The organism is Aeromonas sp. 600282 (assembly GCF_049175755.1).
Classification (GTDB): Bacteria; Pseudomonadota; Gammaproteobacteria; order Enterobacterales; family Aeromonadaceae; genus Aeromonas; species Aeromonas veronii_A.
In genome coordinates this window covers 1-55934 of record NZ_JAAKVR010000002.1, presented here as the reverse complement: position 1 = coordinate 55934, position 55934 = coordinate 1, and the positions used below count along the sequence as shown (strand labels likewise).

The window sequence follows — 55934 nt, the reverse complement described above, 5'->3', positions numbered from 1 at the left end:
CTCCAAGCCGCTGGTGAGGGCAGAGTGAGAGAGATTGGAGGAACCTATATAGCCGGTATGAAAACCGGTATTTCGGCAAAAGAGATAGCTCTTGGCATGCAACCGCTCACGCTGGGTGTTATAGCTGAGTTTGACTTCGGTATTTGGGAGGCTGGCTAAAAATTCAACTGCCTTGGCGTCGGTTGCCCCCATATAAGAGGTAGTAATTACTTTTAATTGGCGGCCGCTGCGGGTGAACTCTTCCAGCTCATGACGGAAAATACGGATACCTGCCCATTTGATAAATGAGACCAGCCAGCAGATGCTATCTGCAGATAATATCTCCCGTTTAATCTCCGACTCCATCGACAAACCCGCATTGCTACCGCAGAACAGCTCACTTTGTGTCAGTCCGGTCAGAGGGAAAATATCTTCGGCATATTGCTTTAAATTGGCTGAGATGGGGTTATCTAACTGGTAGAGCGCGGTCAGAATTTTCCCCTGACTATCGATGAGGTTCTCGCCAATAAAGTCTGGGTCTTGGGTGCGATCCTTTAGCCAAAGCAATAACTGGTTAGCCAGCTCAATCTGCCGTTGCAGCTGATCTTCACCAGTTACCGAACCCACCGCATATTCCAAAACCCGACTCAGAAATCTGGATAACCAAACTGCCGCTTCGGCAGGTTCAAGTTGGCGTTCCCCTACGTAAAAGTGCTCGCGGTCGAGTCGAGATGTCAGCAGTTGAGTAATGAGCTGTTCATAAATACCGCATTGTTGCATCGCACTTTAGCCTTGAACGTTGTACATGAGGGTGGCGAGAAGAGTATCATTTTTTCCAACCAAATCAGTAAGCTGTTGTCGCCTGTTACTCGTTTGAAAATCGCCCCGGTTTTCGGTAATAAAGCCCGGCAGTGACAACCACAGGGAGGTGGTGATGGATCCGGTTTCCTATCTTTTTTCGGCTTATCTCAATCTGGTACAGCAGCAGGTTGCGGATATCTATGGCACTGAGGCCAAGACGCTGGTGGTGCAGTATGAGGGGGAGTCGGTCCCGTTCTCTTTTCAGCTGTGGCAGATCCAGCAGCCGAGCGTTTGTCGTCCCTACCAGCAGGATGTTCGGCGTTTTAGCCAGTGCACGGTCAAGGCGTCCGCCCTGTTTCACAAGCTGTGCGATGACTTGACCCGGCAGGATGACAGCAGTTGGCAACTGCCCAAATTTCGCACCATGTACTGCTCGGCGGCCATCAGTTATCGGCCGATGATTGCAGAGATTGGGGATGCCAAGCAGAGTCCTGCCAAGCTGGCGGAGCGCGCCTGCAATCAGGCGATTCTGGCGGCAATGGACAGTGACGATGAAGCCCTGCTGGCCCAGCGGGAGAAAGCGTGCGCAGCGGTGCAGTAAAGCGAATTTATCTGACCAGATCATTTGCGCTCGCTTTGCGCGTCACGACACACATGGGCTTCCCCTTGCCGGGTATGATGGGGTTGCCCGCCGTGGCGGCAACAGCCGGATGTTTGCGGGTATATGCCGGTCACATCAGCCAGATCACCACCAGGAGGTAACCATGATCAGCCATATCGACCATCTGGTATTGACGGTCAGTGATATCGAACGGGCCGTGGAATTTTACAGCTCGGTGCTCAATATGGAGGCCATTACCTTCGGTGCGGGGCGCCGGGCGGTAGGGTTTGGCAACCAGAAGATCAATCTGCAACTGCTGGGGCAGGAGCCGCGCAATCTGGCGCAGGTGGGGTCGGGAGATGTCTGCCTTATCACCCGCTGGCCGCTGGAGCAGGTGATGGCCCAGCTTGCCTGCCACGGGGTGGAGATTGTCGAGGGGCCGGTGACCAAAAGCGGTGCCTGCGGGCCGATAGAATCTGTCTACTTCCTCGACCCTGACCAGAACCTGATAGAAGTCAGCATCTATCCCTGAGCCCACCAAGTCATCACTCCCATCGCCATCATCAATAGAAAGGGGCCGTCAATTGACGGCCCCTTTCTTGTATCGCCATCGACCCAGCGCCAGTGGCTCTTTGCCGATACTCCAGAAATGCCCTAGAAAGGCGCGCTGCTCTCGTCGCTCTCCTGTAAAAACTGCTCCACTTCTGCCTGATAGGCCGCATCAGGTTGACCGCTGCTGGCAGGGGTTACGGCGGCAGACGGGGCGACGGGAGGGGCGATGAGAGTCTCCATCACCCGCTGCTGCAGATAGGGGTAGAAGGGGTTGGAGGAGGTGCGGGTGAGGGCGCCGGGGTTGACGATCAGCACGCCGCGCTCGCCACGCAGGGCCAGACCACCGAGGTTGATGCCGTATTGCTCCCGCTGCTGCGGGCGCGCTGCCATGCCATAGAGGGGGTCGTCCATCGGGAAGGGGAGCGCCACATGGGAGAGGGAGTAGATCTCCTTGGGATAGTCGATGCCCAGCGGGCGGACCTGCTCAGGCTGGTCTGCGCTGGCCAGCGTTCTGGCCTGCGTCGCGGGGGAGGTTGGCTCGACATTACCCACCACGGTGAGGCGATAGTGCCCGGGGGCGTTTGGCAGCAAGCGGTGCAGCGCCAGCTCTGAGGCCGAGCTCATCAGCGGGCCAAACAGGGTGCTGCGGTTGATATCAAACAGCACCAGTTCGCTGCCGTTGGCCGGCAGGTAGTGATAGAGATCGGCAATGATGGAGCGGGTGCTGACGGTGTAGTCCATCACCGACTGGAAGGTGAGGGCGGGGGGAAATGCCTCCAGCTCGCCACTGGCGGCCAGCTGGCGCACCTGCTGCTGGATTGCGTGGGTCAGGCGGTAGGACTGGCGCGCGCCGTTGACCGGGAACGAGTTGTACTTGAACGGGTTGAACTCCGGCATGGTGTCGAGCCAGGCGGCGTTGGCAAAGGCGGGCAGCAGGGCAGGCACGGCCTTGATCCCGGCGAAGCGGGCAAAGCGGGTCACCCCGATCATCGGGGAGATCAGCACCAGCCGATCCGGTTTTGCCAGCGTGCCGCTCGGGTCGGCCAACGCATCGAGCGCATATTTCACCGCCAGCGCGCCGCCGTTGGAAAAGCCCACCAGATGCAGCGGCCGCTTGCCCGGTGCCAGCAATCTGGCCTCCCGCACCGCCAGTCGGGTGGCGGCCAGCCAGGTTTCCCAATCCACATCTACGAGGCCAGCGGGCACTGTGCCGTGGCCGGGGATCCTCAGCCCCAGCGCGATAAAGCCCTGCTGCTGATAGCGTCTAGCCAGATGGCGCAGGCTGTAGGGGGAGTCGGTCAGGCCGTGCAGCAGCACCGCTACCCCTTTGGCTTCCCCCTCGGGGCGCAGCAGGTAGGAGCGGTTCCAGTTCTGCTGAAAGCGGGCGGGATTGATGGGGGCGTCCTGATAGTAGCGATTGCTGGCCAGTTGCTGCTCCGGCGGCGTCTTGGCGACTACCTCGGTGGCCACCAGCTCGAACAGCTCTGCTTCGCGGGCCAGATAGGCTTGCCAGTCGCTGCTGTCGAGCTCATCGGCACTGAGTTCGGGGGGCACCACTGTGTGCCACAGCTGCAGCGGCGCTGCCTGCCAGGCGAAGTAGGCGATCACCGCCCATGCGGTCAGCAACAGCAGCAACAGGGTCAGCAGAGCACGGCGAACAAGGCGGCGAGTGTGAGCCAGCATGGTGCAATCCTTGGCGATAGAGGTGAAGCCGCATTTGGGCGGGCGAGTTCGGCGCAGCACATTGGGCGCGGCCAACCGGCTTAAAGCCTAATGGAAACAAGGTGATATGTATAGTTGATGGCGTTCGGCCGCGCTGGCTGTGGGAGCCGGATCCCGCCGTTGGCATCAGGCTGGTTGTTCAAAGGCGGCATCGCGGGCCATCCGGCGGCGTGAACTTGTCCGCAGATGCCCGCTTGGGCGCGCGACCTTGCAACTATCTGCCCCTGAAAGAGGGCAATTATGCTACTGTAGCGGCGTTTTTTGATGGATAAGCTGGCATTGGCCTTTTTTGAAGATGGAATGGTATGCAGAACTTTGACGTAGTGAATTGGCTGATGCAGCAGACAGCCTCCCCGGCGCAGCCGGAACAGGCGATGGCACAACCGGGCGCGGCCCAGAACCTGTGGCAGGTGACCCATGCTGGCTAACGAATCCATGCGCCTGAACAAATACATCAGCGAGAGCGGTATCTGCTCGCGCCGCGAGGCCGACCGCTTTATCGAGCAGGGCCACGTCTTTATCAACGGCAAGCGGGCCGGGATCGGTGATCAGGTGCAGGTTGGCGATCTGGTCAAGGTGAACGGTCAGGTGATCGAGCCGCGCGAGGCGGACAGTCTGGTGCTGATCGCCCTCAACAAGCCGGTGGGTATCGTCAGTACCACAGAGGCGGGCGAGAAGGACAACATCGTCGATTTCGTCAACCACAGCACCCGGGTCTTCCCCATCGGGCGGCTCGACAAGGATTCGCAGGGGCTGATTTTTCTCACCAACCACGGCGATCTGGTCAACAAGATCCTGCGGGCGGGCAACGATCACGAGAAAGAGTATCTGGTGACCGTCGACAAGCCGGTGACCGACGAGTTTGTGCGCGGAATGGCGGCCGGGGTGCCGATCCTCGGTACTGTGACCAAGAAGTGCAAGGTGAAGAAAGAGGCGCCGTTCGTCTTTCGCATCACCCTGGTGCAGGGGCTTAACCGCCAGATCCGCCGCATGTGCGAGTACTTCGGTTTCGAAGTGACCAAGCTGGAGCGCATTCGCATCATGAACGTCAGCCTCAAGGGGCTGCCGGTGGGCGAGTGGCGCGATCTCACCGACGACGAGCTGATCGATCTGTTCAAGCTGATTGAGGACTCCTCCTCCGAGGTGAAACCGGCCAAAGGCGACAAACCCAAGGCGGCCAAGGCTCCTGCGGCGCAAAGCGCCAAACCGGGGCAGGGCAAGAAGCCGCGCCGCGATGATGATCACGAGATTGGCGGTCGCCCCAATGTGCCGGGCCCGGAAGCCTTCGAGAAGAAGCTGCCGGTGGGCAAGGGTGGTGCGGGCAAAGGTGCAGCCAACAAGGGCGGTGCTGGCAAAGGGGCTCCCAAGGGAGGCAAACCGGCCGCAGGCAAGCCGCGCACCGCTAACAGCGGACGGCAGAAGAAGGGGCGCTAAGTTGCCCCCCTGAGCGGCGTCAGCCTACCTTGTCATCTCCAACACGGTTATCCCCAACACACCGGCCTCAGGCCGGTGTGTTGCTTTGGGTCGCAGAGTCGGTTGGGCGGGGAGCCGAAAGGGACGGCTCGCTGGCGGTCGGTAACCCCATAACGCGGGGGTAGTGGCGCGGGTCGAGGCGCAGCACCAGCAGGCTCATCAGCAGTAAGCCCCCCAGTTGCCACTGCCAGGCAGCTGCGAAGTCGCTCACATAGTGATAGAGCCGTGCCGCCACCCAGGGGCCGGTGGCCGCCAGCATAAAGCCGAAGCCCTGCATCAGGGCGCTCAGTGTGCCCGCGCGGCGCGGGTCGGGCAGGTGATCGAGCGCAATCACCATGATGAGCGAAAAACTGCCGCCAAGACCGGCGCCGCACAGCATGCACCAGAGAATGGGGGAACTGGCTGGCGCCAGCCATAGGCCGCCGAATCCCGCCAGCTGCATGGCGATGGCAAGGCCCATCCACGGCCGTCGATCCAGACTGCGCGCCGCCAGCAGCGGCAGGCCGAGGCCGCTGGCGGTCTGCGCCAGCGCCAGCCAGGCGACCAGCTCGCCCGCCTGCGCGGGGCTCCATCCTTGCGCCATATAGGCGGGGGCCAGCCAAGCCACTACGATGCCGTAACCGCTGTTGATGATGCCAAAGCAGACGATCAGCAACCAACTGCGGGGCAAGGTGATCAGCCGCTGTTCGCCGTGGGGAATGGCGATTGCCGCGGCCCGAGGCAGACGCACTTTCCACCCTAGCCAGACGAGGGCCAGCAGCACCGGTAGGCTCCAGAGCGCCAGCGCCCGCGACCAGTCGAGGCTCACTGCCAGCCGTGGCGTGAGGCTGGCCCCCAGCGCCCCGCCCCCCATCATGCAGGCGGAGAAGATCCCCATCACCAGCGGTACCTTGTGGGTGAACGCCTGCTTGATCAGCGCTGGCAGCACCCCTTGCACCAGTGCCGACCCAAGGCCGCAGAGCGCGGCACAGGCGATCAGCAAATTGCCGCTCTGGGCATCAAAACGCAGGGCGCTGCCCGCCGTGAGCAGCAGCAGGGCCAGCCCGAGCAGGGTGGTGGCACTGGCAAGGCTGCGCAGGCGCGGGGTGAGCAGCACGCCAATCCCGATGAGCCAGAGCGGCAACAGGGTGAACCAGGCTAGGGTGTCCATCCCCAGCGACAGGGCGCGGCCAATCTCGCCGCTCAGCGGGCCGATGGCGGTAAGAAAGGGGCGCAGGTTCAGGCCAATCAGGATCACCAGCACCAGCAGGGCAAACTGCTGGCGGCGCGCCTCTGCCTGGCGTTCGAAAGTCCCTTTACTCATGATCAGGCGCTGCTTGTGTGGCTTGTTGTAACTGGGAGCCGTAGAGATCTGCCGCCGTCATGGTGACGGCCAGTTTGACCAGTGGCAGAGGTGGCGGTGCCAGCGGCAGCCCCAGCTTTTGATAAGCGGCGGTGCTGTCAAAGTCGAACGGCGCCGCATCGGCGTTATCAAAGGCGTAATAGACGGCGGCGATGCCGTTCATCACCAGCGCGCCGAGGCACATGGGGCAGGGGTGACCGCTGGCATAGACGATGCTGCCCGCGAGCGGCGCGCTCTGGCTTGCCTTGCGCAGCGCCTCCAGCTCGGCGTGACGGGTGGGATCGCCATCCAGATGAATGCCGTTGACCGCGCTCGCCACCAGCTGGTCATCGCGCACCAGCAGGGCGGCGAAGGGGCGACCGCCCTGCCGGTGATTTGCTCTGGCCAGTTGCACCGCCTGCTCCAGCCATTGTCGGTGAGTCTGGAGTGAGGTTGATGGGGTGAGCGAGCGAAGAGGGGTAGACGCTACAAGAGGCTGTGACATGATGAAAAACCCTGATTTGACAGAACAAATGCCAGCCTAGCGGCGAAAAAAGTCATTTGGAAATTAAATGATAGAATGAGTTTCAGTGGTTTTGTAAATGGAGCGCCCCATGCTGGATCCCCTGTTACTGCGCAGTTTTGTCGCCATTATCGACACCGGCAGCTTTACCCGCGCCGGTGAACGGGTCCATCTGACCCAATCCACCATCAGCCAGCAGATCCGCCGCCTTGAGCAGCAGCTTGGCTGCCCACTGCTGGATCGCGCTGGCCGTCAGGTGGTGGCGACGGCGGAGGGGGAAAAATTGCTGGGGCTGGCCCGCCGCATTCTGGCGCTGCTGGCACAGGCCGAGGAGCAGGTGAGCGAGGGGAGCGTGTCCCTCAGCCTCGGGGTGCCGGAGGATTTCGCCGCAGGGGCCATTACCCCGGTGCTGGCCGCCTTTGCCCGCGACTACCCCGAGGTGCGGTTGGAGGTGGAGAGCGGTCTGAGCCACCACATCTGGCAGCGCTTCGCTGCGGGGGAGCTGGATCTGGCGCTGGCCAAGCAGGTGCGCGGACAGGGCTCGCCGCTCGCCAGCTGGAGTGAGCCGCTGGTGTGGGTAGATAGCCGCGACTGGCCAGCGAAGGGGCGTGATCCGCTGCCGCTGGTCGCCTTCCCGAGCGAAGGGCTCTATCGCCAGCAGATGACCGAGGCGCTCGATGGTCTGGGTCGGCGCTGGCGCGTCGCCTATGTCAGCGCCAGTCTCGCCAGTTTGCAGGGGGCGGTGAGCGCGGGGATCGGGGTGAGCTTGCTACCCAAAAGGTTGATGCCCGCCGATCAGCTGGCCCTGACCCAGTGGCCCAAGGTGGCGCCGGTGGAGCTGGCCCTCCATGCCGGGGTAAGCGGGAGTGAGCCGCTCACCCGCTTGAGTTCGGCCCTGATCGCCCTCTGTGACGAGGTGATGGGGCCGCAGTGAGTGGCTATGTGGGGGAAAAACTTCTGTGGGGAAAAACTGGCGTCGGAAAGATAAGGCAGAAAAAGTGCGGGGAGGGATCAGTGATCCTTCCCCTCCGCCAGCTTGCGCTCGTAATCCTGTTTCACAATGGCCAGTGCCGCCAGCACCAGCTCGGGAGCCAGCTGGTTGGTCTCCAGCAGTTCAATCAGATCCACCGCGAGTTTTACCTCGGGCGGGGCAGTTTCCAGTGACATGGGCAGGGTTCCGGTTGCGGGAAGAGGGGGGATTATACAGGGGCGCCGCCGCAGGCCGAAAGCGCCCGCTGTATCGGGAAGGGGAATCACCAGGGTCAGAGGTGCTGGCGCATCTCCTTGTCGATCTCCTCGCGCAGGGCGATGAGCTTTTTGGCGTACTGCTGCAACTGCAGATCGCTCTCGCTCACCGGCTGCCACTGGGGCACTGGGGTCGGCTTGCCGTGCTCATCCATCGCCACGAAGATGATGATGCAGTGGGTGGTTTTGTGGCGCTCGGTCTCGGTGGGGTGGCGGCTGTAGACATCCACCGCCAGATGCATGCTGGTGGTGCCGGTGTGGATCACCTGGGCGTGCACCTCTACCAGTTGGCCAATCTGGATGGGGCGCAAAAAGCGGATCCCCCCTACATAGACGGTCACCGCATAGCCGCCACACCAGCCAGCGGCGCAGGCATAGCCCGCCTGATCGATCCACTTCATCACCATGCCGCCATGCACCTTGCCGCCGAAATTGACGTCGGAGGGTTCGGCCAGAAATTGCAGGGTCAGTTCGCGGGGGGGGGTCATGCTCTCTCCTTGGTTCGGGGTCATTGACGGTAGCTCTTGCGGTAGGCGTCAGCCTGTTGGCAGGGGGGCAGGTTGTTGAGGTCGGGCCGCTTGTTGCCCTCGCGCTGGCCGAAGCTGGCGAACTCCTGCTGGCACTTGTCGGCCTTGCCGCCCTCCTTGATGCAGGCGTCGATCCGCTGTTGCTTGCCCTGCTCGACCAGTTGCTGCTGAGCTTGCTGGCAGGCGGCATCCAGCTTGGCCTGCTGGGCTGAGCGATCCAGCTCGCTGGCGGCACTGGCAGTGCCGCACAACAGCAGAACCACGAAAGGGGTTATGATGCGCATCCTGATGCTCCTTGTTGACCTGTTTCAGGTATACCGCGAATGGCGGCAGGATGCACAGGGGACGGCGCAATAATGGGGCCCATTCACTCTTGGTTCATGACGCCAGCGCCAGCATGGGGCGAACAATAGCGAGGTGTCACGATGAAACAGATGCTGGAACAGTTGCTGGGGGCTGGCAAAGGCTGGCTCAACGAAGGCGGCGACAAGCGCAAGGGGCAGATGCAGGGAGCGCTGGCCGGTGGCGCGCTCGGTCTGCTGCTGGGCAATAAAAAAGTGCGCAAATATGGCGGCAAGGCCGCTGCCGTGGGCGGCGCGGCGGCCCTTGGCGGGCTGGCCTACAAGCTCTATCAGGATTGGCAGGCCCAGCAGGCGGCGCCCGCCCAGCCCACCCATCCCATCAGTGGGCTGGAAGGCAATGCGCTGGATGCCCGCGCGGTGCTTTTGGTGCGCGCCATGGTGGCAGCGGCCCGGGCCGATGGCCATATCGACGGCGCCGAGCGCCAGAAAATTCAGGAGTACCTGACCGAACAGGGTCAGAGCGATGTCGCTCGTTGGATTGACGCCGAGCTGGCCCGCCCTCTCGATCCTCACGCATTGGCGCGGGAAGTGACCGACATGGAGCTGGCCACCGAGGTCTATCTCGCCTCCCTGCTTGCCATCGAGGTGGATCACTTTATGGAGCGAGGCTATCTCGACGAACTGGCACGCGCCCTCAAGCTCGATGACAACCTCAAAGGGAGCATCGAGCGGCAGGTGGCCCAACTTAACGCCCCCGCCTGATATCCCTCATCGCCATGGATTGCCGATAACGCCCCGCTCAAGGGGCGTTGTTGTTTCTGCGGCTCGTCAAAAGATGCGGATAAGCCTATTTGGATTGTGGGGCACAGCCCCTAAGATGGCGCAGGATCATCACCATTTTTGCAAGGAGCAACCGTTGGAGATACGCAAGGCAACCGCACTGGATATCGATGCCATTGTCGAGCTGAACCGGCAGATAGGAGAGATCCACCATCAGCACTATCCCGAGGTGTTCTGCCCGCCGTCACCAGAGGAGCGGGCATTTCTGCTCGATGCCATTGCCGCAGAAGGGCGTCTGTTCTGCGTTGCCGAGCAGGACGGCAGGGTGGTGGGCTTTTTGACGGCGCGGATCGACATCAATGAGAGCGTGCCTTTTCTCAGCAAGCTGCCTCTCTGCCGGATCGGCTCCGTGGTGGTGGATGAGCAGCACCGCTCTCGCGGGATTGGCAAGGCGCTGATCGCCCATTGCGATGAGTGGGCCAAGGCCCGTGATGCTCAGCAAATCCGGCTGGAGGTGATGGCCTTCAACGAGCGCGCCAAAGCCCTCTACGAGGCGCTGGGCTTCAAGGTGCAGTCGCAGATCATGGCCAGATGATCAGTTTTTGATGGCGAGACAAGGCGCGTCACTCCCCAACTACACAAGCCCGTTACGGGCCTTTGTTCGTTTCGCCAGCGGCTCCTTGCCTCGTTACTTTTCACCGAGCTGTGCGGCAATCAGTGCCGCCAGCCGGGTGAGGGCCTGCTCCAGCTGTTCGCTCCAGGGATGGGAGCTGTTGAGGCGCAGGCAGTGGTTGTGTTGCCCCTGACTGGAGAAGAGCGCGCCGGGGGCCACTGAAAAACCGCTGCCTAGAGCCTTGGCGTGCAGGGCGCGGCTGTCGAAATGGGCAGGCAGCGCCAGCCAGAGGAAGTAGCCGCCATCGGGGGAGGAGATCCGCACCTCGTCCGGCAACAGCCGTTGCAGGGCCGCCCGCATCTGCTGCTGGCGCTGGGCCAGAGTGTGGCGCAGGCGGCGAAAGTGGGCATCGACTCCGCCCTGGCGCAGCATCTCGGCCAGCGCCAGCTGGCTCGGTACATTGGTGGAGAGGGTGGACATCAGTTGCAGCCGCTGCACCCGCTCGGCATGGAGCCCCGCCACTACCCAGCCGACCCGAAAGCCCGGTGCCAGACACTTGGAAAAGGAGCTGCAGAGCAGGCTGTCGCCATGCTGATCCCAGTGGCGGATCGGCTTGGGGCGCTCGCGGCCAAAGTAGACCTCCGCATAGACGTCATCCTCCACCAGCGGCACCCCATGGCTGTTGAGCAGCGCCATCAGCCGCGCTTTGTGACTATCAGGCATGGTGTGGCCGAGCGGGTGCTGCACATTGCCCATCAGCCAGCACGCCTTGATCGGCATCTGGCTGAGGGCGTCGGCCAGCAGGTCGAGATCGATGCCCACCCCCGGAATGACCGGGATCTCCACCGCCTTGAGTTTCAGCCGCTCGATGGCCTGCAGGGCGCCATAGAAGGTGGGGGACTCCACCACCACCCAGTCACCGGGCTCGGTCAGCACCTGCAGGCTGAGGGAGAGCGCCTCCATGGCGCCTGTGGTGATGATGATCTCCTGCGGATTGACCGCCACCCCGTCGCTGGCGTAGCGCTGGGCGATGGCGCGGCGCAGCGCTTCGTTGCCGGGGGGCAGGTCGGCCACCGTGCTGAAGGGATCGAGCTTGCGCATGCAGCTGGCCAGGGCTCGCCCGAGCTGGGGATGGGGGAACAGGGTCGGGTCTGCCACCGACATGCCAAGGGGCACCAGATCCCGCGATTTGCTCGCCTGCAACACCTCGAACACCAGATCGTTGATATCCACCGAGCCGCTGTAGTGGGTCTGGCTCGGCGTGTGCTGCACGAGCTGTGGTGAGGCGGCTTTGACGTAGTAGCCGGACTGGGGACGGGCCAGGATCCGCCCCTGACTCTCCAGCAGTTGATAGGCCTGCAACACCGTCATGGGGCTGAGCCCGTGGGTCTTGCAGCTCTGGCGAATGGAGGGGATGCGCTCCCCCGGTTGCCAGATGCCATCGTCGATCTGGCTTTGCAGGCGGTCGGCCAACTGCTGGTAAAGGGACATGATCTGGATCAACTGTTATAGGTGTAATTCAATATAACTGCATCTGTTATAGGTGTCATGCTCCGTGATGTACTTGTCACGCACGAAACGTGCAAGGCAAATACAACAAAAGAGAGTGACGCATGATCAATCCGGATGACGTGGTCAGCCTGTCTCGCCTGCAATTTGGCGCCACGGCCCTGTTCCACTTCCTGTTTGTGCCCCTCACGCTGGGGCTGTCCTGGATCCTGGTGATCGCCGAGTCGGCTTATGTGATGACCGGCAAGGTGATCTATCAGGACATCACCCGCTTCTGGGGCAAACTGTTTGGCATCAACTTCGTCATGGGGGTCACCACGGGGATCACCATGGAGTTTCAGTTCGGCACCAACTGGGCTTACTACTCCCACTATGTGGGGGACATCTTCGGTACCCCGCTGGCCATCGAGGGGCTGATGGCCTTCTTTCTCGAATCGACCCTGGTGGGGCTCTTCTTCTTCGGTTGGGACAAGCTCTCCCGCGGCAAGCACCTGCTGGTGACCATGCTGGTGGCGCTCGGCTCCAACCTCTCGGCACTGTGGATCCTGATCGGCAACGGCTGGATGCAAAACCCGGTGGGGGCCGAGTTCAACCTGCTGACCCAGCGGATGGAGCTGGTGGATATCGCCGCCGTGCTGTTCAACCCGGTGGCGCAGGTGAAGTTCGTTCACACCGTCGCGGCAGGCTATGTGGCCGCCTCCATGTTCGTGATGGGGGTGAGCAGCTGGTATCTGCTGCGCAAGACCGAGGTGCAGTTTGCCCTGCGCTCCTTCGCCATCGCCTCCGGCTTCGGGCTGGCTGCCATTCTCTCGGTCATTGTGCTCGGGGATGAGTCGGGCTATCGCACCGGCGAGGTGCAGAAGGTGAAGCTCGCCGCCATCGAGGCGGAGTGGGAGACCGAGCCGGCGCCAGCTTCCTTTACCCTGTTCGGCTTCCCGGATCAGCAGGCGCAGACCACCCACGCCGCCATCAAGATCCCGTATCTGATGGGGATCATCGCCACCCGCTCCATCGACGAGGCGGTGACCGGCCTCAAGGATATCAAGGTGCAGAACGAGGCACGCATCCGCAGCGGCATGGTGGCGGCCGAGGCCCTCGACCAGATCCGGCAGGGTGATGACACCCCGGCCAACCGCGCCCGCTTCGAGCAGCACGGCAAGGATCTTGGCTACGGCATGCTCCTGACCCCCTATGCCAGCAATATTGCCAAGGCCGGTGAGGCGGAGATTGCCAAAGCGGTCGATGACTCCATCCCGCCGGTGGCACCGCTGTTCTGGGGCTTTCGGGTGATGGTGGGGCTTGGTGTCACCATGTTGGGGCTGATGGTGGTGAGCTTTGTCCAGCTCTGCCGCAACCGGCTGCAAGACTCACCGCGCCTGCTCAAGACCCTGCTCTGGAGCATTCCGCTGCCCTGGATTGCCATCGAGGCGGGCTGGCTGGTGGCCGAACTCGGCCGTCAACCCTGGACCATCAGCGACGTGCTGCCGGTCTCGGCCTCGGTCTCTTTGCTTCAGCCGGGCCAACTCTGGTTCAGCCTCATCGCCATCTGTTCCATCTACACCCTGCTGCTGGTGGTGGAGCTGTTCCTGTTGCGCCATGTGATCCGCAAGGGGCCCGCCATTCTCCATACCGGCCGCTACAGCGGTGAACAACCCGAACTTGCGAGGATCGCCTGATGGATTACGCAACCCTGAAACTCATCTGGTGGGCGCTGGTGCTCTTCATGATGGTCGGTTTTATCGTGATGGATGGCTTCGATCTCGGCATCGCCATGCTGCTGCCGGTGGTGTCGAAAGATGACGACGACCGCCGTCTGGTGATCAACAGCGTGGGGCCGGTGTGGGAGGGTAATCAGGTGTGGCTGATTGCCGGTGCCGGTGCCCTGTTCGCCGCCTGGCCACTGGTTTATGCCGCCGCCTTCTCGGGGCTCTACATCCCCATGGTGGTGCTGCTGCTTGGGCTCTTTCTGCGTCCGGTCGGTTTTGACTATCGCAGCAAGCTGGCCGATCCGGTGTGGCGCCGCTGGTGGGATCGGGCGCTGGTGGCCGGTGGCCTGATACCGGCGCTCATCCTCGGTGCTGCTATCGGTCTGGTGATGGAGGGGCTGCCGTTTCGCTTCGACACGGCGCTGCGCCTGCACTACGGCGCGTTCGACTTCCACTGGGGCTGGCTGCTCTCGGTGCTGGCCACCGCCATCAGCCTGTTGCTACTGCACGGCGCCGGTTTTCTGCAAGCCAAGGTGACCGGCACCCCAGCGCTGCGCGCACGGGGGATCGCCATCCTGCTGGCCCCGCTGGTGAGCCTCTGCTATCTGCTGGCTGGCTGGCATCTGGTGGATCTGCAAGGGTTTCAGCTGACCGGTGTGGGCACACAACCCTTTGACCCGAATGCTGCCATCAGCCCGCTGATGAAGGGAGTGATCCCCCACGCCGGTGGCTGGCTGCGCAACTATTCTGACTATCCGCTGCTGTGGCTGGTGCCGATCATCGGGGCGCTGGCGCCGCTGGTGAGCGGGATTGCCTCCTGGTTGGAGAGGGGCCGGATTGCGCTGCTGGCCAGCGCCATTGCCTGCGCCGCCATGCTCTGCTCGGTGGCCATCGCCCTGTTCCCCTTCGTGCTGCCCTCATCCCTCGATGCGGTCAGCAGCCTGACCCTGTGGGACAGCACCTCCAGCTACAAGACCCTGGCCATCATGTTCGCCCTCGTGCTGGTGCTGATGCCGGTCAACCTGGGCTACACCGGCTGGGTCTATCGAGTGGTGCGCGGCAAGCTCGACCGTGCCCGCATCAAGCGCGACAGCCATCAACTCTACTGACCTCAAGGGATCTGCTATGTGGTACTTCACCTGGATTTTGGGCCTCGGATTCGCCCTGCTGCTGGGCTTGTGCAACCTGCTCTGGCTGGAAGCGCGCTGGCAGGCGGACGAACGGGACGGTAACTGACGGCGGGGGGCTCGCGCCCCGCCATGGCCGGTGGCTGGCGTTCACTCGTCGCCATCGGCCCCTCTCTCCCCCTCTTTAAACGACACACACGACACACTTTCAACCGACAACCAACCGACAGGTAATTGTGATGAAACAGAGATTGAAAGCGGTGGCGCTGGCCATCGGGTGCGCGCTCACCGTCGCCCCGGCCTGTGCCGAACCGGTACAACTGACGCCACTGGATAAAACCTTCACCCTGCAGGTGCTCGGCAGTGGTGGCCCCATCTCCGACGATCTGCGTGCCTCCTCCAGCGAGGTGATCTGGTGGAAGGGGAAATCCCGCATCCTGATCGATGCCGGTGGCGGCGTCTACCTGCGCTTCGGCCAGGCGGGGGCCAAGCTCGAAGAGGTCGATTTTATCGGCATCACCCACTTTCACACCGATCATGTGACCGACCTGCCCGCCCTGCTCAAGGGGGCCTACTTCTTCGAGCGCAGCGATCCGCTGGATCTGGCGGGGCCAGAGGCCGGCTCGGCCTTCCCCAGCATGAGCGGCTACTTTGATGCCCTCTTCAACAAGGACAAGGGCGCTTATGCCTACCTGAGCGGCTTCAAGGATGGCACCGATGGCCTCTTCCCCATCACCTTGCACGATGTGCCCTACCAGAGCCCGCAGCCCCACACCGTCTATCAGCAGGATGGGCTGACCATCACCGCCCTCGGCATCCCTCACGGTGACGTACCCTGTCTGGCCTATCGCATCGAGAGCGCCGAGGGAACCATCGTTATCTCTGCAGATCAGAACGGCAGCAACCCGGCCTTTGTGCCGTTTGCCAAGGGGGCCGACATTCTGGTGATGCCGCTCGCCATCCACGAAGGGGCCGACCCTGTCTCCGCCTCGCTTCACGCCAAGCCGTCGGTGGTGGCCAAGATTGCCGCCGAGGTGAACCCCAAGCTGCTGGTGCTCAACCACTGGATGGGGGTCGGCCTCAATCACAAGAAAGAGGCGATGGCCATCGTCAAACAGCAGTTCCACGGCCAGATCGTGGCCGCCCGCGATCTCTCCAGCTACCCCGTTTCATCCGTCAAGGAGTCCGCCCATGAGTAACTCAAGCAGCAACAAAACCACCGGCAAACTGACCCTCTCCATCGCCATGACCAGCCTGATTGCCCTCACTCCGGGGCTGGCGCTGGCGGCCACCCCGAGCGATGCGCCGGTCAAGGCCGCCCCCAGCGAACAGCACGGCGGCAAGTGTGCGGCGGGCAAGTGCGGCACCGAGAAGCGCTTCGAGAAGCAGGCCCTCGACAGTGATCCGCAGGGGCGGCTGGTGCGCGCTCGCGATGGCAAGTGTGGCGTGGCGGGAGAGGGGATTGATGGCAATACATCCAGCCAGGGCAGCAAGATGACGGAGGGGGTATGCGGCCAATAAGCTCCCGCAGTCGGGGGATCGGGCTGCGTCAGGAGCATCTGGATGCGCTCTGCTCCGGCCCCGTCCGCCCCGGCATCGACTTTCTCGAGCTGGCGCCGGAGAACTGGATGGCCATCGGCGGCGCCAGGCGCGAGCAGTTGCACCGGATCGCCGAGCGGTACCCGCTGGTGGCCCACGGCCTCAGCCTCTCCCTCGGCGATTGCCAGCCCCTCAATCGCACCCTGCTCAGCCAGATCCGCACCTTTCTGGACGAGTTCGGCATCGAGATCTACAGCGAGCACCTGAGCTTTTCCCGCGACCAGCAGGGTTATCTCTACGAACTGCTACCGGTGCCGCGCCAGTGGGAGAACATCCCCTATCTGGCCGAGCGGATCGCGCAGGTGCAGGAGGCGCTGGCCCGCCCGCTGGTGCTGGAAAATATCTCCTACTACCACGGCTATGACCACGAGATGCCGGAGGAGGATTTTCTCGCCGAGCTGGTGGCGCGCAGCGGCTGCGAGCTGTTGCTCGATATCAACAACGTCTTTGTGAACAGCCGCAACCACGGTTACTGCCCCAAGCGGATGATTGCCGGGCTGCCGAGCAGTGCGATCAGCTATTTTCATATCGCCGGTCATCTGGAAGAGGCGGATGGCACCTTGCTGGATACCCATGGCAAACCGGTGTGCGAGGCGGTGGTAGCGCTGGCCCGTTATACGGTGCAGACCCACGGCCTGCGCCCCCTGCTGCTGGAGCGGGATCACCATCTGCCACCGCTGGCAGAGCTGGAGGCCGAGCTGGCGCGGGTGCACGGCGCCTGTTGCGAGGCGATCGACAGTCAGGTGCGGGAGGTGCGTTATGGGTAGACGGTTATCTCTGATCACTGCGCCCAAAACGGCGCCGCAGCGGATGCAGCTGCAGACCGCCTGGCTGGCGAGCCGGGTGCGGCTGCCGCAGGATGGCATCGCCAGCCACTATGCCCGCAGCGTGCGTGCCAATGTGGAGTCGGTGCTGGAGAGTGCCTTTGTGCTCACCCACGCTCATTGGGCGCCGGTGGACAGGTGGCTGCTGGTGGAGGGCTTTGTTATCCAGCACGGCGCCGAGACCCCCGAGTTTCACCATATCGCCACCGAGTTTGTCCGCTATGTGCAGCATCGCCACAGTGAGGGCTCTCTCAACTGGCCCAAGCAGCGGCTGGCGCTGCTGGAGTACGAGTGGGCCTGCCTCTGTGTCGAGATTGATGAAGGGGTGGTGCCGCAAGTTATATCGGGGGTTGAGGTGACGGCGGAGAGTCCGCTTGTGCTCAATCCCACCCTGCAACTGCTTGAGCTCCCCTTTGCCATTCGTCGCAGCGGCGTGGTGCCGACCCGGCAGGGCAACCACTTCTATGGCCTGTTTCGCAGCCCGGAGCATCAGGTGGTGACCCAGCGGTTGCGCGAATGGGACGTGGCGCTGATCCAGTTGCTGCAACAGCAACCGGGGATCACCCAAGCCGCGTTCCTGCAACAGGTACAACAGGTTCGCAGCGACTTTGATCTGAGCGAGTGGGCACGCCATTTTCACCGGCTGGGTCTGCTGACCTTGCCCGTCGGTGAGCGCCAGACTGGCACTCCCTTGCCCTCATTTAGCAAACACCAAGGAGAATTCCCATGAACAACACCCTGATCCAGTGGTACGAGCGGGCGGTAGCCCAGTGCAAGCGGCTCGATTTTCTGGCCCTGCTGGCCATTCGCCTCTATCTCATTCCGGTCATCTATGTGGGGGCCCACTCCAAGGTGATGGGGTTTGCCGGCACGGTCGCCTGGTTTGGTGCCCCGGTCTCGGAAGGAGGGCTCAACCTGCCGTTCCCGACCCTGCTCGCCTTTCTGGCGGCGGGCACCGAGGTGCTGGGTTGCATCTGCATCGCCCTTGGCCTCTTTACCCGCATCATGGCCATTCCCACCATCTTTCTGATGAGCGTGGCGAGTGCCATGGTGCACTGGAAGCACGGCTGGGATGCCATCGCCACCGGCAGCATGGAGGCCACCTTGCGCCTCAACGGCTTTATCGAGTGGCTGGCGGCGAACTTCCCCGGTCGTTACAACTACATCACGGAGCTCGGGGATCCCGTGATGCTCAACAACGGGATGGAGTTTGCCGCCACCTACTTCGTGATGCTGCTGGTGCTGCTGGTTTACGGCGGGGGCCGCTACGTCAGCCTCGACTACTGGCTCAAACGTGCCGTGACCGGCAAAGCAGGCGTGCAACAGGCGGCATAAGGCTTGCCCACGGATAACAAAAACCATAACGACAGAGCGTGAAAAACAGCGAGCGGCCGAGGGCCGCTCGCTGTTTTTGTGCTGTGTGGGGAGAGTGTCAGCTGCGTCAGCCGCTACTGGTAGCGGCCGACTGCGATGGGGGACTCCTGCTCAATCTGGCCAAGGCGCTCGGCCCACTGAGCGAGCCAGGCTTCCCGCTCTTCTTGCGAGACCCGCACCGGTGCATAACAGATATGGGGGCGCTGCACATCGAAGCCGACAAATTGCAGGATCCCGCGCTGGATGGGGCGCAGCACCCCGTCGATATCGCCGTTGAAGCCGTCGGGCAGATAGGTCTCGGTAGGGCCGCCGGTGGTGAGGCTCAGCAACGCCCGCTTGCCGCGAAACTTGCCGCTCTCGTAGATATGACCCTGACCGTAGACCCGCCCCATGGCAAAGACTCTATCCACCCACCCCTTGAGGATGGCGGGCAGACCAAACCACCAGAGCGGGAACTGGAAGATCAGCAGATCGGCCGCCTCCAGCTTTTGCATCTCCTGCTCCAGCAGCGGGGCGAAGCTGCCCTGCTCGGTGGCAGCCAGCTCTTCAAGCTGCAGCTTGAGAAAATCGGGATCGCTGGCGGCGGTGAAGTTGCGCCGATCCGAGACGGGATCAAAGCCCATGGCATAGAGATCGCTGGTCATCACCGTGTGGCCCGCCTGCTCCAGCGCCCTGATGGCGTGGCAGAAGAGGGCACCGTTGAAACTTTTGGGTTCGGGATGGGCATAGACGATAAGCACCTTCATAACAGACTCCGTGGCAAATGATGCGAGGGTGACAGGCTTGGTTACTGAAAAAGTGACTGAAACAGTTGCTGAAATAGTTGCCGGGTTGACGCTGTGTCACAGCATAGAAGCCTGCCGCACCGATTGCAGCAGGCGCCACGCCCTTGCGTGACGCCTGCTGGCGCAGCTTATGCCTGACAGGCGGCGAGCCGGACGGCTTCGCGGCGCTCGCTGACATGGGTCAGTCCGTAGGCCAGCAGTACGATAAGGGCGCCGATCCAGGGGGTGTGCATCAGGCCGAGGTGCTCCACCACCAGGCCACCGACGACGGAGCCCAGCGCGATGCCAACGTTGAAGGCGGCGATATTGAGGCCGGAGGCCACATCCACCGCCTTGGGGGTGTGCAGCTCGGCCTGTTTGACCACCAGCACCTGCAGACCCGGCACGTTGCCGAAGGCAAAGGCGCCCCACACCAGCACGGTCAGCACGGCCAGCACCGGATGGGGGGCGGTGAAGGTGAGGGCCAGCAGCACCAGCGCCAGACCGGCAAACAGCAGCTTGAGCGCCGGTAGGGGACCCATCTTGTCGGCCAGCTTGCCACCCCAGATATTGCCGATGGCGACCGATACCCCGTACACCAGCAGGATCAGGCTCACCGCACTGTCGCTAAAGCCGCTCACCTGCTGCAGGATGGGGGCGAGGAAGGTGAAAGCGGTGAAGGCGCCGCCATAACCGAGGGCGGTCTTGGCGTAGACCAGCAGCAGCGGCTTCTTGGTCAGTACCGAGAGTTGCTCGCGGATGGTCGAGGCTGCTCCCTTGGGCAGGTTGCCCGGGATCAGCAGCAGGCTACCCACCATGGCGATGAGGCCCAGCAGGCTTACCACCAGAAAGGTTTCACGCCAGCCAAAGACCTGACCAATCCAGGTGCCGAGCGGTACGCCTGTCACCAGCGCCACGGTAAGGCCGCTGAACATGATGGCGATGGCGCTCGCTGCCTTCTCTTTGGCCACAAGACCCGTGGCGATGGTGCTGCCTACCGAAAAGAAGACCCCGTGCGCCAATCCGGTCAGGATGCGGGCCACAATCAGGCTCTCGTAACCGGGGGCCTGCCAGGCCAGCAGGTTGCCGGCGGTAAAGAGCGCCATCAGCCCTACCAGCAGCCACTTGCGCGGCACCTTGCCGGTCAGCGCTGTGAGCACGGGGGCGCCGATGGCTACGCCAAGGGCATAGAGGCTGACCAGAAGGCCCGCCGAGGGAAGCGAGACATTGAGCTGCTCGGCAATGGTGGGGATAAGCCCCACGATCACAAATTCGGTGGTGCCTATCGCAAAGGCACTCAGGGTAAGGGCAAATAACGCCAGTGGCATAACAACTCCTTGGTTAGGGACTCCCGACGGGAGAATGGCGCCAGTATGCCGATGGGTTTTGTTGGCAAAAATGACGGTGACATCAAATTACTTTTGCCAAATCAGCAGCAATGGCGATGAGTAGGAGGGGAATGGGAGAGACAAGAGTGGCCGCAAAGAGGGGGGAAGAGAGATGAGATCGAAGTGACTGGAAAGCAGAGACAAAGCGTGTTGAGCGAGTAGGGTATAAAGAGGAAACGGGGGCGGGGGTAATGGAAGGAGACAGGGTTGGCTGAACCTGCTGTGCGTGGGGGAATGAGCAACGAGTGAGATGAAAGGGCAAAAAAAGCGGGAGGCATGATACCTCCCGATTTTGCTGAAAAATGTCGTTGAGCGTTATTTGCACCCTTCTCCCGTCGGGAGAGGGGATAGTTCGCAGTTGCAATAGGCTCGTGAGAGTTGCCGGTATCCGCCGTCGAAGCAAGAGAGCCCATGTCTCCCTTCCCGTTTAATCCCAATCTGGTGCAAAGTCCGGGTTGGCGCAGCGCTCACCCCGATCCAGCGTGGCGATGGCGGCCATCTCCTCGCTGCTCAAGGCGATATCGAGAGCGGCCAGATTGGCAGCCTGATTCTCCCGCTTGGTGGAGCTCGGGATCACTGTCATGTCCTGCGCCAGCAGCCAGGCCAGCGACACCTGTGCAGCCGATACCCCGTGGCGTTTGCCAATCTCCATCAGCAGCGGCTCGCTCAGCACCTTGCCATAGGCGAGCGGCATATAGGCGGTGACGGCGATACCGTTAGCTTTGCAGAACTCGACCACCTTGCGGTTTTGCAGCAGGGGATGAACCTCGATCTGCTGGTGGGCGATGGCCCCAGGCCCCAAAATCTCGATAGCCTGTTTGAGCTGGGCCACGGTGAAGTTGGAGACCCCGATCTCCCGGGTCAGGCCCCGGGCCTTGGCCTCGGTCAACTGCTCCAGATAGACTGCCATCGGCACCTCATCCTTGGGGGAGGGCCAGTGGATCAGCGCCAGATCCAGATAGTCAGTGCCCAGTTTTTCCAGGCTTACCTCCAGGCTCGGGAGCACCTTGCCCGGGCCAAACTCGCTGGTCCACACCTTGGTGGTCAGGTAGATCTCGTGGCGGGCAACAGTGCTGCGGGTCAGCACGGCGCCGACTTCGGCTTCGTTGTCATAGATCTGGGCGGTATCGATATGGCGATAGCCCAGCTCCAGACCGTTGGTCAGGGTGGCAAGCAGCGGCTCGCCCTTCAGGCGGAAGGTGCCCAGACCCATGGGTGGCATATTGATCATCTTATTCCTCAATGGGGTGGTGGTTGGCCCTTGATGGGCTGAACAGAAACAGGCTCTAGGGCCAGTCAGGCGCCCAGTGGCTGATAGCGGCGAATGGTGCTGCTGGCAAACCAGGGCTCGGCCTTGGCGACAAATTCGGTAAAGTGGGGTTGGCCCTGATGGGCGGTGAGGGCCGCTTCGCTCTCCCACACTTCGTAGAGCATCCAGCTGTGGGGATTGTCCAAGTCTTGGTGCAACTGATAGCGCTGGCAGCCCGCCTCTTGCAGCGTGGCCGCAATCAGCGGCTCAAGGGCGGCGCGAAACTGGGCGGCGAATTCGGGTTTGGCTTCAAGCTGGGCAATCACAATCACGGGTGATGACATCTGAACCTCCTTGGCAAAAACGAAGGGTCAGTATGCCTGTCGTGACTTGCTGGAAACAGGGCGCTGGTCGCAAAACAGTATTGAGGGGAGAGCAGCAATGGGGTAATCCAGGACATATAAGAGGAATACGCTAATGACCTCATTACACGAATCAACAATTTATTTTTTTAGTTTCTAAGTTTCGACCTATTCTGATTGCAAGCGTCAGGATCTTATGTGCTTCTACATAAGCTTCGATTGTAGGTGATTTGCTGAATGTTCCATCCATCTTAACATCTTGAACTATTGCATCTACTAAATGATGAAAGTTAATAATTTGCTTCGATGTTTCATGAACTACCACGCCCAAATGTTTACAGTTTTCTTGATATACTCTGGAATAATGAGGCGGGATATCGGAGGCTAATATGTATGTATCATCTGGATTTTCTTTTAAGTGAGCAATGGCGTTATTGATACTGTCAAGAAACCCTCTTGTTTCCATTAAATTAAGTAATGCGGATATTTCGGTAATCAGAGATCTTGTAATTTGTAATGAAAACATTTTCTCTTTTTTACGTTCAATTATGCTAGAAGTAATAATTGAACTGAGCGAACCCAAAACTGCACCGCCAAGGGCTGCAATAACTGGAATCCATTCGTTCGATCCTTTACTTCCAATAGCCTTGATTGATTCAGTTACAAGATTAATTTCTTCTGGGCTCATAGAACACCTTTTATAAAATTGCCATATAGATGGCATGATATTCTACTGTAATTACCTTCAAAATAACACCTTGAAATTTTGATGCAATCTGACAGCCATCTGCATCTGCAATAGAATGTAATAATATTTGTTGGGAACTGTGTCTTAAATGCCATGATTAAGTCAAGAACACGTAATATGAAATGAACACTTCACCTGTTTTTTCAAAAAACGGTTCGGTGTTTTCTTTTATAAACCTTTCGGATATGTAGTAGAGAACGATATTATGAATAATATGGATGTAGATTGTTTCACTTCGTCCAGTATTATCAGGCGCTAAATAGCTGTTCCGAATAATAGATCACTGCACTCGTACAGCTTCTACAAGTGACATTGAGCACGCATCGTGCGCTAAGCCTTGTCACTTCAGGCTTTCTCGCCAGATTGCACAAATGCCTTACGCCACAAGGCTTCCGGCAAGATGGAGCACTATTAGGATCAGTTATTTAGCTTGCACCGACCAGACCGCAAACTCATTGCCGCTGGGTTCAACGAAGTGGAAACGGCGTCCACCGGGGAAGTCGAATAGTGGGCGATTGATGGTGCCACCGTGTTGGCTTACCTTGGCTTGGGTCGTTTCAATATCGGCGCTGTAGTCGGGGCCGTAACCGACAAACTGCCAGCCAAATACGGCCTGAAAGAATGCTTTGGTCGCGGCGAGATCCCTGGCCGCAAACTCCACATAGTTCAATTTTTCATGGGCTTTCATGCAGTTCGTCTCCCTCATCATCAGCATCGCTGGGTTCAGCAAGTTGTTCCCACGGGGTCAGTTTAAGCTGCTTGCGCCGTAGCCAGAGCCAAGATGCCATGGTCAGGCCGCAGAATCCCGCAAACAGGGCTGTTTGGCGCAGGGCAAACAGCGGATCTATCCCCATGGGGTGCCAACTGAAAAACCACATCGCCATGCCCCATACCAGACCAATGCCTACCCCGAATAGCAGAACGTTGGTTAGCCAACCCTCATAGTGAGGCGGTTTGACGGGATAACCGAACCTGCGCAGCAGTCTGCACAGCGGTGGATTGTAGTTGGCATGCCATACCCCTTTGTTAGCCAGCTCCTGATGGGCGGCGGCCAGCCGTTCTTCAAATGTCATGGTATTCATCCTTGTGAAATAGGTGGTGCCATTCGGTGCTTTTTAGGCTGCATTGTACTGAGAAATCGCGAGCATGATGTGGGCTCGAGGTCACGTTCTTTCTCTGTAGAAAAAAAGAAATGGCCTCACCGCACGCTTGCCAATCCACAGCGGCTGCGCCTATAAAGGCCCATTACTCTTGTCCGGATAACAGCAATGAAGACCCATTCTGATGAACTGACCCTGTTTGTGGCGGTGGTGGAGGCGGGCAGTTTTCGCCAGGCGGCGGAGAACCTCGGCATGGACAACTCGGTGGTGAGCCGTGGCATCAAGCGGCTGGAGGAGAAGCTCTCAACCGTTTTGCTCAATCGCACCACCCGCCGGGTCAGTCTGACCGAGGAGGGGAGTTGGTTCTATCAGCGGGCGGTGAAGATCCTGACCGAGATGAGCGAGGCGGAGGGGCATCTGCTGATGCGCCGGGAGCAACCAGAGGGGATCTTGCGGGTAGATGCCGCTACCCCCTTTATTCTGCACCGGCTGGTGCCGATCATCGGCGAGTTTCGCCGCCGCTACCCTGCCATCGAGTTGCAGCTGCACAGTTCGGAGGGCTTTATCAATCTGATGGAGCGGCGGGTGGACATGGCCATCCGCATCGGCGAGCTGACCGACTCCTCACTGCGCGCACTGCCACTGGGCCGTTCGCGGTTGCGGCTGCTGGCTTCCCCTGGCTATTTGAGCGAGCGCGGCACCCCGCGCCAACCGGCGGATCTGCTGAGCGGTCACGAGCTGCTCGGCTTTTTGCATCCCGATCACCTCAACCACTGGCCGCTGCTCAGTGCCGAGCAGGGGGATCGCTTTGCCATTACCCCCAGCCTGCGAGCCAGCAGCGGCGAAACCTTGCGTCAGCTGGCGTTGGCGGGGCAGGGGATCGTCTGTCTGTCAGATTTCATGACCGGGCCGGATCGGGAGAGCGGCGCGCTGGTGGAGGTGCTGGCCCGCAGCAACAGTGGCGCCTCGCGCCCCATCAATGCGGTCTTCTACTCCGATGCCCAGCGGGATATCCGGCTGCGGGTCTGGCTCGATTTTCTCAAAGAGCAGCTGGGCAGCCATACCCTGTAGTTCAGGTTGGTTTGTGCGGTTTGTTTGAACGGTTCGTCGTTGCGGTTTGCTTAACGAAAAACAAGCCGCGCCTTCGTTGCGGCCAATCAGCATGAGCCAGGCGGCAGATAAACAGACGGCCGACTTGAGGGTCGGCCGCCGGTTCGGGAAGGTGTGTGAGCTGAAGCGCAGTTAGCGGGGCAATTTGCCCCATACCCGGCTGAGCAGGGCGCCGCCGATCACCGGTGGAATGGCCAGCAGCAGGGTCCACTGCCAGGAGAGGCCGCCGACGGTGGCGGCCAGTACGATGCAGGTGAGCACCACCAGTTGGGCCACCATCATCAGGAAGGTGCCTTCGCGGGGGGTCAGGGTCTCTTTTTGAGTGGCGACGTGGGCTACGGGCGCTTGATTGGTGGTGGGTTTCATGGCGATATCCCTCTGTTGAGTCTGATATCACTAAGCAATGGCCATTCCACATTTTTTTCATGTTAATTATCAATGGCTTGCAAGTCTTGTCGTCATTCCCGTTTCGAGAGCGCAGGCAAAATGATTTGCAAAATGAAAACGCCACCCTGCGGTGGCGTCTTGGTTATTGAGAGGGAGAGGGGGAAGCACCGGGTCTAGCCAATCCGGTATTGGCGGATCTGCTCGTCGATGGCTTTGGCCAGTTCGAACAGTTCGCGGCTGGCGGCATTGCTCTCCTCTGCGTGTTCACGCTGATGCTCGGCCACCATGGCGAGCTCGTCAAGCGCAGCTCTGGCTTGCCCCATCTGTTGATCCTGAGCTTGTGCCAGCGCGCTGATTTCGTTGAGTTCCCTTGCTGTCTGGTTAATTTGGCTGGTGGCATCGACCAGCACCTCTCTGGCTTGATGCATCCGGCTATAGCCCTCTTCGCTCAGGGTGTGGGAGCCTGCCATCGAGCTGCTGGCCTGCCGGGTACCCTCCTGCAGACGCAAGATAAGATCCTGCACATCCTTGGTGGCGGTCTGGGTGCGCACCGCCAGTTGGCGCACCTCGTCGGCCACCACCGCAAAGCCCCGCCCCATATCCCCTGCCCGGGCAGCCTCGATAGCGGCATTGAGGGCCAGCAGGTTGGTCTGGTTCGAGACATCGCGGATGAGGTTCATGATCTGGGTGATGTTGTTGCTGTCCTTGACCACCTCTTCAAGCAGCGCGGACGAGGTGCCGATGCTGCTGCGCAAAGTATCGAGACGATCGGCACTCTGGATCACATCCTGTTCGACACTGAGCATATGGTCAGCGATGCGCCGGGTCACGTCGCTGACCCCCTCGGAACGGCTGGCGATCTGCTCGGCATTGCTGCCGATAGCAGCGACTACATTGGTCAGTTCTTGGATGCTCCTTGCCTGCTGGCACGCTTCTCCCGCCAGTGCCTGCGCCTGATGAAGGGTTTGCGAGGATTGGGCGGAGAGGGCACTCCCCGATTGTTGGAAGCGGGAGAAGCTCTGGTTAAGACTCTGGATCAGCCGGTTGAAGCTCTGGGCCATCTGGCCCAGCTCCGACTCGTCGGAGAAGTCGAGGCGGGTCGCCAGATCCCGATCGGCGGTGATGTGGTGCATGCCATCGGCAGCCTGACGAATCGGGCGACTGATGGAGTGAGCCAACCAGGCGGAGGCCAGCATCGCCAGAGTGCCGATGGCGAGCGACACCATGATGATGAGCTGGCGTGACTCATGTAATCCCTCTTCCAACTCGGCGCTGTTGATCTCGCCAATCAGCAGCCGGTTGAGGGTGGGGATGTAGCGTACAGCAAGAAGGTAGGTTTCTCCCTCCAGCGTCAGTGCCTCAACTGCCACCTGTTCCCCAGCCTTGGGGATAAGCCGTTTGACGGTATCGAGAAAGGATTGTTGATGGTGAGCGGCATCTTTTTGCTCCAGTGCGGGGTGGATCTCGATATTGCCTTCCATGTCCGCCAGATAGACCTGACCGCTCTTGCCGATCCGATAGCTGCTGATGAGCTTGCTCAGGGTGCTCATGTCGATGGAGGTACCGGCCACCGCCAGGGTATTGCCCTCGTGGGTGACGGCGGTGTTGATATAGAGGGAGGCTCGCTGGTTGAAATCGGAGATGTCGAGGTTCAGTTCGTAAGGTTGATTGCGCTGGAGAAAACCGTAAAACCACTCATCTTTCGGGTCTGACTCGCTCAGCGCTTTCTGGGCGGTGGGGCCGTCACTGAAGTTGAGCAAGGTGTTGGTCTGGCGAGGGGCAATAAAGACGTTACCGCCGAGACGTCGTTGCAGAGCCTGAAAGTAGCGCTCCATCTCGGGCCACTCAGCTTCTGGCATGCCAGCGGTCAGCCAGTCGATGACGAAGCTGTTGCTGGCGAGCGCTTGCGCCTCGGTCAGGTGCTGGGTCAGCTGGGCGGTCAGCTGGTTGGCAATGCGGTCCACACTGCTTGGCAGCTCATAGCGTTCGACCCGCTGCTGTGCCTGCGTGTGGGATATCTGCTCGAGGATCAGGGTGATGCAACTGATGGCGATAACCATCAGTATCGCTACGCCGGAGAGGATCCGGGTGCGGATCCCGAGCCCTGACCAGAGTGAGTGCAGTGTAAAACGGTGTATCGCCCTCTCCATATTTCTCTCCTCCATAAAGAAAGGCCGCATATGCGACCCAGATGATGATTATAGATAGAGAACTCAATTGTGTTGTGACGGTTGGTGAGAACAAGATTCACCAGATAAAAACAGGGGGAGCAACGGGAGGGGAGGGCCGGCAAGGGGTAGACAAAAAGAGGCCGACGTGATGGTCGGCCTCCTTGGTGTTTATCTCAACGGAATGTCGGGAGCCCGATCAATCCTCTTCAGCCCAACGGCGTGAACGCTCAACCGCTTTTTTCCAGCCGTTGTAGCGCTTGGCGCGATCGTCTCTGTCCATCTGCGGGATGAACTCGCGGTCCACGCTGAACTTGTCTTCCAGCTCGTCGGAGCTCTTCCAGAAGCCGACTGCCAGACCCGCTAGGAAGGCGGCGCCCATGGCGGTGGTCTCGATGCGGGTCGGACGCACCACCGGGGTGTGCATCATGTCGGCCTGGAACTGCATCAGGAAGTCGTTGGCTACCGCGCCACCGTCGACCTTGAGGGCGGCCAGCTTGATGCCGGAGTCTTGCTGCATCGCATCCAGCACATCGCGGCTCTGATAGGCGATGGATTCCAGCGCGGCACGGATGATGTGGTTGCGGTTGGCGCCACGGGTCAGGCCGACCATGGTGCCGCGAGCATAGGGATCCCAGTAGGGCGCGCCTAGGCCGACGAAGGCCGGTACCAGATAGACGCCGTTGGTGTCACCCACCTTGGAGGCGAAGTAGTCGGTATCGCGGGCATCGTGAATGATCTTCAGCTCGTCACGCAGCCACTGGATGGTGGCGCCGCCCATAAACACCGCACCTTCCAGCGCGTAGTTCACTTCCCCTTTCGGGCCGATGGCAACGGTAGTCAGCAGGCCGTTGCTGGAGCGAACCGGCTCGGTGCCGGTGTTCATCAGCATGAAGCAGCCGGTGCCGTAGGTGTTCTTGGCCATCCCTTTTTCAAAGCAGAGCTGGCCGAACAGGGCAGACTGCTGGTCACCGGCGATACCGGCGATGGGGATGCGGGAGCCGCCACCACGGGTGGTGTAGCCGTACACTTCGGAAGAGGGTTTCACTTCCGGCAGCATGGACATGGGGATGCCCAGCTCGTCCAGCATTTTCTCGTCCCATTTCAGCTCGCGGATGTTGTAGAGCATGGTACGGGAGGCGTTGGTCGGGTCGGTGACGTGCACTTCGCCATTGGTCATCTTCCAGACCAGCCAGGTGTCGATGGTGCCGAACAGCAGCTCGCCGTTCATCGCCTTCTCGCGGGCACCTTCCACGTTGTCGAGGATCCACTTCACCTTGGTACCGGAGAAGTAGGCATCCAGCACCAGGCCGGTGTTCTCGCGAACATACTCTTCCAGACCGCGAGCTTTGAGCTCTTCGCAGATGGCGGCGGTGCGGCGGCACTGCCAGACGATGGCGTTGTAGATGGGCTTGCCGGTGGCCTTTTCCCATACCACTGTGGTTTCACGCTGGTTGGTGATACCGATGGCGGCGATCTCTTCGCTGCGCAGGCCAGTCTTGGCCAGCACTTCGGTAAAGACGGAGGATTGGGTCGCCCAGATCTCCATCGGGTCGTGCTCTACCCAGCCCGCTTTCGGGTAGTGCTGGGTGAATTCGCGCTGGGAGGTACCGACAATATTGGCATCCTGATCAAACACGATGGCGCGGGAAGAGGTGGTTCCCTGGTCCAGAGCGACGACATATTTCTTTTCAGCAGACATGATGTTCTCCACGTTTCTATTTTCCACGTTTTTATACGTTGGAGGGGGCCGCTCTTATGCGGCAGCCTCTTCTTTGGCGGTTTGGGTAGCTTGCTCGGTGGTGACGACACGGTTGCCCGGGACGCAGGGAGCCAGCACTTTGACATACAGAGCGGTACCAATCTGGGCGCCAACGATGGGGCCAAGGATCGGAACCCAGAAGTAGGGGTTGTCACGACCACCGGTCAGGGCAACATCACCCCAGCCAGCAAAGAACGCGAACAGTTTCGGACCAAAGTCACGGGCCGGGTTCATGGCAAAACCGGTTAACGGGCCAAGGGAGGCACCGATCACCGCGATCAGGATACCGATCAGCAGGGCGGCAGCGAAACCCTTGGGGGCGCCGTTGTTGTTGTCACCCAGCGCCATGATGCCCAGCATCAGGACAGCGGTGATCACCAGCTCGACGGCAAAAGCTTGCATGTTGGTCAGCAGGGCATTGGGGTAGGTGGAGAAGATCCCGGCGGTGCCGAGGCTCTCGACACTGCCGCGCACCACGTTATGGGTCACTTCCCATTGGGTGAAAAGGTTACCATAAAGGAAGTAGACAAGGGCCGCGAAGCAGAAGGCACCGGCCATCTGGGCGATGATGTAGGGCACCACCTTGCGCTTGTCGAACCCGCAGAAGGTCATCAGCGCCAGGGTGACGGCCGGGTTCAGGTGGGCACCTGAAATACCGCCGGTCACATAGATGGCGATGGCCACACCCAGACCCCAGGTAATGGAAATTTCCCACTGCCCGAAGTTGGCGCCTGCCAGCACCAGTGCGGCCACACATCCGACACCGAAAAATATCAGCAGGCCGGTTCCGATAAACTCGGCGATGCATTCGCCAAGCAGGGTATTGGGTCTTTGTATGCTCATACTTTTATTCCTTATATCCACCCGTAGAGGTTTGATGTTCCGTTCTATCTTTTTGTGTCTATCCGTTGCTGCCGAAAACGTTTCCTTGTTGTTTTTGCTTCTTGCGCAAACGTTATGCTCGTTTGCGCTCGTTATCGGTCGTGACAGAAAATAACCCTTCCCGCTAATTTCACCATCCCCCCTCCATAGGAAATGTGGACAAGATCCCACTCATTGCTAAGAAAATGTGACGTAAAGCATCTTGATAACAGCCGCTTACCACTTAGGGGGTAGCTTGCAACCCTTGCCACACAAGGGCTGGCGCTTGCTGAGCAATTTCTCATTTGGAGCTTTTATTTGTAATAAAACTGCAATATTTGAGCATGCATCACAGATTAAATGAGCGCATATGAGCACAATTGGCTCGCTTGCGAATCGGTGGACTCACATGATTCGTTGGAATGGTCAGGGCATCCTCAACCGCCCATAACAACAATAAGGAAGCAGAACATGCTTAGTCTCTTCAGGCCTGCGGCGCACATCGACAGGCTCCCGGCTGACAAGGTCGACCCCTTCTACAAACGCATGCGTTGGCAGGTGTTTTTCGGGATCTTCTTCGGTTACGCCGGCTACTATCTGGTACGGAAAAACTTCAGTCTGGCGATGCCCTATCTGATCGAGCAGGGCTTTTCCCGTGGTGATCTCGGTTTCGCGCTCTCCGGGGTCTCCATTGCCTATGGTCTCTCCAAATTTCTGATGGGGAACGTCTCTGACCGTTCCAACGCCCGTTACTTCCTCTCCGCCGGTCTGCTGCTCTCGGCTGCCATCATGTTCATGATGGGTACCATGCACTGGGCCACCTCCAGCATTGCCATCATGTTTGTGCTGTTGTTCCTGAACGGTTGGGCACAGGGCATGGGCTGGCCGCCCTGCGGTCGCACCATGGTGCATTGGTGGTCACAGAAAGAGCGCGGCGAAGTGGTTGCGGTCTGGAACGTGGCGCACAACGTGGGTGGCGGCATGATTGGCCCGCTGTTTATCCTCGGGATGGGTTGGTTCAACGACTGGCGCAGTGCCTTCTATGTGCCTGCGGCAGCGGCGGCCGCCATCGCAGTGATCGCCTTCTTCGTGATGCGTGATACCCCGCAATCGGTCGGTCTGCCTCCCATCGAGGAGTACAAGAACGACTATCCGAAGGATTACAACGAGAGCCACGAGCAGGAGTTCTCCGCCAAGGAGATCTTCGTCAAGTACGTGCTGCACAACAAACTGCTGTGGTATATCGCGATCGCCAACGCCTTCGTTTACCTCATTCGTTACGGTGTGCTGGACTGGGCGCCAACCTACCTGAAAGAGGCCAAGCACTTCACCGTCGACAACTCCTCCTGGGCTTACTTCCTCTACGAGTGGGCCGGTATTCCGGGCACCCTGCTGTGTGGCTGGATCTCTGACAAGATGTTCCAGGGCCGCCGAGCCCCGGCCGGTATCCTGTTCATGGTGCTGGTGACCCTGGCTGTGCTGGTTTACTGGTTCAACCCGGCCGGCAACCCGACCATCGACATGATGGCGCTGGTGGCTATCGGCTTCCTGATCTACGGCCCTGTCATGCTGATCGGCCTCTATGCTCTTGAGCTGGCACCGAAGAAAGCAGCCGGTACTGCGGCAGGTTTCACCGGTCTGTTCGGTTATCTGGGCGGCGCCGTGGCAGCCAACGCCATGCTGGGTTATACCGTTGACCACTTCGGTTGGGATGGCGGCTTCATGGTGCTGACCGTCTCCTGTGTGCTCTCCATCATCCTGCTGGCGATGACCCTCAAGCATGAGAACATTGCCGTTGCGGCCAAGAAAGCGGCTGCCCATAAGGCATAAAACGTGATCCTCAGCTTATTGATCCCAAAGGGGATCAGGTAAACTGCCAAAAGGCCCCGCATCTGCCGGGGCCTTTTTTTGTCTCATCATCGGAGTGCAAGCGTGAAGCAAACCCAACGACATCTGGAGATCCTGGACGTCCTGACGCGGCAGGGATTTGTCTCGACCGACGATCTGGTGACCCACTTTGACGTCAGCCCCCAGACCATTCGCCGGGATCTGAACGATCTCGCCGAACAGAACAAGATCCGGCGCCATCATGGCGGTGCCTCCCTGCATTCGAGTACCGTCAATACCGCCTACAGCGCCCGTAAAGTGATGCAACTCAAGGAGAAAGAGCGCATCGCCCGCGAGGTCGCGGCCAAGATTCCCGACGGCTCATCGCTCTTTATCGACATAGGTACCACCACCGAAGCCATTGCCCGCGCCCTGCTCGATCACCGTGAGCTGCGCATCGTCACCAACAACCTCAACGTGGCCAGCATTTTGACGGCAAAGGATGACTTCACCGTCATCATCGCCGGTGGCGAGATCCGCAACCGCGATGGCGGCATCGTGGGGGAGGCGACCCGCGACTTTATCGGTCAGTTTCGCATGGACTATGGCGTCATCGGGATTTCGGGGATCGACAACGACGGCTCCCTGCTCGATTTCGACTATCACGAGGTGAAGATTGCCCAGGCCATCATCGCTCACTCCCGTCAGGTGTTCCTGGCCGCCGACCACACCAAGTTCGGTCGCAATGCCATGGTCAATCTGGGCAATCTCAGCCAGATCCACGCCCTCTTTACCGATCAGGAGCCACCGGAAAAGCTGACGCGATTGATGGCGCAACACCAGATCGCCTGCCACATCTGCTGACGGCGAAACACGCCAAGGCTGTGCCGGTCGCCCGTCAGGGCGGCCTCCTTTCTCTTTCTCTCCCCCATCCCTGCACCCATCTCACCCCTTTATAGGTATTGCAAAAACCACTATTCAATCTGGTTTTTTTGGCTATTAACCCGCCGATGTTGGCCCGACGCCATTTGCTCCGCTGACCTGTCCCCTTTGCCACCTCTGGCGGGCTGTGGCGATCACACTTTCATCATAAAATGTTCGTTTGTTGTATTTTCATGTTCTAAAATGAGCGAAATCAAACATTGCTGTTATAGCAATCATAAAAATGAAAGTAGGTGAACATGAGCGAACATTATGATCTGGTCGTCGTCGGTGGCGGCATCAACGGGGTCGGCATCGCAGCCGATGCGGCAGGACGGGGTCTGAAGGTTGCCCTGTTTGAGGCGCAAGATCTCGCCTCTGCCACCTCGTCCAACTCCAGCAAGCTGATCCACGGCGGTTTGCGCTATCTCGAGCATTACGAATTCCGGCTGGTGAAAGAGGCGTTGGCGGAGCGTGAGGTGCTGCTCGGTATGGCGCCTCACATCGCCCGTCCCATGCGTTTTCGCCTGCCGCACCGCCCGCACCTGCGTCCGGCCTGGATGATCCGTGCCGGTCTCTTCCTCTATGACAATCTGGCCAAGCGCGACAAGCTCAAGGGGAGCTGTGGCGTGCGCTTCCTGCCGCAAGATGGTTTGACCGCGGGGGTCAACAAGGGGTTTGAATACTCGGATGCCTGGGTCGACGATGCCCGGCTGGTTGTGCTTAACGCCATGATGGCCCGTGACAAGGGGGCCGATGTGCAGACCCGCACCCGCTGCATCAAGGCGGTGCGCGGTTCCAAACACTGGACGCTCACTTTGGAGCGGGAAGGGGGCGAGCAGTTCAATGTCACCTGCCGCGGTCTGGTCAATGCGGCCGGCCCCTGGGTCAAGACCTTCTATGACGAGAGCCTGCACGAGAAATCCCCGCGCGGCATTCGCCTTATTAAAGGCAGCCACATGATAGTGCCGCGCATCCATGAGCGCGAAGAGGCCTACATCCTGCAAAACGAGGACAACCGCATCGTCTTCGTTATCCCTTATCAGCAGGACTACTCCCTCATCGGCACTACGGATGTGGAGCACAAGGGCAGTCCGCGCGAGGCGAAGATCAGCGACGCCGAGATCAACTACCTGTGCAAGGTGGTCAACGCCCACTTCACTCGCCAAATTGCGCCCAAAGACGTGATCTGGACCTATGCCGGGGTGCGCCCGCTGTGCGACGACGAGTCCGACTCGCCACAGGCGGTGACCCGCGACTATACCCTCGAACTTTCCGGTGAATCCGATGGTGCGCCGCTGCTCTCGGTATTTGGTGGAAAGCTCACTACTTACCGCAAGCTGGCGCAGGCTGCCTGCAACAAGCTCAAACCCTGGTTCAGCCAGATGGGGGATGACTGGACCGCCAGCAGCCGGCTGCCCGGTGGCGAGTTCGACTGCTCGGTTCGCGAGCTGGCACGCGCCTTTGCGCTGGAGTTTGACTGGCTCGATGATCGCAGCGCCCTGCGTATCGCCGAAGCCTATGGCGCCCATGCCCGGCTCTGGCTCAAGGAGCCCCGTGGCCAGCACTTTGGTGCCGGACTATACGAATCTGAGGTGCGCTACCTTATCGAGCGGGAGTGGGCCTGCACTCTGGAAGATATCCTCTGGCGTCGCAGCAAGCTGGGGCTGCGCCTGAACGACTCAGAACAGCAGATGCTGCAGATCTGGCTCGACCAATACCATCAGGCTCTGCGCAAGGCGAGCTGATGAGTGACGGTGGGCAGTGCGCTGCTGCCCACCGCTTTCCACCGTAAATATGCAACAAACCTCTGATAGAACAATTACCTACACACAATAATAAAGAGCATCACATATGAAAAAACTCGCCGTTTCCCTCATCGCCTTGAGCCTTGGGGCATCCCTCTCATTACCCGTGTTGGCTGCCGATGAAGGCAAGGTGGTGATCGCCCACCGTGGCGCTTCCGGCTACCTGCCCGAGCATACTCTGGAGTCCAAGGCGCTGGCCTATGGCATGGGGGCTGACTATCTGGAGCAGGATCTGGTGATGACCAAGGATGACCAGCTGGTGGTGATGCACGATCACTTCCTCGATGGCATCACCGATGTGGCGGCGCGCTTCCCCGGTCGTGCCCGTCCGGACGGCCGTTATTATGTGGTGGATTTCACCCTGGACGAGGTGCGCTCCCTGCGTATGACCGAGCCGTTCCAGCTGGTGGATGGCAAGCAGGTGCCGGTCTATCCGGCCCGCTTCCCGCTCTGGAAGTCAGACTTCAAGATCCATACCTTCCAGGAGGAGATCGAGATGATCCAGGGGCTCAACAAGAGCACCGGCAAGAACATCGGGATCTATCCAGAGATCAAAGCGCCCTGGCTGTTCCGTCACGAAGGCAAGGATATCTCCAAGGCGGTGCTGAAGGTGCTCAAGGAGTACGGCTATACCGGGAAGGATGACAAGGTCTATCTGCAGTGCTTCGATGCCGATGAACTCAAGCGCATCAACAGCGAGCTGATGCCCGCCATGGGTATGGATCTGAAACTGGTGCAACTGATGGCCGAGACCGACTGGAACGAGACCATGGTCTACGACGCCAAGGGCAAGGCGACCCCCTACAACTATGACTGGATGTTCAAGCCGGGAGCGATGAAAACCATCGCCAGCTATGCCGAAGGGATTGGCCCGTGGAAACCGATGATCGTCACCGAGCCGGGCACTTTGGGCAAGCCGGTCTTCACCGGCATGGTAAAAGAAGCCCACGCGGCGGGCCTGAAAGTTCACCCCTATACCTTCCGTCAGGATGAGGGGCAGATCCCGGCCTATGCCAAGGACTTCACCGATCTCCTTAACATCTTCCTCTATCAGGCCGATGTGGATGGGGTGTTCAGCGACTTCCCCGACAAGGCGGTGGCCGTCATCAAGGCCCATCAAGAGGCGGCCAAATAGCACTCTGGCGCCATTTGAATGCAAAGCGAGGCCAATTGGCCTCGCTTTTTGTTTCAGGTTCCCGCAACGGGAGTGTGCGCCCTGTCAGAAAATAGCCAGATCACGTCATGGTGTGCCGGATCTGCATCATTTTACGCAGTTTTTACGTAGCAGATCGCTGGCATGAAATCGGCAGAGCGGTTAGTCTAGCGGCGTTGAACCAACCCCATGAGGTACAGATGAAAACCGTATTGCGTTTTAGCCTGCTGGGCGCCTTGTTGCTGGGTGGCCATGCCTTCGCCGCCGAGCCGAAAAAATTTGATATCAGCATGTTCCCAGCCGCTGACGTGAATCAGGAACGTGTGGTGATCCGCCTGCCTGAAGTCGAGAAAGAAGCTGACATGATGGTCGAGCTGCAGGTCGGCAAAAAGATGATGGTTGATTGCAACGTACCGCGTTTTGCAGGCAACCTGGAACAGCACAGCGTCAAAGGCTGGGGCTACAACTACCTGAAACTGGGCAAAGTCTCCGACCCCATCAGCACCCTGATGATGTGCCCGGATAACCAGCAGAAAGAGACCTTCGTCCAGATCTACGGTCAGGGCTTCTTCGTGAACTACAACTCAAAACTGCCGTTCGTGATTTACGTGCCGCAGGAGTATGAAGTGCGCTACCGTCTGTGGCGTGCCGACAACCTGGCCCAACCGGCCATGATTGAGTAAGCATGTTTGAACCAAAGGTTCAGCTGGTTCACCTGATGTGATAAATAAAGCGCCGTATGGCGCTTTATTTTTGCCTGCACAGTCCAAAAAGTGACGTGCAAATTGGCTGCACGTTTACATAAGTTTATTATTTATCAACGTTTTTTGTGTGTTATGCCACAAAATCGGCGTCAGCGATGGGGCAAAGTGACTTCGATAAAAGATATTTATTAACATAGTGAGAAAATTGATTTTGCACTCGGCGATGGCCTGATGATACTTGCCCGCAAAGGTCAAACTAACCAGAAAAAAGAGCACTATGAGCTTCGAATCAGACAAGCGTTTCAACGACTTCAAACATTTTCCCCGTGGCCTGCGTCGCAGTGGTGAATTCACTGTGGCCGAAGCGGACAGTCTGGAAAAGTATGGTACCGCCATGCTGGCACTCTACCAGGGCAACCTTGCACCCCGTGACGATGTCGAGTCCGCCTTCGTCGAGCAGGTCAAATCCGGCACAGCCGGTGCCAACCCCCATGCCAAGGTGTGGTTCAAGTACCTCAAGGTGATCGGTCCCAAGCGTGTTCATCGCCTCTGCACCGTTGTTGGTGGTGCCAGCGAAGAGAGCAGCGGTGGCGGCAGCTTTGATGTCGGTGGTGGCAGCGGCGGTGGCAGTGACGAGTCCATCGATTAATGGATACCGAGCTGCTTCGGACCTTTATCGAGGTGAGCAAGACCCGGCATTTTGGCCGGGCTGCTGAAAATCTCTACCTGACCCAGTCGGCGGTGAGTTTCCGGATCCGCCAGCTAGAGCAGCAACTGGGTGTCAGTCTGTTTGCCCGTCATCGCAACAACATCCGCCTGACCGCCTCCGGTGAGCGTCTGCTGCCCTACGCAGACGCCATCTTGCACACCCTTGGCCGTGCCAAGCAGGATGTGGCGCTTTCACCGGGATTCAGCCAGCAGTTGGCCATCGGCGCGCCCGCGGTGTTTTGGGAGCTCGATTTCAACGAGTGGCTCAACCACATCTATGCGCTGGCGCCCGGTTTGGCGGTACGGCTGGAAACGGCTTCCCGCGAGCACCTCTGCCGTCAGTTGCTTGAGCGCTCCCTCGATCTGGCCCTGCTCTCCGAGCCCACCAAGATCGACGAGATCGCCCTGCATCCCATCGGTGAGCTGGTATTCGAGCTGGTGAGCCGGGATCCGGCCGCCAATGCCGACAACCTGATGCAGATGCCGCATATCCATCTCGACTGGGGCACCAGCTTCGAGCCGCAACCCAGCCGTTTGCAGAGCCTGCAAAAGACCCCGGTGCTGCACTCCAGCTCCGCCAGCATGGCGTTGCAGTTCGTGCTGGCCAACGGTGGGGCTGCCTACCTGCCACGGCGAATGGTCAGCCCCTTCCTCGAGAAGGGGGCGCTCCATCTGGTGGAGGGGGGCCAGCCGCTGAGCCGTCCGCTCTATCTCGCCTATCTGGAGAAATCCGATCGCCGGGAGCTGATCGATCAGCTGCTGACCCTGCCACTGGGTTGGCACGATGCCGAACTGCGCCTCAACGTCGATTAAGCGTCGAGTGTTATCCAAGGAAGAGCCCACCCCACGGTGGGCTCTTCTGTTTGGGGAAAATTGCAGGGAGCGAGGTCACGTAATTGGCGCGGGAGGCTTGGCGTCATCGGCCTGTAACGGTACCTTTTCAGGCTGTTTATCCGATTGAGCACTGACAGGGATGGATTGTAATTGATCGACTTTAGTCACCCCGAATGGCGGGCGCTGGCGCAGCAGTTGCTGAGCCACTCACCTGTGGTGATCCGTGGCCGCCAGTGGCAACCGCTGGTGGGCCTGCTCAAGGATAACCAGCTGCTGCTCGCCCATGGCAGCCACAGCTATGAGCTCACCCCGGCCGGGCGGCGCTATCTCACCCGCGAGCTGATGCTGGCCGAGATCGCCACCGCGCCCCCCGAGCCAGAGGAGTGGTTGCATGCTCAGGGCTGGCAATTGGGGGAGCAGGTCAACGAACGGGTGCTGGCGGCGCTCTATCGCAAGAGCGAAGTGAACTTCACCCCCAACGAGCAGATCTATTTCGAGGACAAGGGGATCCGGCTCTGCGCCGATCAGCTGTTGCGCTTGCGCGCAGCCCAGCCGTTCAGCCTCTTTTTCAGCGGTGGTACCCTGATCGACGCAGCCCCCTGGTTGCAGGCGCTGGGGGAGGTGGCCCTGCCCGAGCGCACTTTGGCGGGTCTTGGCAAGATCCTGTGGGGGGAGGGGAGCATCGAGCGGGTGATCACCACAGACAGCGTCGGCGCCTTTGCCGAGATGCCTCTTGAACCCGGCACCTTGCTGGTGTGGGCCCCTCCATCGGCTCCTCTGGCCTTGCAGCAGGTGGTGGCCGCCTTGCCCCCCAATGTGCTGTGGAGTCATCTCACCGCCCTCGACCCTGCCGGGGTTGATCGGCTGCAGGCGCTGGCCCAGCGCTTGGGTCGTCCGGCCAGCTGGTGGCTGCCCCGTGATCTGGCCCCCATCCTCAGTGCGTATGCCCAACCTTTGACTGAGGCCCGGCCCTGGGAACCGAGCCGGATCCCCAAGCCATTGTTAGCAGTTTGTAGCGGTTTGGTTGAGTCAAATGGTGGCTTGTCTGCCGAGGTGTGCGCACTGGCGCCAGCGTGGCATGCCGTTGGTTGAAATTGGCCTGAAAGCGAGCCAAAAAGCGGTTTTCCCTCATTGAACGCGGTGATATAAAGAGTTGACGAAGCGCTCGCCAGATGAGCGCTTTTGTTTATCAAGCCGCTTTGCCACCCAACGAACTCAACGGAATACAGGGAATACCATGTTTGAAAAGGTTGTTGCCGCCCCAGCGGATCCGATCCTGGGCCTGACCGAAGCCTTCCGTGCTGACTCTCGCAGCCACAAGATCAATCTGGGCGTAGGGATCTACAAGGACGAGTCCGGTGCCACCCCCATTCTTCACTGCGTCAAGAAAGCCGAGCAGAAGCTGCTGACCGACGAGAAGACCAAGAACTACCTCGGTATTGAAGGCAATATCGAATATGGCCGCATCGTGCAGCAACTGCTGTTCGGGCAGCACTCTGCGCTGGTTGCCAGCGGCCGCGCCAAGACCGCGCAAGCGCCGGGCGGTACCGGTGCCCTGCGTATCGCGGCCGAATTCGTGGTGCGCAACGGTCTGGCCAAAACCATCTGGATCTCCGATCCCACCTGGGCCAACCACGTAAGCGTATTCCAGGCCGCGGGCCTGACCGTCAAGTGGTACAAGTACTACGACGCCGCCACCAAGGGACTCGACTTTGCCGCCATGCAGGCCTCGCTGGCCGAAGTGCAGCCGGGTGAGCTGGTGCTGCTGCACGGCTGCTGCCACAACCCGACCGGTATCGACCCCACTAGCGATCAGTGGCGCGCACTGGCCAAGCAGAGTGCTGCCGCCGGCTGGTTGCCGCTGTTTGACTTCGCCTATCAGGGTTTTGCCCGTGGTATTGAAGAGGATGCCGAAGGCCTGCGCATCTTCGCCGAGTGCCATGAAGAGCTGCTGGTGGCGAGCTCCTTCTCCAAGAACTTCGGCCTCTATAACGAGCGTGTCGGCGCCTTCACGCTGGTCAGCGCGACCAAGGAAATCGCCGATGTGGCCTTCACTCAGGTCAAGACAGTGATCCGTGCCAACTACTCCAACCCGCCGTCACACGGTGCCGCAGTGGTTACCGCCGTGGTGAGCGATCCGGCTCTCTATGCCGAGTGGGTCGAAGAAGTGGCCGCCATGCGGGTGCGTATTCGCGAGATGCGCGAACTGCTGGTAGAGAAGCTGGCTGCCCTCGGCGTGAGCCAGGATTTCAGCTTTATCCGCGAGCAGAACGGCATGTTCTCCTTCTCCGGTCTCACCAAGGATCAGGTTGAGCGCCTCAAGAGCGAATTTGCCATCTACATCGTTGGCTCAGGCCGGATCAGCGTAGCCGGTATTACCCGCGCCAATATCGATCCCCTCTGCGAGGCCATTGCCAAGGTGCTGTAATCGCATCGCCTTGCGCTCTGGCACTATGCCATGAAAAAGCCCGTCACCTTGGTGACGGGCTTTTTTGATCGCCAACGGCTGATCGCCAAACAAGGGTAAGGGCAGCTCAGTGGTGGCGGGCACCTTGCCACAACTTGCGCAGTTGCAGCAGCAGCGCGGTCAGGGCGCCGCCGCTCAGGGCGGTGAGTACCGCCAGCAGCAGGCTGCCGAGCAGGAAGGGGGGCACCAGGGTGGCCGCCTCCTGCTCCAGCCAGTGGAGGGTCCAGCTGAGGTGGAAGGGCTCCGGTGTCTGGTGCAGTACCAGACAACCGGTGCGATAGGCGTATAGATACATGAACGGCAAAGTCAGCGGATTGTTGAACCAGACCGCCAGCAGCGCCAGTGGCAGGTTGAGGCTGAATGCCAGCGCCAGACCGACTGCGATGAGCGAGTGCATCGGGATGGGGAACCAGCAGGCGAAGATCCCGGCCGCCACCGCGCCGCTCAGGGCGCGGGTGCCCCCTTGCCAGAGGGCTGGGGCAAGCAGTCGCTCACCAAACAGGGCAAACCACTTCTGCTGGCGCAGGGTATCGGGATCTAGCTTGAAGCGGGCAAACCAGCGACTCAGCATGGGCGTGCCATCTTGCGTTTTTGCCACTGGCGCACCGTGCTGATCCGCCAGAAGGTGCGGATCAGGGTGTAACCGATAAGAGAACTGAGCAGGGCAAGGATCAGCGAGCCCAGCAACAGCGGCGGTGCCACTGTGCCCAGCACCGAGACCAGCCACTCCCAGGTGAACTCAATCTCTATCTGCTGCGCTGAATGTCCCAGCAGCTGGCAACCCACCAGATAGGCGCCATAGAGCAGGGGCGGCATGGTAAAGGGGTTGGAGAGCCAGACCAGCGCCACCGAGAGCGGCAGATTAACCCGGCACAGGATAGCGCCTCCGGCAGCCAGCAGCATCTGGCAGGGGAGCGGCACCCAGGCCATGAAGAGGCCCACCGCAAAGGCCCCGGCGGCCGAGCGGCGGTTGAGGTGCCAGAGGTTGGCATCGAGCAGCAGTTTGCCGAACAGCCGCAGGTGCTTGTGTTCTTTCAGGGTTTGCTGATCGGGCATCCAGCGTTTAATGAGTCGTTTGGGCATATTGAAACCTTGCTAAATACTTGCTCCATGGATCTGCGTCTGTTGTCGTTTGCCCTGGGGGCAAGCTCCTCACTGTTCTGGCCATGGTTACCTTCACTCGCATGGGGGGGCCTGTTGCTGTCCCTGCTGATCCCCCTTGCATATTGCCGTGCCTGGCGGTGGCTGTTTCTCCTGCTCGGCATCCTCTGGATGCAGGCCAATCTTGCCTATCGGCTGGCCTGGCTGGAGCGGTTGGGCGATCAGACGAGCCACATGATAACCGCACAGCTGCAAAGTGCAGAGCCCGAGGGGGATAAATTTGTCCGGCTGCTGCTGCGGGTGAGCACCCTCGACGAGCAACCGGTGACACCTGAGCCCCTGATCCGGGTCAATGCCTATCAGGCATTGCCAGCCATGACGGTAGGTAGCCGAATCACCCTGGTGACCTCGTTGAAACCGGCTCACGGTCTGGCCAACGAGGCGGGGCTGGATGGGCGGCGTCTGCTGCTGGGCAAAGGGATCACCGCCACCGGCAATTTGCGCCGGGTGATCGACATTCAACAGGCACCTGCGGGTTGGCGCGAACGCTGGTTGGGGGCCGCGACCGAGAGTTGGCGTCCGCTTGACTATGCCCCCTTGCTGGCGGCGCTCACTTTTGGCGAGCAGAGCGGTATCACGGATGCCCAGTGGGAGCTGTTTCGCGGCAGCGGCCTGACCCATATCATCGCCATCTCAGGGCAACACATCGCGCTGGTTGCGGTGCTCGGGTGGTGGCTGGGCAGGCTGTTTGGTCTGCGCGGCGCCATCATCACCTCCCTGCTGTTTGCCGCCGTCTACAGCGCGTTGGCCGGGTTTGCGGTGGCCACCGAGCGGGCCCTGATCATGGTGCTGGTGTGGAGCGTGTTGCGCTGGAGTCGGCGAGAGTGGCCGGCCTGGCGCATCTGGCTGTGGGCCTTTGTGGTATTGACCCTCTGGGATCCCTTCGCACTCTATTCGGCCGGCTTCTGGCTTTCGTTTCTGGCGGTGGCCATCTTGCTGCTGGTGGGATATCTCCACGACAAGCCGGGGCTCTGGCAGATCCAGCTCTGGCTGCTACTCGGTCTGCTGCCGCTGCAGTTGGCGTTGTTCGAGGGGATCGCGCCCCTTGCCATAGTGATCAACCTGCTGGCGGTGCCGCTCTTTTGTATCGCCATCATCCCGCTGGCCCTGATCGGTGTGCTGCTGGCGCCGCTCTCCACCTCGCTTGCCTATGTCCTGTTCTGGCTGGCGGATCTGGGGCTCGGGTGGGTGCTGACCATCCTGAATTGGCTTTCCGATCAACTGCAACTGTGGTGGCCACTGCCCGGCTGGTGGCTGCCGCTCTGCACCCTGTTGTTGCTGCTCTGGTTCGCCGCGCAGTGGCGCCCGGCAAGCTGGCTCTGGCTACCGGGTCTGTGTGCGCTGTTGCTGGCGCTTTGGCCAACGCCTGTCCGCTGGCAACTGCGGGTGCTGGATGTGGGGCAGGGGCTGGCAGTGCTGATCAGCAAGGGGGAGCGTGCCATCCTCTATGACACTGGTGATCGCTATCCCGGAGGCTACAACATGGCGGACGCGGTGATCCTGCCCCAGCTGAGCCATCTGGGGATCCGGGTCATCGATCGCCTCATCATCAGTCACAAGGATCGGGACCATGCCGGCAATCGCAAGCGACTGCTCAGCGCCATGCCGGTGCGTCACGAGCTCTCCTCTTACCCCTTCAGTGAGGGAACAACGCTCTGCCAGCGTGGGCAACAGTGGCGCTGGCAGGGGCTCTCGTTTGCAGTGCTCTGGCCCGAGCGCCCCGGTGGCGGGCGCAATAACGATGGCTGCGTGGTGCGTATCAGCGATGGGCAGCGCAGCGTGCTGCTGAGCGCCGATATCGAGCGGCAGGCCGAGCTGCGACTGGTGGCGCTGGAGGGAGAGGGGATGGCCAGCACCTTGCTGGTGAGCCCCCATCATGGCAGTCGCACCTCCTCCACGCCCCCGTTTGTCGCGGCGGTAGCGGCGCAGGAGGTGATCCACAGCGCCGGTTTTATGAATCAGTGGGGCTTTCCCCGTCCCGATGTAGTGGCCCGCTATCGGGATGCCCGCCAGTGGATCACCGGTCAGCAAGGGGCGATGCTGGTCGAACCCACCGCAGAGGGCTTGAGCGTCACCGCCGAGCGAGATCTGGGGCCTTGGTACCGGCGCAGTGGCGAGTGGTGGCGACCGCGAGTGTGGTTTGAGCAATAATCGGCCATTTCTGCCGTGTAGGAATGCGATATAGGTGGCGGCGCTTGGTGTAAGCCTGCGCTTTGGCTAGAATAGCCCGTCATTTCCATTACTAACGGCTATTCATGCAACAAGAAACCTCACAAGAGAGCTGGCCAGTATTCAAACGCCTGCTCGGTTATGTCCGTGATCGCAAGCTGGGCCTGGTCGGTGGCATCATCGGGATGCTGGGCTACGCCGCCGTGGATACCACCTTTGTCTACTCCATCAAGCCGCTGATCGATCAGGGCATCAATGGCAACGACAGCACCGTTTTGAAATGGATGCCTTTCTTCGTCCTCGGCATCGTGGCCCTGCGCGGTGTCGCCAACTTTCTCTCCAACTACTGCATGGCCTGGGTTGGCAACCACGTCGTGATGCGTCTGCAACAGCAGGTGTTCAATCACATGGTGGCGATGCCGATGAGCTTCTTCGACCGTCAGAACACCGGTCATCTGCTCTCCAAGGTGACCTATGACGCCAGTCAGGTCTCCTCGGCGGCGAGCACCACGCTGGTGACCCTGGTGCGGGAAGGGGCGACCGTGGTCGGCCTGCTCGGCCTGATGTTCTGGCACTCCTGGCAGCTGTCGGTGATCTTTTTGGTGGTTGGCCCGCTGGTGGGGGTCATCATCGGCCTTATCAGCCGCCGTTTCCGCCAGATCAGCCGTCACATCCAGCAGGCGGTAGGGGATATCACCACCTCCACCGAGCAGATGCTCAAAGGGCACAAAGAGGTGCTGATGTTTGGTGGCCAGAAGGTGGAAGAGAAACGCTTCTTCCAGGTCAGCAACAACATGCGCCAGCAAACCATGAAGATGGTCGCTGCCGATGCCATCGGCAGCCCGGTGGTGCAGATGGTGGCCTCCATCGCGCTGGCTGCCTTCCTGTATGTAGCTACCATCGACAGTGTGCGCAGCGAGCTGACTGCCGGTACGTTTACCGTCATGATCACCTCCATGATGATGCTGCTCAAGCCGCTGAAAAGCCTGACCGACGTCAACAACCAGTTCCAGCGCGCCATCACTGCCTGCCACAGCCTGTTTGGCCTGCTCGACAGCGAGCCGGAGCAGGATACCGGCACCCGTACTCTGGAGCGTGCCCGCGGCGAGATCGAGTTTCGCAACGTCACCTTCACCTACCCGACCAAGGATACCCCGGCGCTGCACAACGTCAGCTTCAAGGTGGAGGCGGGTAAATCGGTGGCGCTGGTGGGCCGTTCCGGCTCTGGCAAGAGTACCATTGCCAGCCTGTTGACCCGCTTCTACGACATCGATCAGGGCGAGATCCTGCTGGACGGCATCAACATCCGCGAATACAAGTTGAGCGAGCTGCGCAAGCAGTACGCGCTGGTCTCCCAGCATGTCCACCTGTTCAACGACTCGGTTGCCAACAACATCGCCTACGCGGCAGAAGACAAATACAGCCGCGACCAGATCGTGCAGGCCGCCCGTATCGCTCATGCCGACGAGTTCGTCAGCAAGATGAGCAACGGGTATGACACTGTGGTTGGCGAGAACGGTGCATCCCTCTCCGGTGGTCAGCGCCAGCGTGTTGCCATTGCACGGGCTTTGCTGCGCGATGCGCCGGTTCTGCTGCTGGATGAGGCCACCTCGGCCCTCGATACCGAGTCCGAGCGCCACATTCAGGCGGCTATCGACGAGCTTTGCAAGGCGCGTACCTCGCTGGTGATTGCCCACCGTCTCTCCACCATCGAGAAGGCGGACGAGATCCTGGTGATCGACGAAGGCCATATCGTCGAGCGCGGTAACCACGAAGCACTGATGGAGCAGCGCGGCACCTATGCCCAGCTGCGCGCCATTCAGTTTGGCAACGCGGGAAGCAAAGCCTGATGCTGGAACGGCTCTGGTATCGCAAAAGTGGCTGGCGCTGGTTGCTGGCCCCCTTTGCCCTGCTGTTTGCCATCATCAGCGGCACCCGCCGCTACGCCTATCGTCATGGCTGGCGCAAGGGGTATCGCTCCTCCTTGCCGGTCATTGTGGTGGGCAATATTTCGGTGGGGGGCAACGGCAAGACGCCGGTGGTGGTCTGGCTGGTGGAGCAGTTGCAAGCCCGCGGCTATCGCCCCGGGGTGGTGAGCCGTGGTTATGGTGGCAAGGCGCCCCATTACCCCTATCGGCTGGATGAGACCAGCACCACGGCGCAGGCCGGAGATGAGCCGGTGCTGATTGCCCGGCGCTGCGGCTGCCCCGTGGTGGTTGCCCCGAAACGGGCCGACGCGGTACGACTGCTGGAGCAGAGCGGTGAGGTGGATATCATCATCACCGACGACGGCCTGCAGCACTATGCGCTGGCCCGCGACATCGAGCTGGTGGTGGTGGACGGCGCGCGCCGTTTCGGCAACGCCTGCTTGCTGCCGATGGGGCCGCTGCGCGAGCCGATCACTCGTCTCAAACGGGTGGATGCCATCATCTGCAACGGCGGCGAGCCGGGCAAGGGGGAGTACCCCATGCAACTGGTCGCCGACACCCCGCGCCGGGTGCGCGACGATGCCCCGCTTGCTGCCCCCTTGTCGGGGCCGGTCGATGCGCTGGCGGGGATTGGCCATCCGCCCCGCTTCTTTGCCACCCTGGAAGGGCTCGGCTATCAGCTGGATCAGCAGGCCGCCTACGGCGATCATCACCCCTTCGATCGGGATGAGCTGGTGGGCCGCTTTGCCAGCAAGCCGCTGCTGATGACCGAGAAGGATGCGGTCAAGTGTCGTCCGTTTGCCCTCGATAACTGGTGGTATCTGCCGGTCAGTGCCGAGTTGCCCGCCTCCCTGCTCGATGCCCTGCTGCACAAGCTGGGGACAAAGGGGAAGGGCGCGGCCAGGGCGCAAGATTAATCTCTCTTGCCTCGGTGAGGGAGCAGGGGCTTGATACGCCCCGTACGGAATATCTGGTTGCTCGACATCCATCGCTGGCGTGATAAAGCCGCCAGCGCGACATCGTTGAAGGAGTATCGTTTTGGCTTTGGACATCAAGTTGCTCGACATCATCGCCTGCCCGGTCTGCAAGGGTAAGCTGCACTACAACAAAGCAGTTCATGAGCTGGTCTGCCGCTTTGACAAGCTGGCCTATCCGCTGGAGGAGGGGATCCCGGTGCTGCTTGAGAACCGTGCCCGTCCGCTCAACAGCGATGAGCTGCCGTCATGAGTTTCGTCGTCGTCATTCCGGCCCGCTATGCGTCAACCCGTCTGCCGGGCAAGCCGCTGGCGGATATCCATGGCAAGCCCATGGTGCAGCACGTGGTGGAAAAAGCGCTGCAATCCGGTGCCGATCGGGTGATCGTTGCCACCGATGACGAGCGGGTACAGCAGGCACTGCAGAGCACCGGCGTCGAGGTGTGCATGACCTCACCGGATCACCAGTCCGGCACCGAGCGTCTGGCCGAGGTGTGCCGTCACTACGGCTTTGCCGCCGATACCATCATCGTCAATGTGCAGGGGGATGAGCCGCTCATTCCGCCCGCCATCATTCGTCAGGTGGCGGATAATCTGGCCGCCGCCACGGCGCCGATGGCGACCCTGTCGGTGCCGATCAAGGATGCCGAAGAGGCGTTCAATCCGAACGCAGTGAAAGTGGTGACTGACAAGGATGGCTACGCCCTCTACTTCAGTCGCGCCTGCATTCCCTGGGATCGGGATCGCTTTGCCAAGAGCCATGAGCAGATTGGCGACCACTACCAGCGTCATATCGGTATCTACGCCTATCGCGCCGGATTTATCCAGCGTTATGTAGACTGGGCACCGAGCGTGCTGGAGCAGGTCGAGGCACTGGAGCAGCTGCGGGTGCTCTGGTATGGGGAGAAGATCCACGTCGCCCAGGCCCTTGAAGCGCCGCCGGTCGGGGTGGATACTCAGGCCGATCTGGAGAAGGTGCGCGCCTTCTTGGCCCAGTAATGACCACAACACTCAAGTAATGAAAAACGGTGTCGCAAGGCACCGTTTTTTGTTTTGATAATTTATATAATTATTTGATTTTAAACGCTAAACATGGGTTTTCTCAAACTTTTGGCGTGCATGGTTTGCCAAAGCGACGAGTTTGGTTATGATGCAAGACGCCCTGTTAACCCTAACCGGGCGGCTAAAACGAGATAAAACGGGGTGTTTGGGTGATAAATGTATTCCTGGTCGATGATCATGAACTGGTGCGTACAGGGATAAGACGCATTCTTGAAGATGTGCGCGGGATCAAGGTGGTGGGCGAAGCACAGAGCGGCGAGACAGCAGTCACTTTCTGTCGCCAACACCATCCGGACGTGATCCTGATGGACATGAACATGCCGGGTATTGGTGGTCTGGAAGCGACCCGCAAAATTCTGCGGATCCGCCCCGATGTGCGCATCATAGTGCTGACCATTCATTCAGAAAATCCGTTCCCCACCAAGGTGATGCAGGCGGGCGCCGCCGGTTACCTGACCAAGGGGGCAGCTCCTGACGAGATGATCCAGGCGATCCGGTTGGTGCACTCCGGTCAGCGCTACATCTCCCCGGAGATTGCCCAGCAGATGGCCCTCAGCCAGTTTGCCTCCGCTGACGAGAATCCCTTCAAGTCCCTCTCCGAGCGCGAGCTGCAGATCATGATGATGATCACCAAGGGGCAGAAGGTGACCGATATCTCCGAGCAGCTCAACCTGAGCCCGAAGACGGTCAACAGCTACCGCTATCGTTTGTTCAGCAAGCTGGGGATTAACGGTGACGTGGAACTGACCCATCTGGCCATTCGCTATGGCATGCTGGATGCCGATACCCTCTAATCGGGTGGCGTGTGGTCACAAAGGCGGCGAGTGCCGCCTTTTTGCTTTTCTGCCCTTTTGCTTTTCAGGCGGCGAGGGCAGTATGCTCTGCCCGTCAATTTTTGCCTTTGTGTGAGCCGAGTAGCTGATGACCCTCTCTCCCGAACCTCTCTTCGATAGCAAGGCGTTTCTGAGCGCCGTCACCCATCAAAGTGGCGTCTACCGCATGTATGACAGCGGTGGCACCGTGATCTACGTGGGCAAGGCCAAGGATCTGAAAAAGCGGCTCGCCTCCTACTTTCGCACCAACGTCGACAGCATCAAGACTCGCACCCTGGTGCGCCAGATCGCCGATATCCAGGTCACCGTTACCCACACCGAGACCGAGGCGCTGATCCTCGAGCACAACCTCATCAAGCAGTACCAACCCCGTTACAACGTGCTGCTGCGGGACGACAAATCCTACCCCTGGATCATCATCACCGCGCACCAGCATCCACGCATCGGCGTGCATCGCGGTGCCCGCAAGGTGAAGGGGGAGTACTTCGGCCCATACCCCTCTGGCGGCGCGGTACGCGAGAGCCTGCATTTGATGCAGAAAATTTTCCCGGTGCGTCAGTGCGAAGATGCGGTCTATGCCAACCGCACCCGTCCCTGCCTGCTCTATCAGCTCAAGCGTTGCGCTGGCCCTTGCGTACCCGGGTTGGTGAGCGAGGCCGAATATGCCCAGCAGGTGGAGCTGGCCAAGCTGTTTCTGGCGGGCAAGAACCAGCAGGTGATTGGAGAGCTGGTTGGCAAGATGGAGTCCGCCAGCGGCGATCTGCGTTTTGAAGAGGCGGCCCGCTACCGGGATCAGATCCTGGCGCTGCGCCGGGTCACCGAGCAGCAGTCGGTGAGCGGCAACGTACTGGACGAGCTGGATGTGGTGGGGGTCGCCTTCCAGCAAGGTGCGGCCTGCATTCACGTACTCTTTATCCGTCAGGGCAAGGTGCTCGGCTCGCGCAGCTACTTCCCGAAAGTGCCTGCTGATACCCAGCTTGACGAGGTGGTGCAATCCTTCCTGCTGCAGTTCTATCTGTCGGGGCAGGGGGGGCGGCAGATCCCGAGCGAGGTGCTGCTCGATGTGGCCCTTGAGGACGAGAGCGTCATCGCCGAGACTCTGAGCCAGACCGCAGGCTACAAGGTGCGGGTGGTGAGCCGTACCCGCGCCGAGCGGGCCCGCTTTATCAAGCTCGCTTCCATCAACGCCGAGACGGCGCTGCGCTCGCGGCTGGCTCACAAGAGCACCATCACCGCCCGCTACGACCAGCTGGAAGAGCTGCTGGAGCTGGAGCGCCCCATCGCCCGCATGGAGTGTTTCGATATCTCCCACACCATGGGGGAGCGCACCGTGGCCTCTTGCGTGGTGTTCAACCGGGAGGGGCCGCTCTCATCGGAATATCGTCGTTTCAACATCGACGGCATCACCGGTGGTGATGACTACGCGGCGATGGAGCAGGCGCTGGAGCGCCGCTTTGGCAAGCAGCAGGAGCCGGACAAGGTGCCGGACGTGCTGTTTATCGACGGCGGCCTCGGCCAGTTGCGCCGCGCCGAAGAGATCCTGGCCCGTCAGCTGGAGTTTCTCGGCGGCAAATATCCGCTGCTGGTGGGGATTGCCAAGGGGGTCACCCGCAAGGCAGGGTTGGAAACACTCATCATGGGGGAGAGCCACGAAGAGCTGCATTTGCCGGCAGATATGCCCGCTTTGCACCTTATTCAGCATATTCGCGATGAATCTCACCGTTTTGCCATTACCGGCCACCGGGCCAGACGGGCCAAGGCCCGCACCAGCAGCAGTCTGGAGGATATTCCGGGGGTGGGGCCAAAGCGGCGGCAGGCGCTGCTCAAATATCTGGGCGGCCTGCAGGAGGTCAAAAAGGCGAGCGTGGATGAACTGGCCAAGGTTCCCGGCATCAGTCAGGAGCTGGCCCAGACCATCCACGATGGCTTGCACAGCGCCTGAGCAGGGTTAGCGGCATGGCAAAATCGCTAACTCCTTGATGCACAAGAGCCGTGACGCGGGGGGGCCGTAAATGCCATAATGGCCTTCGCATTTTGAGAAGATTGATGGATTAAAAAGACCAAGACGGGCGCCAGTGCGGTTGCATCGCAAATCGGCTTTGGCGCACTATGTAGCGACGTACAAGAAGTGGCTGAAAATAATGACAAACATACCTAACCTGTTGACGTTTTTCCGGATTTTGCTCATTCCCGTCTTCGTCATCCTGTTCTATCTGCCTTATCAATGGTCCTATCTGGCTGCCGCCATCATCTTTATTCTGGCCGCTGCCACCGACTGGTTTGATGGCTATCTGGCTCGCAAGCTCAATCAGTCCACCGCCTTTGGCGCCTTCCTTGACCCGGTTGCCGACAAGATCATGGTTGCCGCCGCACTGGTGGTTATCGTCGAACACTACAACACCATCTGGGTGACCATCCCCGCCATGACCATGATTGGCCGCGAGATCATCATCTCCGCCCTGCGCGAATGGATGGCCGAGCTCGGCAAACGCTCCTCGGTGGCGGTTAGCTGGATTGGCAAGTGGAAGACCATGATCCAGATGGTGTCGCTCACCGGTCTGATTTGGCAATACAACGTCTGGATGGTGTGGCTCGCCTATGTGATGCTCTATGTTGCCACCGTGCTCACCTTCTGGTCGATGTTCCAGTACATGAAGGCTGCCTGGGGCGATTTGACCCACCACGCCAACCTGTGAGTCACTTGCGCCGCAAGGTGAGGTTTCCGCTGATTTGAGGCAGGAAACGGCCAAAGGCGCTAAAACTGTTCAAAAAGGGCAAAAAATGCCCGAACGATCAGGTAATTAAATATTTCTGGTTGACTGGGCGAGGAACATCGCTAGAATGCGTCCTCGTAGTCAGGCAGTCAGCCAGACCAATGCGGGAATAGCTCAGTTGGTAGAGCACGACCTTGCCAAGGTCGGGGTCGCGAGTTCGAGTCTCGTTTCCCGCTCCAAATTCAGACAATAGAGAGCCAACTCTCTTTTGCATGGCGCGTTAGCAAAGCGGTTATGCAGCGGATTGCAAATCCGTTTAGTCCGGTTCGACTCCGGAACGTGCCTCCATATTGACAAGCCCGCCACGCGAGCTTGATACCGATTGCGGTGCCCGAGTGGTGAAATCGGTAGACACAAGGGATTTAAAATCCCTCGACGTTCGCGTCGTGCCGGTTCGATTCCGGCCTCGGGCACCATTAAAATCAAAGAGTTACGAAAGGCCACTAGAAATAGTGGCCTTTTTCTTTTTCTTCAGTGTCCACATTTGATCCACACAGATTTATTCCGGCAGCTCTGCAAGTTTCACTTCGAGTTGCAAGCGGTTGGTGTAGCCCTGGTCGGTGAGGTCGTGAACGACCTGGGTGAGTAGCCATTCGGCCTCGTCGATTTGCGGTTTGAATCCCCTCACCGTGGTGGGTTGCTCCGGGTAGAGCTCTGGTCGGCCTTTGGCCAGGGTGATCTGAAACTCGGCCACGCCGCGCTGCAGCTTTTCCCACTCAGCCCGGGCGGCCCGCATGGCGTTGCTCTGACTGGCGTAAACGTGGCGCAGCTCCTTGACGTTCTCACTGTCACCAACCAGCAGCTCGTTTTCCTTCTTGTTGACCACCACACCCGGCGGTAGCGGCCGTTCCTCTTTCGGTTTGGTCTTTCGCTTGCGCTTCACCTCGATTTTCTTCTTCTCGGCGGCCTTGTTGTCTTGCCAGTAGGCGATGACACCGGTGTAGGCGTCGCGGTCGGCCACCGAGAACTGGTGCTGATCGCCGTCCTGGCGGGTGATGGTGACAGCCGGCAGTGGCTTACCGCTGGCGGTGGTGCCGTTGCCCGCCTTGATGAACATCAGGCGGCCAGATTTGACGGTGGCGATGGCATCTTGCTCGGTGGCCAAGCGGGTGAGAAAGGCCAGATCGCTCTCGTTGGTCTGGTCGATGTGGTCGATCACCATCCCCTTGAAGGCGTCGCCAACGCTCGGTGTCAGGCCATAGCGGGCGGCCAGCTGCTCAACGATGGCGCCGATGGTCTCGAAGTGCCAGCTGCGCTCGCGCAGTTTGTTCATGCCCCCGCGCAGGTCTGCCGACTTGCCCCTGATGGTGAGCACATCCGGCGCGCCGCCATGCTCCACCTCGTCAATTTTGAAGGTGCCTTTATCGACCAGGGGGCAGCCTTGCCAGCCAATGCTGGCTTGAAGGGTGGCCCCACGGCGTGGCATGGCCAGTTTGCCGTCGCTGTCATCGAGGGCGATCTCGATGGTATCGGCCGAAAAACCACGGTTATCGGTGATGGTCATGTGCATCAAGCGTGGGCGCAGGGTGCCCGAGACATCGCGGCCATCGACCAGTACCTGATAGGCGGGCGCCGGATGCTGCTGGCGCAGGGCATCCAGTTGGCTGGTGATGCCAAGGTTTTCAGCCAAGCGGGTACCGAACTGGTCGAATGCCCCCATCAGAGCCGCCCCCCGAGTTTGCCGCCCACGGTGTTCAGCAGCTTGCCAACACCCAATCGACCGAGCAGGTTGCCCGCGGTGCGCCCGAGCAAGGTATTGCCGAGGGAGCTGTCGTTGCCGTCGACCCGCTTGAGCTTGATGCTGAACTCGATTTTTCTGGCGCTGCCATCTTGAAAGAACTCGCTGCGGATGGTGCTGATCCCCTCTATCACGAACGACCCACGCATCACGCCATCTCCCTGGATCAGGGGGAAGGCTTGGCCGCTGTCACCCATGCTATTGAGCATGTCGAGGGATACGGGCCCGCCGGTGAGCTCTGGATAGAGCACCCCGCTTAAGTGACTGAGCTCGTCATCTGGCCCGAGGTACTGGTATGAGGGGCGGGCGCCGACCCGGTTATTGCCCGGGTGGCGCCATGATTTTTCGTCTTGTTGAGATTGCGGGGCCACGGTCGAGCGCATAAACACGAACCAGCCCAGGGTCATCATCATGGTGGTTGCTCCTTAGTTGCGGTCGGTCAGGGAGGCGCGGCCACTGGCGGCCGCCTGCCGTTCGCGTCGATCCAGTTCGCGGCGCACCTCTTGCGCCACATCGGTGGCTGATTGTCCCGGCTGCTGGGTGATACTGATCGGGGCGTGGATCTGGGTGGTGCTGTTGCCTCGGGCCACTGGTCGCACCGGGGTGACGATGCGCGGGCCGTATCCCGAACCGCCCGCCATGGCCGGGGTGTTGTAGTTGCCGGTGAGGTAGCCGGACGGATTGACGTTGGCGGTGACCGAGCCGCCCCCCTTCATCCAATCCGGCAGCAGGTCGGTGAGGGCTTTGATCTTGTTCTTCAAACTCTCCCACTTGGCACTGATGCCGCCAATCAGGCCGTCGATGATGGCCTTACCCTTGTTGGCGGCCCCTGCTGGCAGGGTATCGAAGAAGGCCCAGATCTCGTTCCAGTGCATGATGAGCATGCCGATGGGGGTCCATGAGAAGAGCTCTTTCAGGAGTTCCCAGAAGGCGAGGGCAGGGGCCTTGCACTGGGCCCATAGGTCGCTGAACCACTTGGTGACCCCATCCCAATGTTTGTAGAGCAGGTAGGCGCCAGCCGCGATTGCCACAATCCCCATGATGAACCAGCCGATCGGGGTGGTGAGCATGGCAATCCCGAGCCTGACCATGCCCATGGTCAGCGCCTTGATGAAGGCCAGCAGCGGGCCGCCATAAACCAGCAGGGTCGAAAGCCCCATCTTGATGGCGGCCAGTGGCCCCAGCAGACCAGCCACAATCAGCAGCAGCGATCCGCCAGCGGCAGCGGCTACGGCGGTGACCGCCGCGATACGGGTCAGGGTCGAGGTCAGCTCTGGGTTGGCCCGCATCCAGTCGCCGGTGACCTGGATGATCTCGGTGACGCGCTGGATAATGCCACGCAGTGGGCCGTTCTCGGTCTCCATCATCTGGATCCCTACGTCATCCCATGCGGAGGTGAGGTTGTCCAGATCGCCGATGGCGTTATCGGCCATCACCTTGGCGACCTTGCCCGCTTCCCCCTGGGTTTGCTTCAAGGTGGCGATCAGCTCCTGCAGCTTGCCGGAACCGGCCTGCTCGGTCAGCACGGTCAGGGCGGCGAATGCCTCTTCGCCGGCGATGGCCTTGAAGTAGCCCGAACGGGTGGCGTCCCCCATCTTGCTGGTTTTCTTGTAGAGCTCGTCCAGGATATCTGGCAGCGAGCGCAGGTTGCCCGCCGCATCGGCGGTCTTGACGTTGAGGGCGGCCAGCGCATCATTCGCGGCCTTGGGCGGGGAGGCCAAACGGCCGAGAATGGCACGGATGGCTGTCCCGCCCATGCTGCCCTGAATCCCTGCATCCCCCAGCTTGCCCGCCATGGCGGAGGCAGTTTCAAGGTCGACTCCGAGCCCTGCCGCCACCGGCCCCACGTATTTCATGGTTTCACCCAGCATCTGCAAGTCGACGTTGGCGCGGGTGAAGGTGCCGACCATCACATCCCCCAAGCGGGTCATCTGGTTGGCCGGCAGCTTGAAGCCGGTCAGGATGTTGGACCCGATGTCAGCGGCGGCAGCAATCTCGACGCCGCCCGCCTTGGCGATATCGAGCACCCCGGGCATGGCGTCACGGATTGCCTTGGGGGTGAAACCGGCCATGGCCAGAAAGCCCTGACCCTGCGCCGCTTCGCCCGCCGTGAAGGCGGTATTGGCGCCGAGCTCCCGTGCCTGAGCCCGCAGGGCGGCCAGTTCGCTGCTCTCTTTGCTCAGCCGGGTGATCGCCTGCACCTTGGACATATCGACATCAAAGCCCATCGCCTTGCCCGCGATATTGGTGCCCTTGTAGATGGCGGCGGCCCCGGTGGCCATCCCTGCAGCGCCATAGCCTGCCAGAGTGCCGCGCATGGACATGGTTTTGTCGTAGTTGGCTTTGATCTGGTTAAGGCGCTTTTGCTGGTCGGCCAGTTGCCCCAGCTTGGCCCG

57 protein-coding genes and 3 tRNA genes (1 of these 60 running past the window's edge) are annotated in these 55934 nt (G+C 60.3%); 36 read left to right on the top strand and 24 right to left on the bottom strand.

All coding sequences use genetic code 11. The features are described from left to right. On the bottom strand, positions 1-759 hold the beginning of the coding sequence (locus G5137_RS03050; protein ID WP_421254899.1) for a DUF3427 domain-containing protein. 2385 nt of this gene lie to the left of the window's left edge; only the first 759 of its 3144 coding nucleotides appear in the window; the start codon lies at positions 757-759; its stop codon lies beyond the left edge, outside the window. 154 nt (positions 760-913) lie between these two features. Between G5137_RS03050 and G5137_RS03045 the strand changes: the two genes are divergently transcribed. Both G5137_RS03045 and G5137_RS03040 read left to right on the top strand, forming a co-directional pair. Beyond that, positions 914-1381 carry a hypothetical protein gene (locus tag G5137_RS03045; protein WP_107682341.1) on the top strand — a complete coding sequence of 156 codons (468 nt, stop codon included), beginning with the start codon at positions 914-916 and terminating at the stop codon, positions 1379-1381. Between the two features lie 163 nt (positions 1382-1544). Further along, positions 1545-1913, top strand: a complete 369-nt coding sequence (locus G5137_RS03040; RefSeq protein WP_421243874.1) for a VOC family protein — start codon at positions 1545-1547, stop codon at positions 1911-1913. Positions 1914-2035: 122 nt separating this feature from the next. Here the strand turns inward: G5137_RS03040 and G5137_RS03035 are convergent, their stop codons facing one another. Next, a complete protein-coding gene (locus G5137_RS03035; RefSeq protein WP_421206472.1) occupies positions 2036-3616 on the bottom strand; it encodes an alpha/beta hydrolase in 1581 nt (526 codons plus the stop codon). 344 nt (positions 3617-3960) lie between these two features. Between G5137_RS03035 and G5137_RS03030 the strand changes: the two genes are divergently transcribed. Together G5137_RS03030 and rluF are read left to right on the top strand one after the other, a co-directional pair. After that, positions 3961-4083 carry a hypothetical protein gene (locus G5137_RS03030; RefSeq protein ID WP_005337590.1) on the top strand — a complete coding sequence of 41 codons (123 nt, stop codon included), beginning with the start codon at positions 3961-3963 and terminating at the stop codon, positions 4081-4083. After that, a complete protein-coding gene (gene rluF / locus G5137_RS03025; protein WP_421206469.1) occupies positions 4073-5089 on the top strand; it encodes a 23S rRNA pseudouridine(2604) synthase RluF in 1017 nt (338 codons plus the stop codon). Before G5137_RS03030 ends, rluF begins: the two co-directional genes overlap by 11 nt. Before the next feature lie 67 nt (positions 5090-5156). On the opposite strand, the gene G5137_RS03020 is transcribed toward rluF, so the two are convergent. After that, positions 5157-6431 carry an MFS transporter gene (locus G5137_RS03020; protein WP_421254898.1) on the bottom strand — a complete coding sequence of 425 codons (1275 nt, stop codon included), beginning with the start codon at positions 6429-6431 and terminating at the stop codon, positions 5157-5159. Beyond that, positions 6424-6954 carry a nucleoside deaminase gene (locus G5137_RS03015; RefSeq protein ID WP_279491854.1) on the bottom strand — a complete coding sequence of 177 codons (531 nt, stop codon included), beginning with the start codon at positions 6952-6954 and terminating at the stop codon, positions 6424-6426. Before G5137_RS03015 ends, G5137_RS03020 begins: the two co-directional genes overlap by 8 nt. A 109-nt stretch (positions 6955-7063) precedes the next feature. Here G5137_RS03015 and G5137_RS03010 point away from each other — a divergent pair, with 109 nt between their 5' ends. Further along, complete coding sequence (locus G5137_RS03010; protein ID WP_421206465.1) at positions 7064-7906, top strand: LysR family transcriptional regulator; 843 nt, start codon at positions 7064-7066, stop codon at positions 7904-7906. A gap of 77 nt (positions 7907-7983) precedes the next feature. Here G5137_RS03010 and rsmS read toward each other — a convergent pair whose 3' ends face one another. The 3 genes from rsmS to G5137_RS02995 form a co-directional block, all read right to left on the bottom strand. Continuing rightward, positions 7984-8139, bottom strand: a complete 156-nt coding sequence (gene rsmS, locus G5137_RS03005; RefSeq protein WP_074042636.1) for a pleiotropic regulatory protein RsmS — start codon at positions 8137-8139, stop codon at positions 7984-7986. A gap of 95 nt (positions 8140-8234) precedes the next feature. After that, a complete protein-coding gene (locus tag G5137_RS03000; RefSeq protein WP_421254897.1) occupies positions 8235-8705 on the bottom strand; it encodes an acyl-CoA thioesterase in 471 nt (156 codons plus the stop codon). 20 nt (positions 8706-8725) lie between these two features. Then, entirely contained in the window at positions 8726-9028 is a 303-nt protein-coding gene (locus G5137_RS02995) for a hypothetical protein (RefSeq protein ID WP_088869296.1), read from the bottom strand. A gap of 141 nt (positions 9029-9169) precedes the next feature. Here G5137_RS02995 and G5137_RS02990 point away from each other — a divergent pair, with 141 nt between their 5' ends. Both G5137_RS02990 and G5137_RS02985 read left to right on the top strand, forming a co-directional pair. Then, positions 9170-9808: a tellurite resistance TerB family protein gene (locus tag G5137_RS02990; protein ID WP_421254896.1), complete on the top strand. Its 639-nt coding sequence runs from the start codon at positions 9170-9172 to the stop codon at positions 9806-9808. 154 nt (positions 9809-9962) lie between these two features. Beyond that, on the top strand, positions 9963-10421 hold the full coding sequence (locus G5137_RS02985; RefSeq protein ID WP_421254895.1) for a GNAT family N-acetyltransferase: 459 nt from the start codon (positions 9963-9965) through the stop codon (positions 10419-10421). Positions 10422-10514: 93 nt separating this feature from the next. Here the strand turns inward: G5137_RS02985 and G5137_RS02980 are convergent, their stop codons facing one another. Next, on the bottom strand, positions 10515-11930 hold the full coding sequence (locus G5137_RS02980; RefSeq protein ID WP_421254894.1) for a PLP-dependent aminotransferase family protein: 1416 nt from the start codon (positions 11928-11930) through the stop codon (positions 10515-10517). Between the two features lie 122 nt (positions 11931-12052). On the opposite strand from G5137_RS02980, the gene G5137_RS02975 reads away from it, so the two are divergent. The 8 genes from G5137_RS02975 (at position 12053) to G5137_RS02940 (ending at position 18539) form a co-directional block, all read left to right on the top strand. Next, positions 12053-13624: a cytochrome ubiquinol oxidase subunit I gene (locus G5137_RS02975; protein ID WP_236381560.1), complete on the top strand. Its 1572-nt coding sequence runs from the start codon at positions 12053-12055 to the stop codon at positions 13622-13624. Beyond that, positions 13624-14763, top strand: a complete 1140-nt coding sequence (cydB, locus tag G5137_RS02970) for a cytochrome d ubiquinol oxidase subunit II (RefSeq protein ID WP_421254893.1) — start codon at positions 13624-13626, stop codon at positions 14761-14763. Before G5137_RS02975 ends, cydB begins: the two co-directional genes overlap by 1 nt. A 16-nt stretch (positions 14764-14779) precedes the next feature. Next, the gene (cydX, locus tag G5137_RS02965; RefSeq protein ID WP_005337572.1) at positions 14780-14890 is read left to right on the top strand and encodes a cytochrome bd-I oxidase subunit CydX; all 111 of its coding nucleotides are present in this window, start codon (positions 14780-14782) and stop codon (positions 14888-14890) included. A gap of 130 nt (positions 14891-15020) precedes the next feature. Further along, positions 15021-15980, top strand: coding sequence for an MBL fold metallo-hydrolase (locus G5137_RS02960; protein ID WP_042081514.1), 960 nt, complete (start codon positions 15021-15023; stop codon positions 15978-15980). Next, the gene (locus G5137_RS02955; RefSeq protein WP_042056354.1) at positions 15973-16302 is read left to right on the top strand and encodes a hypothetical protein; all 330 of its coding nucleotides are present in this window, start codon (positions 15973-15975) and stop codon (positions 16300-16302) included. Before G5137_RS02960 ends, G5137_RS02955 begins: the two co-directional genes overlap by 8 nt. Then, positions 16290-17147, top strand: a complete 858-nt coding sequence (locus G5137_RS02950) for a DUF692 domain-containing protein (RefSeq protein WP_201995465.1) — start codon at positions 16290-16292, stop codon at positions 17145-17147. The genes G5137_RS02955 and G5137_RS02950 overlap by 13 nt, the downstream gene beginning before the upstream one ends. Beyond that, positions 17140-17934 carry a putative DNA-binding domain-containing protein gene (locus G5137_RS02945; protein ID WP_266135076.1) on the top strand — a complete coding sequence of 265 codons (795 nt, stop codon included), beginning with the start codon at positions 17140-17142 and terminating at the stop codon, positions 17932-17934. Before G5137_RS02950 ends, G5137_RS02945 begins: the two co-directional genes overlap by 8 nt. Beyond that, on the top strand, positions 17931-18539 hold the full coding sequence (locus G5137_RS02940) for a DoxX family protein (RefSeq protein ID WP_064338242.1): 609 nt from the start codon (positions 17931-17933) through the stop codon (positions 18537-18539). Before G5137_RS02945 ends, G5137_RS02940 begins: the two co-directional genes overlap by 4 nt. 113 nt (positions 18540-18652) lie before the next feature. On the opposite strand, the gene G5137_RS02935 is transcribed toward G5137_RS02940, so the two are convergent. From G5137_RS02935 to G5137_RS02905, 7 genes are all read right to left on the bottom strand, one after another. Next, positions 18653-19324, bottom strand: coding sequence for an NAD(P)H-dependent oxidoreductase (locus G5137_RS02935; RefSeq protein ID WP_201995467.1), 672 nt, complete (start codon positions 19322-19324; stop codon positions 18653-18655). A gap of 167 nt (positions 19325-19491) precedes the next feature. Then, positions 19492-20670 carry an MFS transporter gene (locus G5137_RS02930; protein WP_421254892.1) on the bottom strand — a complete coding sequence of 393 codons (1179 nt, stop codon included), beginning with the start codon at positions 20668-20670 and terminating at the stop codon, positions 19492-19494. A gap of 487 nt (positions 20671-21157) precedes the next feature. Continuing rightward, positions 21158-21961, bottom strand: coding sequence for a 2,5-didehydrogluconate reductase DkgB (gene dkgB, locus G5137_RS02925; protein ID WP_216953294.1), 804 nt, complete (start codon positions 21959-21961; stop codon positions 21158-21160). Between the two features lie 65 nt (positions 21962-22026). Next, positions 22027-22323 (bottom strand): putative quinol monooxygenase, encoded by a 297-nt coding sequence (locus G5137_RS02920; RefSeq protein WP_064336428.1) that lies wholly within the window; start codon positions 22321-22323, stop codon positions 22027-22029. Between the two features lie 151 nt (positions 22324-22474). Beyond that, complete coding sequence (locus G5137_RS02915; RefSeq protein ID WP_421254891.1) at positions 22475-23029, bottom strand: hypothetical protein; 555 nt, start codon at positions 23027-23029, stop codon at positions 22475-22477. A 481-nt stretch (positions 23030-23510) separates the two neighbouring features. After that, entirely contained in the window at positions 23511-23777 is a 267-nt protein-coding gene (locus G5137_RS02910; RefSeq protein WP_216953296.1) for a VOC family protein, read from the bottom strand. After that, positions 23764-24162: a DUF6404 family protein gene (locus tag G5137_RS02905; protein ID WP_216953297.1), complete on the bottom strand. Its 399-nt coding sequence runs from the start codon at positions 24160-24162 to the stop codon at positions 23764-23766. The genes G5137_RS02910 and G5137_RS02905 overlap by 14 nt, the downstream gene beginning before the upstream one ends. Positions 24163-24357: 195 nt before the next feature. Here G5137_RS02905 and G5137_RS02900 point away from each other — a divergent pair, with 195 nt between their 5' ends. After that, positions 24358-25260, top strand: a complete 903-nt coding sequence (locus tag G5137_RS02900) for a LysR substrate-binding domain-containing protein (RefSeq protein ID WP_266135070.1) — start codon at positions 24358-24360, stop codon at positions 25258-25260. 171 nt (positions 25261-25431) lie between these two features. Here the strand turns inward: G5137_RS02900 and G5137_RS02895 are convergent, their stop codons facing one another. The 4 genes from G5137_RS02895 to G5137_RS02880 form a co-directional block, all read right to left on the bottom strand. Beyond that, positions 25432-25665 (bottom strand): hypothetical protein, encoded by a 234-nt coding sequence (locus G5137_RS02895; protein ID WP_019446771.1) that lies wholly within the window; start codon positions 25663-25665, stop codon positions 25432-25434. Positions 25666-25859: 194 nt separating this feature from the next. Further along, the gene (locus G5137_RS02890) at positions 25860-27836 is read right to left on the bottom strand and encodes a methyl-accepting chemotaxis protein (protein WP_227342410.1); all 1977 of its coding nucleotides are present in this window, start codon (positions 27834-27836) and stop codon (positions 25860-25862) included. 217 nt (positions 27837-28053) lie between these two features. After that, positions 28054-29556 (bottom strand): glycerol kinase GlpK, encoded by a 1503-nt coding sequence (gene glpK, locus G5137_RS02885; RefSeq protein WP_204477386.1) that lies wholly within the window; start codon positions 29554-29556, stop codon positions 28054-28056. Positions 29557-29610: 54 nt separating this feature from the next. Then, the gene (locus G5137_RS02880) at positions 29611-30459 is read right to left on the bottom strand and encodes an MIP/aquaporin family protein (protein WP_005350866.1); all 849 of its coding nucleotides are present in this window, start codon (positions 30457-30459) and stop codon (positions 29611-29613) included. 489 nt (positions 30460-30948) lie between these two features. Between G5137_RS02880 and glpT the strand changes: the two genes are divergently transcribed. The 9 genes from glpT to G5137_RS02835 all read left to right on the top strand — a co-directional run bounded on the left by glpT (position 30949) and on the right by G5137_RS02835 (position 40860). Then, a complete protein-coding gene (glpT, locus tag G5137_RS02875) occupies positions 30949-32307 on the top strand; it encodes a glycerol-3-phosphate transporter (protein WP_005337540.1) in 1359 nt (452 codons plus the stop codon). 102 nt (positions 32308-32409) lie between these two features. Further along, complete coding sequence (locus G5137_RS02870) at positions 32410-33168, top strand: DeoR/GlpR family transcriptional regulator (RefSeq protein ID WP_421254890.1); 759 nt, start codon at positions 32410-32412, stop codon at positions 33166-33168. Between the two features lie 317 nt (positions 33169-33485). Next, the gene (gene glpD / locus G5137_RS02865; protein ID WP_421254889.1) at positions 33486-34973 is read left to right on the top strand and encodes a glycerol-3-phosphate dehydrogenase; all 1488 of its coding nucleotides are present in this window, start codon (positions 33486-33488) and stop codon (positions 34971-34973) included. Positions 34974-35079: 106 nt separating this feature from the next. Beyond that, on the top strand, positions 35080-36168 hold the full coding sequence (glpQ, locus tag G5137_RS02860) for a glycerophosphodiester phosphodiesterase (protein ID WP_005337531.1): 1089 nt from the start codon (positions 35080-35082) through the stop codon (positions 36166-36168). Between the two features lie 218 nt (positions 36169-36386). After that, on the top strand, positions 36387-36869 hold the full coding sequence (gene eco, locus G5137_RS02855) for a serine protease inhibitor ecotin (protein WP_005337529.1): 483 nt from the start codon (positions 36387-36389) through the stop codon (positions 36867-36869). A gap of 298 nt (positions 36870-37167) precedes the next feature. Beyond that, complete coding sequence (maoP, locus tag G5137_RS02850) at positions 37168-37539, top strand: DUF413 domain-containing protein (protein ID WP_421206445.1); 372 nt, start codon at positions 37168-37170, stop codon at positions 37537-37539. After that, positions 37539-38411, top strand: coding sequence for an HTH-type transcriptional regulator HdfR (gene hdfR, locus G5137_RS02845; RefSeq protein WP_421206443.1), 873 nt, complete (start codon positions 37539-37541; stop codon positions 38409-38411). Before maoP ends, hdfR begins: the two co-directional genes overlap by 1 nt. A gap of 171 nt (positions 38412-38582) precedes the next feature. Further along, positions 38583-39524 (top strand): hypothetical protein, encoded by a 942-nt coding sequence (locus tag G5137_RS02840; protein ID WP_421254888.1) that lies wholly within the window; start codon positions 38583-38585, stop codon positions 39522-39524. Between the two features lie 145 nt (positions 39525-39669). Then, complete coding sequence (locus G5137_RS02835; RefSeq protein ID WP_421254887.1) at positions 39670-40860, top strand: amino acid aminotransferase; 1191 nt, start codon at positions 39670-39672, stop codon at positions 40858-40860. A 106-nt stretch (positions 40861-40966) separates the two neighbouring features. On the opposite strand, the gene G5137_RS02830 is transcribed toward G5137_RS02835, so the two are convergent. After that, complete coding sequence (locus tag G5137_RS02830; RefSeq protein ID WP_042081972.1) at positions 40967-41470, bottom strand: DUF2062 domain-containing protein; 504 nt, start codon at positions 41468-41470, stop codon at positions 40967-40969. Further along, a complete protein-coding gene (locus G5137_RS02825; protein ID WP_005350890.1) occupies positions 41464-41982 on the bottom strand; it encodes a DUF2062 domain-containing protein in 519 nt (172 codons plus the stop codon). Before G5137_RS02825 ends, G5137_RS02830 begins: the two co-directional genes overlap by 7 nt. Before the next feature lie 27 nt (positions 41983-42009). Between G5137_RS02825 and G5137_RS02820 the strand changes: the two genes are divergently transcribed. The 11 genes from G5137_RS02820 (at position 42010) to G5137_RS02770 (ending at position 52216) form a co-directional block, all read left to right on the top strand. Then, positions 42010-44211: a DNA internalization-related competence protein ComEC/Rec2 gene (locus tag G5137_RS02820; RefSeq protein ID WP_421254886.1), complete on the top strand. Its 2202-nt coding sequence runs from the start codon at positions 42010-42012 to the stop codon at positions 44209-44211. A 104-nt stretch (positions 44212-44315) separates the two neighbouring features. Then, complete coding sequence (gene msbA / locus G5137_RS02815) at positions 44316-46079, top strand: lipid A ABC transporter ATP-binding protein/permease MsbA (protein ID WP_157160501.1); 1764 nt, start codon at positions 44316-44318, stop codon at positions 46077-46079. After that, on the top strand, positions 46079-47074 hold the full coding sequence (gene lpxK / locus G5137_RS02810; protein ID WP_421254885.1) for a tetraacyldisaccharide 4'-kinase: 996 nt from the start codon (positions 46079-46081) through the stop codon (positions 47072-47074). The genes msbA and lpxK overlap by 1 nt, the downstream gene beginning before the upstream one ends. A 121-nt stretch (positions 47075-47195) precedes the next feature. After that, on the top strand, positions 47196-47384 hold the full coding sequence (locus tag G5137_RS02805) for a Trm112 family protein (RefSeq protein WP_005347033.1): 189 nt from the start codon (positions 47196-47198) through the stop codon (positions 47382-47384). Then, entirely contained in the window at positions 47381-48130 is a 750-nt protein-coding gene (gene kdsB, locus G5137_RS02800) for a 3-deoxy-manno-octulosonate cytidylyltransferase (RefSeq protein ID WP_421254884.1), read from the top strand. The genes G5137_RS02805 and kdsB overlap by 4 nt, the downstream gene beginning before the upstream one ends. A gap of 212 nt (positions 48131-48342) precedes the next feature. Next, positions 48343-48987, top strand: coding sequence for a UvrY/SirA/GacA family response regulator transcription factor (gene uvrY, locus G5137_RS02795; protein ID WP_005337448.1), 645 nt, complete (start codon positions 48343-48345; stop codon positions 48985-48987). 127 nt (positions 48988-49114) lie between these two features. Continuing rightward, complete coding sequence (gene uvrC / locus G5137_RS02790) at positions 49115-50968, top strand: excinuclease ABC subunit UvrC (RefSeq protein WP_005359709.1); 1854 nt, start codon at positions 49115-49117, stop codon at positions 50966-50968. 199 nt (positions 50969-51167) lie between these two features. After that, on the top strand, positions 51168-51722 hold the full coding sequence (gene pgsA, locus G5137_RS02785) for a CDP-diacylglycerol--glycerol-3-phosphate 3-phosphatidyltransferase (RefSeq protein WP_031227442.1): 555 nt from the start codon (positions 51168-51170) through the stop codon (positions 51720-51722). A gap of 181 nt (positions 51723-51903) precedes the next feature. Further along, positions 51904-51979, top strand: a tRNA-Gly gene (locus G5137_RS02780). A gap of 35 nt (positions 51980-52014) precedes the next feature. Then, positions 52015-52088: transfer RNA gene (locus tag G5137_RS02775), tRNA-Cys, on the top strand. Between the two features lie 41 nt (positions 52089-52129). Then, positions 52130-52216: transfer RNA gene (locus G5137_RS02770), tRNA-Leu, on the top strand. Between the two features lie 83 nt (positions 52217-52299). Here G5137_RS02770 and G5137_RS02765 read toward each other — a convergent pair. From G5137_RS02765 to G5137_RS02755, 3 genes are all read right to left on the bottom strand, one after another. Continuing rightward, positions 52300-53460, bottom strand: a complete 1161-nt coding sequence (locus tag G5137_RS02765) for a phage late control D family protein (protein WP_421254883.1) — start codon at positions 53458-53460, stop codon at positions 52300-52302. Continuing rightward, on the bottom strand, positions 53460-53951 hold the full coding sequence (locus G5137_RS02760) for a phage tail protein (protein ID WP_421254882.1): 492 nt from the start codon (positions 53949-53951) through the stop codon (positions 53460-53462). Before G5137_RS02760 ends, G5137_RS02765 begins: the two co-directional genes overlap by 1 nt. Before the next feature lie 12 nt (positions 53952-53963). Continuing rightward, positions 53964-55934 (bottom strand): phage tail tape measure protein (locus G5137_RS02755; protein WP_421254881.1); only part of this gene is annotated, 1971 nt, incomplete at its 5' end.

Coding starts and splice junctions, on each gene's coding strand:
- G5137_RS03045 (WP_107682341.1), top strand. CDS start 914: ATGGATCCGGTTTCCTATCTTTTTTCGGCTTATCTCAATCTGGTACAG.
- G5137_RS03040 (WP_421243874.1), top strand. CDS start 1,545: ATGATCAGCCATATCGACCATCTGGTATTGACGGTCAGTGATATCGAA.
- G5137_RS03035 (WP_421206472.1), bottom strand. CDS start 3,616: ATGCTGGCTCACACTCGCCGCCTTGTTCGCCGTGCTCTGCTGACCCTG.
- G5137_RS03030 (WP_005337590.1), top strand. CDS start 3,961: ATGCAGAACTTTGACGTAGTGAATTGGCTGATGCAGCAGACAGCCTCC.
- rluF (WP_421206469.1), top strand. CDS start 4,073: ATGCTGGCTAACGAATCCATGCGCCTGAACAAATACATCAGCGAGAGC.
- G5137_RS03020 (WP_421254898.1), bottom strand. CDS start 6,431: ATGAGTAAAGGGACTTTCGAACGCCAGGCAGAGGCGCGCCGCCAGCAG.
- G5137_RS03015 (WP_279491854.1), bottom strand. CDS start 6,954: ATGTCACAGCCTCTTGTAGCGTCTACCCCTCTTCGCTCGCTCACCCCA.
- G5137_RS03010 (WP_421206465.1), top strand. CDS start 7,064: ATGCTGGATCCCCTGTTACTGCGCAGTTTTGTCGCCATTATCGACACC.
- rsmS (WP_074042636.1), bottom strand. CDS start 8,139: ATGTCACTGGAAACTGCCCCGCCCGAGGTAAAACTCGCGGTGGATCTG.
- G5137_RS03000 (WP_421254897.1), bottom strand. CDS start 8,705: ATGACCCCCCCCCGCGAACTGACCCTGCAATTTCTGGCCGAACCCTCC.
- G5137_RS02995 (WP_088869296.1), bottom strand. CDS start 9,028: ATGCGCATCATAACCCCTTTCGTGGTTCTGCTGTTGTGCGGCACTGCC.
- G5137_RS02990 (WP_421254896.1), top strand. CDS start 9,170: ATGAAACAGATGCTGGAACAGTTGCTGGGGGCTGGCAAAGGCTGGCTC.
- G5137_RS02980 (WP_421254894.1), bottom strand. CDS start 11,930: ATGTCCCTTTACCAGCAGTTGGCCGACCGCCTGCAAAGCCAGATCGAC.
- G5137_RS02975 (WP_236381560.1), top strand. CDS start 12,053: ATGATCAATCCGGATGACGTGGTCAGCCTGTCTCGCCTGCAATTTGGC.
- cydB (WP_421254893.1), top strand. CDS start 13,624: ATGGATTACGCAACCCTGAAACTCATCTGGTGGGCGCTGGTGCTCTTC.
- cydX (WP_005337572.1), top strand. CDS start 14,780: ATGTGGTACTTCACCTGGATTTTGGGCCTCGGATTCGCCCTGCTGCTG.
- G5137_RS02960 (WP_042081514.1), top strand. CDS start 15,021: ATGAAACAGAGATTGAAAGCGGTGGCGCTGGCCATCGGGTGCGCGCTC.
- G5137_RS02955 (WP_042056354.1), top strand. CDS start 15,973: ATGAGTAACTCAAGCAGCAACAAAACCACCGGCAAACTGACCCTCTCC.
- G5137_RS02950 (WP_201995465.1), top strand. CDS start 16,290: ATGCGGCCAATAAGCTCCCGCAGTCGGGGGATCGGGCTGCGTCAGGAG.
- G5137_RS02945 (WP_266135076.1), top strand. CDS start 17,140: ATGGGTAGACGGTTATCTCTGATCACTGCGCCCAAAACGGCGCCGCAG.
- G5137_RS02940 (WP_064338242.1), top strand. CDS start 17,931: ATGAACAACACCCTGATCCAGTGGTACGAGCGGGCGGTAGCCCAGTGC.
- G5137_RS02935 (WP_201995467.1), bottom strand. CDS start 19,324: ATGAAGGTGCTTATCGTCTATGCCCATCCCGAACCCAAAAGTTTCAAC.
- G5137_RS02930 (WP_421254892.1), bottom strand. CDS start 20,670: ATGCCACTGGCGTTATTTGCCCTTACCCTGAGTGCCTTTGCGATAGGC.
- dkgB (WP_216953294.1), bottom strand. CDS start 21,961: ATGATCAATATGCCACCCATGGGTCTGGGCACCTTCCGCCTGAAGGGC.
- G5137_RS02920 (WP_064336428.1), bottom strand. CDS start 22,323: ATGTCATCACCCGTGATTGTGATTGCCCAGCTTGAAGCCAAACCCGAA.
- G5137_RS02915 (WP_421254891.1), bottom strand. CDS start 23,029: ATGAGCCCAGAAGAAATTAATCTTGTAACTGAATCAATCAAGGCTATT.
- G5137_RS02910 (WP_216953296.1), bottom strand. CDS start 23,777: ATGAAAGCCCATGAAAAATTGAACTATGTGGAGTTTGCGGCCAGGGAT.
- G5137_RS02905 (WP_216953297.1), bottom strand. CDS start 24,162: ATGACATTTGAAGAACGGCTGGCCGCCGCCCATCAGGAGCTGGCTAAC.
- G5137_RS02900 (WP_266135070.1), top strand. CDS start 24,358: ATGAAGACCCATTCTGATGAACTGACCCTGTTTGTGGCGGTGGTGGAG.
- G5137_RS02895 (WP_019446771.1), bottom strand. CDS start 25,665: ATGAAACCCACCACCAATCAAGCGCCCGTAGCCCACGTCGCCACTCAA.
- G5137_RS02890 (WP_227342410.1), bottom strand. CDS start 27,836: ATGGAGAGGGCGATACACCGTTTTACACTGCACTCACTCTGGTCAGGG.
- glpK (WP_204477386.1), bottom strand. CDS start 29,556: ATGTCTGCTGAAAAGAAATATGTCGTCGCTCTGGACCAGGGAACCACC.
- G5137_RS02880 (WP_005350866.1), bottom strand. CDS start 30,459: ATGAGCATACAAAGACCCAATACCCTGCTTGGCGAATGCATCGCCGAG.
- glpT (WP_005337540.1), top strand. CDS start 30,949: ATGCTTAGTCTCTTCAGGCCTGCGGCGCACATCGACAGGCTCCCGGCT.
- glpD (WP_421254889.1), top strand. CDS start 33,486: ATGAGCGAACATTATGATCTGGTCGTCGTCGGTGGCGGCATCAACGGG.
- glpQ (WP_005337531.1), top strand. CDS start 35,080: ATGAAAAAACTCGCCGTTTCCCTCATCGCCTTGAGCCTTGGGGCATCC.
- eco (WP_005337529.1), top strand. CDS start 36,387: ATGAAAACCGTATTGCGTTTTAGCCTGCTGGGCGCCTTGTTGCTGGGT.
- maoP (WP_421206445.1), top strand. CDS start 37,168: ATGAGCTTCGAATCAGACAAGCGTTTCAACGACTTCAAACATTTTCCC.
- hdfR (WP_421206443.1), top strand. CDS start 37,539: ATGGATACCGAGCTGCTTCGGACCTTTATCGAGGTGAGCAAGACCCGG.
- G5137_RS02835 (WP_421254887.1), top strand. CDS start 39,670: ATGTTTGAAAAGGTTGTTGCCGCCCCAGCGGATCCGATCCTGGGCCTG.
- G5137_RS02830 (WP_042081972.1), bottom strand. CDS start 41,470: ATGCTGAGTCGCTGGTTTGCCCGCTTCAAGCTAGATCCCGATACCCTG.
- G5137_RS02825 (WP_005350890.1), bottom strand. CDS start 41,982: ATGCCCAAACGACTCATTAAACGCTGGATGCCCGATCAGCAAACCCTG.
- G5137_RS02820 (WP_421254886.1), top strand. CDS start 42,010: ATGGATCTGCGTCTGTTGTCGTTTGCCCTGGGGGCAAGCTCCTCACTG.
- msbA (WP_157160501.1), top strand. CDS start 44,316: ATGCAACAAGAAACCTCACAAGAGAGCTGGCCAGTATTCAAACGCCTG.
- lpxK (WP_421254885.1), top strand. CDS start 46,079: ATGCTGGAACGGCTCTGGTATCGCAAAAGTGGCTGGCGCTGGTTGCTG.
- kdsB (WP_421254884.1), top strand. CDS start 47,381: ATGAGTTTCGTCGTCGTCATTCCGGCCCGCTATGCGTCAACCCGTCTG.
- uvrC (WP_005359709.1), top strand. CDS start 49,115: ATGACCCTCTCTCCCGAACCTCTCTTCGATAGCAAGGCGTTTCTGAGC.
- pgsA (WP_031227442.1), top strand. CDS start 51,168: ATGACAAACATACCTAACCTGTTGACGTTTTTCCGGATTTTGCTCATT.
- G5137_RS02765 (WP_421254883.1), bottom strand. CDS start 53,460: ATGGGGGCATTCGACCAGTTCGGTACCCGCTTGGCTGAAAACCTTGGC.
- G5137_RS02760 (WP_421254882.1), bottom strand. CDS start 53,951: ATGATGATGACCCTGGGCTGGTTCGTGTTTATGCGCTCGACCGTGGCC.